Annotated in this window: 51 protein-coding genes, 4 tRNA genes and 3 pseudogenes (1 of these 58 running past the window's edge); 25 read left to right on the top strand and 33 right to left on the bottom strand. The window is 35.2% G+C overall.

Annotated elements, in window-relative coordinates; all coding sequences use genetic code 11:
• Together AC5YDH_RS04870 and scpC are read left to right on the top strand one after the other, a co-directional pair.
• Positions 1-835: the 3' portion of an ATP-binding protein gene (locus tag AC5YDH_RS04870; protein WP_496117276.1), read on the top strand. It extends 626 nt beyond the left edge of the window; the window shows 835 of its 1,461 coding nt (coding positions 627-1,461); its start codon lies off the left edge, out of view; the stop codon is at positions 833-835.
• A gap of 207 nt (positions 836-1,042) precedes the next feature.
• Positions 1,043-2,560, top strand: a complete 1,518-nt coding sequence (scpC, locus tag AC5YDH_RS04865; protein WP_496117274.1) for a succinyl-CoA:acetate CoA-transferase ScpC — start codon at positions 1,043-1,045, stop codon at positions 2,558-2,560.
• Between the two features lie 1,019 nt (positions 2,561-3,579).
• Here scpC and AC5YDH_RS04860 read toward each other — a convergent pair.
• The 3 genes from AC5YDH_RS04860 to AC5YDH_RS04850 form a co-directional block, all read right to left on the bottom strand.
• A complete protein-coding gene (locus AC5YDH_RS04860) occupies positions 3,580-3,783 on the bottom strand; it encodes a T6SS effector amidase Tae4 family protein (RefSeq protein ID WP_496117376.1) in 204 nt (67 codons plus the stop codon).
• Between the two features lie 347 nt (positions 3,784-4,130).
• Positions 4,131-4,760: a T6SS effector amidase Tae4 family protein gene (locus AC5YDH_RS04855; protein ID WP_496117272.1), complete on the bottom strand. Its 630-nt coding sequence runs from the start codon at positions 4,758-4,760 to the stop codon at positions 4,131-4,133.
• Positions 4,760-5,290, bottom strand: a complete 531-nt coding sequence (locus AC5YDH_RS04850) for a PAAR domain-containing protein (protein ID WP_496117270.1) — start codon at positions 5,288-5,290, stop codon at positions 4,760-4,762. The genes AC5YDH_RS04855 and AC5YDH_RS04850 overlap by 1 nt, the downstream gene beginning before the upstream one ends.
• A 152-nt stretch (positions 5,291-5,442) precedes the next feature.
• Here AC5YDH_RS04850 and AC5YDH_RS04845 point away from each other — a divergent pair, with 152 nt between their 5' ends.
• Positions 5,443-5,877 (top strand): GNAT family acetyltransferase, encoded by a 435-nt coding sequence (locus tag AC5YDH_RS04845; RefSeq protein WP_496117268.1) that lies wholly within the window; start codon positions 5,443-5,445, stop codon positions 5,875-5,877.
• On the opposite strand, the gene AC5YDH_RS04840 is transcribed toward AC5YDH_RS04845, so the two are convergent.
• From AC5YDH_RS04840 to AC5YDH_RS04825, 4 genes are all read right to left on the bottom strand, one after another.
• Positions 5,874-6,599 carry a class I SAM-dependent methyltransferase gene (locus AC5YDH_RS04840; RefSeq protein ID WP_496117266.1) on the bottom strand — a complete coding sequence of 242 codons (726 nt, stop codon included), beginning with the start codon at positions 6,597-6,599 and terminating at the stop codon, positions 5,874-5,876. The genes AC5YDH_RS04845 and AC5YDH_RS04840 overlap by 4 nt on opposite strands.
• Positions 6,600-6,721: 122 nt before the next feature.
• Positions 6,722-6,797: transfer RNA gene (locus AC5YDH_RS04835), tRNA-Phe, on the bottom strand.
• A gap of 137 nt (positions 6,798-6,934) precedes the next feature.
• Positions 6,935-7,010, bottom strand: a tRNA-Phe gene (locus AC5YDH_RS04830).
• A 147-nt stretch (positions 7,011-7,157) separates the two neighbouring features.
• On the bottom strand, positions 7,158-7,535 hold the full coding sequence (locus AC5YDH_RS04825) for a GNAT family N-acetyltransferase (protein ID WP_496117264.1): 378 nt from the start codon (positions 7,533-7,535) through the stop codon (positions 7,158-7,160).
• Positions 7,536-7,629: 94 nt separating this feature from the next.
• Between AC5YDH_RS04825 and hisB the strand changes: the two genes are divergently transcribed.
• The 5 genes from hisB to AC5YDH_RS04800 all read left to right on the top strand — a co-directional run bounded on the left by hisB (position 7,630) and on the right by AC5YDH_RS04800 (position 11,396).
• Positions 7,630-8,223: an imidazoleglycerol-phosphate dehydratase HisB gene (hisB, locus tag AC5YDH_RS04820; protein ID WP_054580861.1), complete on the top strand. Its 594-nt coding sequence runs from the start codon at positions 7,630-7,632 to the stop codon at positions 8,221-8,223.
• A complete protein-coding gene (gene hisH / locus AC5YDH_RS04815) occupies positions 8,223-8,840 on the top strand; it encodes an imidazole glycerol phosphate synthase subunit HisH (protein ID WP_496117261.1) in 618 nt (205 codons plus the stop codon). The genes hisB and hisH overlap by 1 nt, the downstream gene beginning before the upstream one ends.
• Positions 8,841-8,944: 104 nt before the next feature.
• Positions 8,945-9,619, top strand: coding sequence for a 3'-5' exonuclease (locus AC5YDH_RS04810; protein ID WP_496117260.1), 675 nt, complete (start codon positions 8,945-8,947; stop codon positions 9,617-9,619).
• A 67-nt stretch (positions 9,620-9,686) separates the two neighbouring features.
• Positions 9,687-10,415, top strand: a complete 729-nt coding sequence (gene hisA / locus AC5YDH_RS04805) for a 1-(5-phosphoribosyl)-5-[(5-phosphoribosylamino)methylideneamino]imidazole-4-carboxamide isomerase (protein WP_496117258.1) — start codon at positions 9,687-9,689, stop codon at positions 10,413-10,415.
• A gap of 72 nt (positions 10,416-10,487) precedes the next feature.
• Entirely contained in the window at positions 10,488-11,396 is a 909-nt protein-coding gene (locus tag AC5YDH_RS04800; protein ID WP_496117256.1) for a DMT family transporter, read from the top strand.
• A 30-nt stretch (positions 11,397-11,426) separates the two neighbouring features.
• On the opposite strand, the gene AC5YDH_RS04795 is transcribed toward AC5YDH_RS04800, so the two are convergent.
• The 3 genes from AC5YDH_RS04795 to AC5YDH_RS04785 are packed head-to-tail and all read right to left on the bottom strand — an operon-like array spanning position 11,427 to position 13,444.
• A complete protein-coding gene (locus tag AC5YDH_RS04795) occupies positions 11,427-11,822 on the bottom strand; it encodes a DUF4870 family protein (protein ID WP_496117255.1) in 396 nt (131 codons plus the stop codon).
• Between the two features lie 27 nt (positions 11,823-11,849).
• A complete protein-coding gene (locus AC5YDH_RS04790) occupies positions 11,850-12,479 on the bottom strand; it encodes a DUF1294 domain-containing protein (RefSeq protein WP_496117254.1) in 630 nt (209 codons plus the stop codon).
• A 14-nt stretch (positions 12,480-12,493) separates the two neighbouring features.
• Positions 12,494-13,444, bottom strand: coding sequence for a homoserine kinase (locus tag AC5YDH_RS04785; RefSeq protein ID WP_496117252.1), 951 nt, complete (start codon positions 13,442-13,444; stop codon positions 12,494-12,496).
• A 114-nt stretch (positions 13,445-13,558) separates the two neighbouring features.
• On the opposite strand from AC5YDH_RS04785, the gene hisF reads away from it, so the two are divergent.
• Both hisF and aqpZ read left to right on the top strand, forming a co-directional pair.
• Entirely contained in the window at positions 13,559-14,317 is a 759-nt protein-coding gene (gene hisF, locus AC5YDH_RS04780) for an imidazole glycerol phosphate synthase subunit HisF (protein ID WP_496117251.1), read from the top strand.
• A gap of 229 nt (positions 14,318-14,546) precedes the next feature.
• Entirely contained in the window at positions 14,547-15,236 is a 690-nt protein-coding gene (aqpZ, locus tag AC5YDH_RS04775; protein ID WP_496117249.1) for an aquaporin Z, read from the top strand.
• Positions 15,237-15,314: 78 nt separating this feature from the next.
• On the opposite strand, the gene AC5YDH_RS04770 is transcribed toward aqpZ, so the two are convergent.
• Positions 15,315-15,560, bottom strand: a complete 246-nt coding sequence (locus tag AC5YDH_RS04770; protein WP_496117247.1) for a hypothetical protein — start codon at positions 15,558-15,560, stop codon at positions 15,315-15,317.
• 73 nt (positions 15,561-15,633) lie between these two features.
• Entirely contained in the window at positions 15,634-16,734 is a 1,101-nt protein-coding gene (locus AC5YDH_RS04765; protein ID WP_496117245.1) for a DNA/RNA non-specific endonuclease, read from the bottom strand.
• A gap of 259 nt (positions 16,735-16,993) precedes the next feature.
• Between AC5YDH_RS04765 and AC5YDH_RS04760 the strand changes: the two genes are divergently transcribed.
• Complete coding sequence (locus AC5YDH_RS04760; RefSeq protein ID WP_496117243.1) at positions 16,994-17,299, top strand: hypothetical protein; 306 nt, start codon at positions 16,994-16,996, stop codon at positions 17,297-17,299.
• 79 nt (positions 17,300-17,378) lie between these two features.
• Here the strand turns inward: AC5YDH_RS04760 and AC5YDH_RS04755 are convergent, their stop codons facing one another.
• Positions 17,379-19,259: a potassium transporter Kup gene (locus tag AC5YDH_RS04755; RefSeq protein WP_496117241.1), complete on the bottom strand. Its 1,881-nt coding sequence runs from the start codon at positions 19,257-19,259 to the stop codon at positions 17,379-17,381.
• A gap of 122 nt (positions 19,260-19,381) precedes the next feature.
• Here AC5YDH_RS04755 and AC5YDH_RS04750 point away from each other — a divergent pair.
• The 3 genes from AC5YDH_RS04750 to AC5YDH_RS04740 all read left to right on the top strand — a co-directional run bounded on the left by AC5YDH_RS04750 (position 19,382) and on the right by AC5YDH_RS04740 (position 20,329).
• Positions 19,382-19,471: transfer RNA gene (locus AC5YDH_RS04750), tRNA-Ser, on the top strand.
• 371 nt (positions 19,472-19,842) lie between these two features.
• The gene (locus AC5YDH_RS04745; protein ID WP_496117239.1) at positions 19,843-20,070 is read left to right on the top strand and encodes a hypothetical protein; all 228 of its coding nucleotides are present in this window, start codon (positions 19,843-19,845) and stop codon (positions 20,068-20,070) included.
• Positions 20,071-20,253: 183 nt separating this feature from the next.
• Positions 20,254-20,329 (top strand) — tRNA-Thr (locus AC5YDH_RS04740).
• 64 nt (positions 20,330-20,393) lie between these two features.
• Here the strand turns inward: AC5YDH_RS04740 and AC5YDH_RS04735 are convergent.
• From AC5YDH_RS04735 to AC5YDH_RS04725, 3 genes are all read right to left on the bottom strand, one after another.
• A complete protein-coding gene (locus tag AC5YDH_RS04735; protein WP_496117238.1) occupies positions 20,394-21,221 on the bottom strand; it encodes an SAM-dependent methyltransferase in 828 nt (275 codons plus the stop codon).
• A gap of 3 nt (positions 21,222-21,224) precedes the next feature.
• Complete coding sequence (locus tag AC5YDH_RS04730) at positions 21,225-22,523, bottom strand: FAD-dependent oxidoreductase (protein WP_496117374.1); 1,299 nt, start codon at positions 22,521-22,523, stop codon at positions 21,225-21,227.
• A gap of 430 nt (positions 22,524-22,953) precedes the next feature.
• Positions 22,954-23,829, bottom strand: coding sequence for a pirin family protein (locus AC5YDH_RS04725; protein WP_496117236.1), 876 nt, complete (start codon positions 23,827-23,829; stop codon positions 22,954-22,956).
• A gap of 290 nt (positions 23,830-24,119) precedes the next feature.
• Here AC5YDH_RS04725 and ycaC point away from each other — a divergent pair, with 290 nt between their 5' ends.
• Both ycaC and AC5YDH_RS04715 read left to right on the top strand, forming a co-directional pair.
• Positions 24,120-24,746 (top strand): isochorismate family cysteine hydrolase YcaC, encoded by a 627-nt coding sequence (gene ycaC, locus AC5YDH_RS04720; RefSeq protein ID WP_496117234.1) that lies wholly within the window; start codon positions 24,120-24,122, stop codon positions 24,744-24,746.
• A 123-nt stretch (positions 24,747-24,869) separates the two neighbouring features.
• Positions 24,870-25,793, top strand: coding sequence for a LysR substrate-binding domain-containing protein (locus AC5YDH_RS04715; protein WP_496117232.1), 924 nt, complete (start codon positions 24,870-24,872; stop codon positions 25,791-25,793).
• Between the two features lie 64 nt (positions 25,794-25,857).
• Here the strand turns inward: AC5YDH_RS04715 and ahpC are convergent, their stop codons facing one another.
• Positions 25,858-26,421: an alkyl hydroperoxide reductase subunit C gene (ahpC, locus tag AC5YDH_RS04710; protein ID WP_496117230.1), complete on the bottom strand. Its 564-nt coding sequence runs from the start codon at positions 26,419-26,421 to the stop codon at positions 25,858-25,860.
• A gap of 135 nt (positions 26,422-26,556) precedes the next feature.
• Positions 26,557-26,919 carry a winged helix-turn-helix transcriptional regulator gene (locus tag AC5YDH_RS04705; protein ID WP_496117228.1) on the bottom strand — a complete coding sequence of 121 codons (363 nt, stop codon included), beginning with the start codon at positions 26,917-26,919 and terminating at the stop codon, positions 26,557-26,559.
• Positions 26,920-27,170: 251 nt separating this feature from the next.
• Here AC5YDH_RS04705 and AC5YDH_RS04700 point away from each other — a divergent pair, with 251 nt between their 5' ends.
• Both AC5YDH_RS04700 and AC5YDH_RS04695 read left to right on the top strand, forming a co-directional pair.
• The gene (locus AC5YDH_RS04700) at positions 27,171-28,031 is read left to right on the top strand and encodes an SDR family oxidoreductase (protein ID WP_496117226.1); all 861 of its coding nucleotides are present in this window, start codon (positions 27,171-27,173) and stop codon (positions 28,029-28,031) included.
• Between the two features lie 35 nt (positions 28,032-28,066).
• On the top strand, positions 28,067-28,699 hold the full coding sequence (locus AC5YDH_RS04695) for a nitroreductase family protein (protein ID WP_496117224.1): 633 nt from the start codon (positions 28,067-28,069) through the stop codon (positions 28,697-28,699).
• Between the two features lie 93 nt (positions 28,700-28,792).
• Here the strand turns inward: AC5YDH_RS04695 and AC5YDH_RS04690 are convergent, their stop codons facing one another.
• The 4 genes and pseudogenes from AC5YDH_RS04690 to AC5YDH_RS04675 all read right to left on the bottom strand — a co-directional run bounded on the left by AC5YDH_RS04690 (position 28,793) and on the right by AC5YDH_RS04675 (position 33,853).
• Positions 28,793-29,206, bottom strand: coding sequence for a hypothetical protein (locus tag AC5YDH_RS04690; RefSeq protein WP_496117222.1), 414 nt, complete (start codon positions 29,204-29,206; stop codon positions 28,793-28,795).
• 289 nt (positions 29,207-29,495) lie between these two features.
• Positions 29,496-29,624 (bottom strand): annotated as a pseudogene (locus tag AC5YDH_RS04685) (IS5/IS1182 family transposase); the annotation flags it as partial.
• Between the two features lie 108 nt (positions 29,625-29,732).
• Positions 29,733-32,402 (bottom strand): autotransporter family protein, encoded by a 2,670-nt coding sequence (locus AC5YDH_RS04680; protein ID WP_496117220.1) that lies wholly within the window; start codon positions 32,400-32,402, stop codon positions 29,733-29,735.
• Positions 32,403-33,202: 800 nt separating this feature from the next.
• Positions 33,203-33,853, bottom strand: a pseudogene (locus AC5YDH_RS04675) (IS1 family transposase).
• A gap of 128 nt (positions 33,854-33,981) precedes the next feature.
• On the opposite strand from AC5YDH_RS04675, the pseudogene AC5YDH_RS04670 reads away from it, so the two are divergent.
• A pseudogene (locus AC5YDH_RS04670) lies at positions 33,982-34,098 on the top strand (HAD family hydrolase); the annotation flags it as partial.
• Positions 34,099-34,209: 111 nt separating this feature from the next.
• Here AC5YDH_RS04670 and ssb read toward each other — a convergent pair.
• The 3 genes from ssb to AC5YDH_RS04655 all read right to left on the bottom strand — a co-directional run bounded on the left by ssb (position 34,210) and on the right by AC5YDH_RS04655 (position 37,453).
• The gene (gene ssb / locus AC5YDH_RS04665; protein ID WP_496117219.1) at positions 34,210-34,803 is read right to left on the bottom strand and encodes a single-stranded DNA-binding protein; all 594 of its coding nucleotides are present in this window, start codon (positions 34,801-34,803) and stop codon (positions 34,210-34,212) included.
• 51 nt (positions 34,804-34,854) lie between these two features.
• Positions 34,855-36,219, bottom strand: coding sequence for an MFS transporter (locus tag AC5YDH_RS04660; RefSeq protein WP_496117217.1), 1,365 nt, complete (start codon positions 36,217-36,219; stop codon positions 34,855-34,857).
• Between the two features lie 154 nt (positions 36,220-36,373).
• Positions 36,374-37,453 carry a DUF475 domain-containing protein gene (locus AC5YDH_RS04655; RefSeq protein ID WP_496117215.1) on the bottom strand — a complete coding sequence of 360 codons (1,080 nt, stop codon included), beginning with the start codon at positions 37,451-37,453 and terminating at the stop codon, positions 36,374-36,376.
• 322 nt (positions 37,454-37,775) lie between these two features.
• Between AC5YDH_RS04655 and tenA the strand changes: the two genes are divergently transcribed.
• A complete protein-coding gene (tenA, locus tag AC5YDH_RS04650; RefSeq protein ID WP_496117213.1) occupies positions 37,776-38,447 on the top strand; it encodes a thiaminase II in 672 nt (223 codons plus the stop codon).
• Positions 38,448-38,701: 254 nt separating this feature from the next.
• Here tenA and AC5YDH_RS04645 read toward each other — a convergent pair whose 3' ends face one another.
• Positions 38,702-39,043 carry a GlpM family protein gene (locus AC5YDH_RS04645; protein ID WP_311917960.1) on the bottom strand — a complete coding sequence of 114 codons (342 nt, stop codon included), beginning with the start codon at positions 39,041-39,043 and terminating at the stop codon, positions 38,702-38,704.
• A gap of 241 nt (positions 39,044-39,284) precedes the next feature.
• Here AC5YDH_RS04645 and AC5YDH_RS04640 point away from each other — a divergent pair, with 241 nt between their 5' ends.
• The 3 genes from AC5YDH_RS04640 to uvrA all read left to right on the top strand — a co-directional run bounded on the left by AC5YDH_RS04640 (position 39,285) and on the right by uvrA (position 43,330).
• The gene (locus AC5YDH_RS04640; protein WP_496117211.1) at positions 39,285-39,728 is read left to right on the top strand and encodes a GNAT family N-acetyltransferase; all 444 of its coding nucleotides are present in this window, start codon (positions 39,285-39,287) and stop codon (positions 39,726-39,728) included.
• Between the two features lie 213 nt (positions 39,729-39,941).
• Positions 39,942-40,325 (top strand): hypothetical protein, encoded by a 384-nt coding sequence (locus tag AC5YDH_RS04635; protein ID WP_496117209.1) that lies wholly within the window; start codon positions 39,942-39,944, stop codon positions 40,323-40,325.
• 173 nt (positions 40,326-40,498) lie between these two features.
• Positions 40,499-43,330, top strand: coding sequence for an excinuclease ABC subunit UvrA (gene uvrA, locus AC5YDH_RS04630; protein WP_496117207.1), 2,832 nt, complete (start codon positions 40,499-40,501; stop codon positions 43,328-43,330).
• A gap of 28 nt (positions 43,331-43,358) precedes the next feature.
• On the opposite strand, the gene AC5YDH_RS04625 is transcribed toward uvrA, so the two are convergent.
• The 3 genes from AC5YDH_RS04625 to AC5YDH_RS04615 form a co-directional block, all read right to left on the bottom strand.
• Positions 43,359-44,744 carry a hypothetical protein gene (locus AC5YDH_RS04625; protein ID WP_496117205.1) on the bottom strand — a complete coding sequence of 462 codons (1,386 nt, stop codon included), beginning with the start codon at positions 44,742-44,744 and terminating at the stop codon, positions 43,359-43,361.
• Positions 44,745-44,749: 5 nt separating this feature from the next.
• Positions 44,750-45,106: a P-loop NTPase fold protein gene (locus tag AC5YDH_RS04620; protein ID WP_496117203.1), complete on the bottom strand. Its 357-nt coding sequence runs from the start codon at positions 45,104-45,106 to the stop codon at positions 44,750-44,752.
• A 118-nt stretch (positions 45,107-45,224) separates the two neighbouring features.
• Positions 45,225-46,931: a GGDEF domain-containing protein gene (locus AC5YDH_RS04615; protein WP_496117201.1), complete on the bottom strand. Its 1,707-nt coding sequence runs from the start codon at positions 46,929-46,931 to the stop codon at positions 45,225-45,227.
• Positions 46,932-47,862: 931 nt separating this feature from the next.
• Here AC5YDH_RS04615 and omp33-36 point away from each other — a divergent pair.
• A complete protein-coding gene (gene omp33-36, locus AC5YDH_RS04610) occupies positions 47,863-48,777 on the top strand; it encodes a porin Omp33-36 (RefSeq protein ID WP_496117199.1) in 915 nt (304 codons plus the stop codon).
• A gap of 48 nt (positions 48,778-48,825) precedes the next feature.
• On the opposite strand, the gene AC5YDH_RS04605 is transcribed toward omp33-36, so the two are convergent.
• The 3 genes from AC5YDH_RS04605 to AC5YDH_RS04595 all read right to left on the bottom strand — a co-directional run bounded on the left by AC5YDH_RS04605 (position 48,826) and on the right by AC5YDH_RS04595 (position 53,093).
• The gene (locus AC5YDH_RS04605) at positions 48,826-50,799 is read right to left on the bottom strand and encodes a glycine betaine transporter (RefSeq protein WP_496117197.1); all 1,974 of its coding nucleotides are present in this window, start codon (positions 50,797-50,799) and stop codon (positions 48,826-48,828) included.
• Positions 50,800-51,049: 250 nt separating this feature from the next.
• Entirely contained in the window at positions 51,050-52,759 is a 1,710-nt protein-coding gene (locus tag AC5YDH_RS04600; RefSeq protein ID WP_496117195.1) for a cation acetate symporter, read from the bottom strand.
• A 1-nt stretch (position 52,760) separates the two neighbouring features.
• Positions 52,761-53,093 carry a DUF485 domain-containing protein gene (locus AC5YDH_RS04595; RefSeq protein ID WP_496117193.1) on the bottom strand — a complete coding sequence of 111 codons (333 nt, stop codon included), beginning with the start codon at positions 53,091-53,093 and terminating at the stop codon, positions 52,761-52,763.
• Positions 53,094-53,277: 184 nt separating this feature from the next.
• Between AC5YDH_RS04595 and AC5YDH_RS04590 the strand changes: the two genes are divergently transcribed.
• A complete protein-coding gene (locus AC5YDH_RS04590) occupies positions 53,278-56,769 on the top strand; it encodes a hybrid sensor histidine kinase/response regulator (protein WP_496117191.1) in 3,492 nt (1,163 codons plus the stop codon).
• A gap of 50 nt (positions 56,770-56,819) precedes the next feature.
• On the opposite strand, the gene AC5YDH_RS04585 is transcribed toward AC5YDH_RS04590, so the two are convergent.
• Positions 56,820-57,470 carry a response regulator gene (locus AC5YDH_RS04585; protein WP_496117189.1) on the bottom strand — a complete coding sequence of 217 codons (651 nt, stop codon included), beginning with the start codon at positions 57,468-57,470 and terminating at the stop codon, positions 56,820-56,822.
• Positions 57,471-57,671: the final 201 nt, after the last annotated feature.

Here is a 57,671-nt window from a genome sequence, read left to right as displayed (position 1 = left end):
TAGACCTTTGTTACGCTTACAAAATGCGGCAAATAGTTTTACCAAAACAGGCACTGCACCTTATTTAGAAACCAATCACGGTCCTCTTGAAATTCGGCAAGTAAACCAAGCTTTCAACCAAATGATTTACTCGCTTGAACAAACGGAACGTGATAGACGCATTATGTTAGCGGGTATTTCACATGATCTACGCACCCCTCTTACACGCATTCGCCTCAGTGCAGAAATGATGCCCGATGAAGACTTTCTTAAAGAGGGCTTTATTTATGACGTAGAAGACATGGATGCAATTCTCAATCAATTTATTTCATATATGCGTGATGGTTCAGATGAAGAAATTCATGACACCGATTTAAATACTGTTTTACAAGAGTTGATTATTCAATTTAAACCACTGGATATTCGTTATAAACCAACAGAATTACCTATTCTACAAGCACGTACCCTTTCCCTAAAACGACTGATTGGTAACTTAATCAATAACTCAAAACGCTATGGTGCAGAACCCATTGAGCTTTCAGCAACTATTGAAGATGAAAATATTTTAATTACTGTTGCAGACAATGGAGATGGTATTCCAGAGGGTCAAATTGAAGAACTTATGCAACCCTTTGTTCGAGGCAATGAAGCACGAACCATTCAAGGAAGCGGTTTAGGTCTTTCTATTGTGAAACGTATTGTCGATATTCACCAAGGTGAACTTACAATTAAAAACCGAGAACAAGGTGGACTTGAAGCAATTATCTCTTTACCTATAAATCCAGTCGAAAAAATAGACGTGCCAACAATCAGTCGCTTTGAAAAATTAAAGCAAAGTATTACAGAACATTTCTAAATCGTGGTGGATAGTTGATCAAACAGTTTTGATTAACTATCCAACAACTATAAATTTCACGTTTATTTTCAACAATATAAAAGCCATAACTTATATTTATACCCTCATTTTTTCAAAAAATTAGACCTTAGCCTAACAGGTATGCAAAATGGCTTTTTTGATCGGTACAATCCGACTCAGTTTTAAGATTTTTAATGAGAGTAATCCATGTCTTTAGATCGTATTCGTTTAGCTAGCCTTCATGATAAGGTTATGAGCGCTGAACAAGCAGCTAAGTTTATCCAAGACGGTATGACCGTTGGTATGAGTGGCTTTACTCGTGCAGGTGAAGCGAAAGCAGTTCCTTTGGCTTTGGTTGAACAAGCAAAAGCAAACCCATTAAAAATCACACTTGTTACAGGTGCGAGTCTTGGTAACGATCTAGACAAACTACTAACAGAAGCAGGTGTTCTTGCACGTCGTCTTCCATTCCAAGTAGACAACACATTACGTAAAGCGATCAACAAAGGCGAAGTAATGTTCATCGATCAGCATTTGTCTGAAACTGTTGAACAAATGCGTAATGGTCAACTTAAGAAAAATGACATTGCTGTAATTGAAGCAATTGCAATCACTGAAGATGGTGGTATTATCCCAACAACTTCTGTGGGTAACTCTGCAAGCTTCGTTCAATTTGCTGACCAAGTAATTGTTGAAATCAATACAAACTTAAGCCCAGCTTTTGAAGGTTTACACGACATTTACATTCCTGAAATGCGTCCAAACCGTCAACCAATTCCATTAACTAAAGTTGATGAGCGTATTGGTACTCCTGCAATTCAAGTTGATCCATCTAAAATTGTAGGTATCGTATTTAACAGCGAATTACATGATTCTCCGTCTACGGTTACTGAACCAGATGATGAGACTCAAAGCATTGCAGATCACTTAATTGCATTCTTTGAACGTGAAGTTGCTGCAGATCGTCTACCGTCTAACTTAGGTCCATTACAAGCAGGTATTGGTTCTATTGCAAATGCGGTATTAACAGGTCTTAAAGAATCAAACTTCGAAGACTTAGTGATGTACTCTGAAGTACTTCAAGACTGTACTTTCGAACTTATCGATGCAGGTAAAATGAAGTTCGCTTCTGGTTCCTCAATCACCTTATCTGAAAAATTCGGTGAAAAAGTATTTAATAACATCGAATCATACAAAGATAAGTTAGTACTTCGTCCTCAAGAAATTTCTAACCATCCTGAACTTGTACGTCGTACAGGTATCATCGGTATCAACACTGCATTAGAGTTCGATATTTACGGTAACGTAAACTCAACTCACGTTTGCGGTACTAAAATGATGAACGGTATCGGCGGTTCAGGTGACTTCGCGCGTAATGCTCACATTGCAATATTCGTAACGAAATCAATCGCAAAAGGCGGTGCTATTTCTTCTGTTGTTCCATTTGCTTCTCACATCGACCATGCTTGCCATGACGTTGACGTATTAGTAACTGAACAAGGTCTTGCAGATTTACGTGGTTTAGCACCTCGTGAACGTGCTCGTGCAATCATCGATAACTGTGTACACCCAATGTACCAAGGTGCATTGAACGATTACTTCGCTCGTGCATGTGCTAAAGGCGGTCAAACTCCTCACATCTTACGTGAAGCTTTGTCTTGGCATTCTAACTTCGAAGAGCAAGGTAAAATGCTTGTAGAAGCTGAAGAACTTGCTGAAGCATAAGATTTAGCATTATTAAAAAAACGCCCTTATTAGGGCGTTTTTTATTTCTGATCAAATATACCAATTCATTTTAGTAACTTAAATTTAATCCGTAACCATATTCTAAACCATACCATGTTCTTATTAACCAAGTTAGAAGCATGAAAATCATTACCACTAAAATCAAAAGGTAAGATATTTTTTTAAGTTTTCTAAGGTATCCTAGTATTCCACTTATGATAAGAATAACAATAAAAAGCCAATTCGAAATGCGTTTATATTGTGCGCTACACCCTTCAACACAAGTATTTCTATTGATTGCACTTAAGTAAATAAAATCAACTAAATGGACCAATATTACGGCTAAAACAACACCCAAAAAGGCAAATATGTATTTATTCATCAATCCATCTCAAAAAAAATGGGCTTTAATAACTTCGGTGTTATTAACGTCTTTTTATGATTAAGGCATAGGAGATAAAATGGCAATAGAGCTAAAAATCCATATATTAAATATTAAATTTGCTTTATGTGGTTCACTATCAGCTTTTGCATTTGTTAAAAAAATCCAATCTGAAAAGTATCGAATTGAAAGCCAATAAATGATAGAAAAACTAATAATCAAAAGTAATGATATTAGAAGATGTTTAATAAAATTCACTTTACTTAACCTCAAAAAACCATATTCTTTTAGCTTTATTTAAATCACTTTGATGTTGATTAATTTTTAGTAACTTAAGTTTAGTCCGTACCCATAAATAGAGGCGTACCACAAAAGAAAGATACGCAATATGATCATAAATATAAAAAAACCAAGCAAATGACATTTATTTAGTTTTTTTACAGCGCAAAAATAGCTTATAACGCCCATCGCAACGAATGCAGTTAAATATATTGAAATTGTAATGTTCTTAAAGATACTACTACACCCTTCTAAACAAGGACGGTATTCAGTAAAAGTGGTAAAGGGGATATATAAGTATTCAAGAGTTATAGCTAAAAGAGGTACTGTAATTATAGGGTAGATGGTTTTTTTCATACTACTTCACCTCATAAAACCATATACGTTTAGCTTTGCCTAAATTATACATATTCAGTAAAGTTGCAGAATCTAAACCTAGAGTAAAACGCAAAAAAGATTCAAAACTAGGTGTTAAAGTATTTTTATTCCATAAATCAATGTGCCCACCACTTGCAACATCAGGACTCTCGCCATCTCTCTCCCAATATTCACCAAAGAAAATAATTCCAGTTTTTCCTTTAATCTTAATTCAGCTTTAGTAACTTAGGTTCAAGCCGTAACCATAAGTAGAGGCATACCAATGTAAAGGAAATGACAATAAAAGAAATGTAAAAATGATAAAAATGATAAAAATCCAGTTTACTTTTTTTATGGCATAAAAATACCCTATTCCTGCACCCAAGATAAACATGGACCATGTATATATCATTAAAAATTTATTGAATTCCGAACTACATCCTTCTGCACAAGGATATTTATCATCAAAAGCAAAAGTGAAGATTTCATATGAAAGCTGCATTAATATAATTGTTATTAAAAAACCTAAAATGGGGAAAATAAATTTTTTCATCATTTAACTTCAAAAAATAAAATACGTTTAGCTTTACCATAATTCACATACTGATAGCGACCAACACGCATACTATCAATACCAAGAGTGAATCTAAAAAACACAGTCCAATTACTAGTAGGTCGAGTTTTATTCCATAGATCTACATGACCACCGCTTGCACTATCAACAGTTTCATCATCTCGTTGCCAATAGTCTCCGAAAAAAATTATACCTGTTCTACCTTCAATTTTTTTCTTCCAATCTTCGCCTGTGATATTTTCAGCAGGTCCAATTCCGCAGATAGGTCTAGTATTTAACCATTGTGCAAATTCATTGGCTCTCGTGGCTGTTGCCTTTCCATTTAGCTCTATTCGCCCTATTGATGCCTCATTTCTTTCAGGTTTTATATATTTTGATGAGAATGTAAGCATTTTTACGCCTAATTTATGCAGCGTAACACTCATGCGAATAGCACATTGATTTTCAAATCCCTTTGGGGGTTTACCATTTATTTGGTAAGGAGGGTCTCCATCTTCATAATTAAACCACAGCTCTTTAAAAATAACTGGAACAATTCCAACAGAGCTACACGAAGCAACGGAACCACGTTTAACATTTGTTTCCACATCAGCAGAAAACCATCCCATTATTCCGCACCTTTTTCAATTGCTTCTTCCCCAAGAAAGAGCTTATATGGCTCATTATTTGGGGTTGGTACACGAGGTAATTTTCCATCATCACCAATGACGCCCTTAAAAATGCGTCCGTCTTTGGTTTCTATAAAATATGGCATTCCTTCAGCAAAGCTAAAATCTGTAGCTACTTGTTCGTCAAAGGCATCTTTACTAGGAGAATTAATAAAACTTTTGAGTGCTTCTAGAAATGAAGAAGAACTATTACTTTTATACCCTGCTTCTCTTCGTGCAAGCCCTTGACTAGAATCTACAAAACGAGAGCCACATGATGAAATGTCATCTACAGCGATAATGTTTTTACCATCAACCGTCATGAAACTAGGTTTCATAGATTTTGCTGTAGACATCGTTTTACAAGTTGGGCAATAGTGCGTCATTCCTTCAAGATGAACGGGTAAGCCTTCGACCATAAACCTATCAGTTCCTTCCTGAATAATTCCACCGTGATCTGTCATTGAACCTTTAGTAATTAAATCTTTCATTTTTAATATTTATTGTGATTAATATCACACAATATATTTGTTTATGTAAAATTTCAAACTTACTTTAACTTTACAACATCTAAAAACTGTTTACTATTCATACAATTTTAACTAATCTCAAACTATCCTTATTCGATCACTTTTAAACAAATATGTTTATTATCAGACAATTTGCAGAAACAGATTTAGACGATATTATTTCACTTTGGGAAATTTGTGATTTAACACGCCCTTGGAATAATCCTGAAATTGATATATTCAGAAAAGTTGCTCAAAAGGATGATTTATTTTTAGTCGCAGTAAAAGATAACGAACTTATTGCTACAATTATGGGTGGCTACGATGGTCACAGAGGCTGGTTAAACTATTTAGCAGTTCATCCTCACGTTCAACGCAATGGCATCGCCACAGCGCTTATACAGCAACTTGAAAAACGTTTAATTGCACTTGGCTGCCCAAAGTTGCAATTGTTGGTTCGTAAAGACAATATCGACATTCAAAACTTCTATGAACAATTAGGATATGAAGAAGTTGAGGTTGTATGCTTTGGCAAACGACTTATTTCTGATATATCGATCCAAGACTAGCGCCCTATGCGTAATAAGATTGGAAATTGAACTTTATAAACAACATCATTTTGATTGAATAAGTATTTTAATTCTGCCAAAGGATCATCTACATTTTGCTTTTGATAATGCCTTATTGCAGACCATGTTCTAAAATAATCTAACAATTGAATAGCAGACCACTCATATTCCATGTGTAATTTTGGCATCTCAATTTCTTGAAAAGGAAATGGAATTGTTAAATAAGATTCATCTACATAATGCCGTTCAACATCCCAATATCCTTTTAAAGTTTCAAAATATAAATGCTGAATCGCATTTTGAAGTTTCTCATTTTTCGCCTGAATTAAGCCGTATCCAACTACAGCAAAAACACCATTCGGTTTCAGTACTCGTTTTACTTCCTTATAAAAGTCATCAAAATTAAACCAATGGATAGCTTGCGCTACTGTAATTAAATCAAAACATGCCGATGGAAAATCATTTTCTTCCGCAGGTTGCGCTAAATACTGCACATTGCTTAATACAGGTGCTTGATCTAATTGTTGCTGACTTAAATCCGTTGCAATTACTTTTGAAAAATATGGACTTAATATTTGTGTGAATTGCCCTGAACCTGCCCCACAATCCCAAGCAAGCTCTATATATTCAACATATTTTAAAATTTCATTGGCGATACTTTGCGGATAACAAGGACGTGCTTTTTGATAAAGCTGACTATGGTTCGAAAATAAATCTTTCATTTTAATTCGAATATTCGCATGATTGGAATTTTTAATTTAGCGAATTTATCTAGTAAAACAATGCTTAGACACAAATTTTAAGCAATAAAAAACCCCAAACATTGTTTGAGGTTTTTTGAATATGGTGGCGAGACCCAGGATCGAACTGGGGACACACGGATTTTCAATCCGTTGCTCTACCTACTGAGCTATCACGCCGATGCGGTGTATTAAGCCGTATCTCGACATAATAGTCAATATAAATCCTAACTTTTTTATTTAAATGCTTTTTTTTTGCACAAAAAAAATCTCCAACTATTGTTAGAGATTTTTTTAAACGCTTTCACGTTTGAATATGGTGGCGAGACCCAGGATCGAACTGGGGACACACGGATTTTCAATCCGTTGCTCTACCTACTGAGCTATCACGCCGATGACGCGTATTAAACCGTTTCAGCGTTAACACGTCAAGTTACTTTCTTTGATATTCAATCAAATGTTCACTTTTAAATCACATTCAGCAATTTAATTTGAATATCGCTTAATTTACAAACAATTAATTAATGCTTACGTAGCAATTTAAAGCTTATTCAAACTTTCTAAACAACGATGAATTGCACCACAACCTGGAATAAATGTTGTCACACCTTTTTCTTCTTCCATTCTGCATACTTCACTCACTAAGCGCTCAGCAACACCACGCCCACGGTTAGCAGGATGAATAACAATATTTTCAATCGTTCGTGCGTCATCTTTTCCTGTACACCACACAGCACCAATAATTTTTGTATTAAATTCTGCAATGTAAAGTAAGGTATACTGATCTAAGTTTTGTTCAAGTTGTTCTGTGGCATCTTTCCCATCTGCAAACTCTGGGCTGGTGTCATACAGTCGCTCAAGCTGAGTACGGACTTCGTCATTTTCAATAGAAGTTTTGGCATGTACGTTAATAGGCATTGATTAACCCTCCTGAGCAATCTAATATGCAGTGTTTAGTCACCGCTAAAAATATTTTATATCAATCATTTCGACGTTTTTGAGGAACGTGTTTATGACGCAACGTATCAGTGAAGTGGTAAGAAATACCAACGAAACTAAAATTCGTGTTCGTGTAAATCTTGATGGTACGGGTCAAGGCACCCTCAATACAGGTGTTCCCTTTTTAGATCATATGATCGATCAAATCAAGCGACATGGCTTATTTGATATCGATATTCATTGTGATGGCGACCTTGAAATTGATGATCACCACACTGTAGAAGACTGTGGTATCACACTTGGTCAAGCTTTTGCACAAGCATTAGGCGATAAAAAAGGCCTTAAACGCTACGGTCATTTTTATGCACCACTTGATGAATCATTAAGTCGCGTAGTTGTCGATTTATCAGGCCGTCCGGGTTTATGGATGGATATTCCGTTTACACGTGCTCGTATTGGTACATTCGACGTAGATTTATTCTCTGAGTTTTTCCAAGGCTTTGTGAACCACGCATTAATGACGCTTCACATTGATAATTTGAAAGGCAAAAATAGTCATCACCAAATCGAAAGCGTATTTAAAGCATTTGCTCGCGCACTTCGTATGGCATGTGAAGTAGATCCACGTGCTGAAAATACTGTTGCTTCAACTAAAGGTACTTTGTAATGACCCGTATTGCCCTTCTCGACTATGGCATGGGAAATCTTCACTCGGCAGCTAAAGCACTCGAACATGTGGGTGCAACTGTTGATGTGACAAATGATCCAAAGTTAATTGCACAAGCAGACAAAATTGTATTTCCAGGTGTGGGCGCAATGCGTGACTGTATGCAAGGTATGCATGAAGCAGGTATTGATGACGTTGTACGTAATGCCGTATTCAATAAGCCTGTACTCGCAATTTGCGTAGGCATGCAAGCATTAATGCAACATTCTGAAGAAAATGGCGGTGCAGATGCACTGGGTATTTTTGAAGGTAGTGTAAAACGCTTCCCCGATGTTGATGGTTTAAAAGTACCTCACATGGGTTGGAACCAAGTTCGTCAAGCTGACCCAAGCCACCCAATGTGGAAAGACATTGAGCAAGATGCGCGTTTTTACTTTGTGCATAGCTTTTATGTTGAACCACAAGAGAAATCTATTGTTGCGGCAACATGTGATTATGGTCTTGAGTTCTGTACAGCAATTCATAAAGAGAACTTATTCGCGACTCAATTCCACCCTGAAAAAAGTCATACAGCAGGCTTACAACTGTTGAAAAACTTTGTGGAATGGAAAATCTAATTTTTCAGACGAATTCAAAAAAGCTCACTTCGGTGGGCTTTATTTTTGCTTAAACACTCAAAACCCTTTAATCTCAAAAACTATTGATTTAAGTTTGAAATTATATGGAAGCGCGACAACCTGCTTTATTATCCAAAGAGGAAATCTCAAAGCTTCCTTTATTTAAAAACTTATCTTCGAATCAAATTATTGTGCTAAAAACACTCGATCAATGTTTAGCATTACAAGAAGAACTTTATAGCACAGCATTATTCGGCTTCGATTCAGAATCGAAACCCACATTTACCAAAGGCGAAACACAAACAGGCCCTCACCTTATTCAATTAGCCACATTAGAAAAAGCCTATTTATTCCAAGTAAACAATGAAATTATTCAATTTTTAGCACCTATTTTTAGCAATCGAGACCAAATTAAAGTTGGTTTTGGACTAAAAAATGATGCTCATCTTTTCAGAAAAAAAGGCATAGAACTCAACAGCGTTATTGAACTCTCTAAATGCTTTTCTAGCTTTGGATATAAAAATCAAGTTGGGCTTAAAAATGCGATTGCAATATTATTTAACCTGCATTTTCCTAAATCTAAAAAAATAAGCACATCAAACTGGGCAAAGAAAGAATTGAGCCCACCACAAATTTCTTATGCAGCAGCAGATGCTTACGGTGCAGTTTTAGTTTTTGAAGAGCTATTACGCTTAGGTTTATTGCCAAAAGACATTCCCAACACCAATTTAAAGCTCCGAATACGCCCGATTAAAATAAAACCATCATCAGATGCTTAGAGAATTGCCAATACTTTGTTAAGATTGTCGCCATTAAATTCATCAAGATTTGGCTTGGAGCGAAAGCATGCTAATCATTCCTGCAATTGACCTGAAAGATGGCAAATGTGTCCGTTTAAAACAAGGTCGTATGGAAGACGATACTGTATTTTCTGATAATCCAGTAGCAACTGCACAGCATTGGGTAAACGAAGGCGCACGTCGTCTCCATCTAGTTGACTTGAATGGTGCTTTCGCAGGTACGCCTATTCATAAACCTGTTGTTGAAGCAATTTGTAAAGCTCAACCAGAGCTTCCAATTCAAATTGGCGGTGGTATTCGTTCTTTAGAAACAATTGAGCATTATCTAGAAGCTGGTGTTTCTTTTGTCATCATTGGGACAAAAGCAGTTCAAGATCCTGCATTTGTAGAAGAAGCTTGTAAGAAATTTGCAGGTCATATCATTGTTGGTATTGATGCAATGAATGGCATGGTTGCAACAGATGGCTGGGCAAATGTTACTGATGTAAAAGCAACTGATCTTGCTAAGCGTTTTGCAGATGCAGGCGTTTCTAGCATTGTTTATACAGACATTGCACGTGATGGCATGATGCAAGGTGTTAACGTAGAACAAACCGTTAATCTTGCGACTTATTCAGGTTTACCTGTAATTGCTTCTGGCGGTGTAACGAACCTAGATGACGTTCGTAACTTAAAAGGTCAACCTGGCATTTTAGGTGCAATTACAGGTCGTGCTATTTATGAAAACACGCTTAACTTGCGTGAAGCACAGCTTCTACTTGACCAATCGTTATAAGTTTTAAAATGTGAAAGAGGTCTTCGGACCTCTTTTTTATTTGATTTTTAATTTCCCATTTTAGATGATCTCATGTCTTCCAATACCACGGCTTGGATGAAAGCCAAAGCCCCTCAACTCTCACTCATTTTTATTACCATCATTTGGGGTGGCAGTTTTATTACTGTTCAATATGCCCTGAATTTTAGCAACCCTATTATGTTTGTGGCGCTACGTTTTGCTGCCGCTGCAATTGCTGTTAGCCTACTTTCTTTAAAATATCTGAAAAATTTTAATAGCAAAGAAATATTTGCGGGCGCTGTAATTGGTGCTGTAATCGCTATAGGTTATGGTACTCAAACCATTGGTTTACAAACCATTAGTAGCAGCGAATCTGCTTTCTTAACCGCACTTTATGTTCCCCTAGTTCCAATTTTTATATGGCTCATTTTTAAAAATAAACCACATATTATGACTTGGCTTGGAGTGATCTTTGCCTTTATTGGATTAGTTTTCTTAACAGGAAATGGTTTCGGACAAGTTCAGCTGCATTTTGGACAAATCATTACGATTTTAGGCTCAATTGCGATTGCTCTCGAAATTATTTTTATTGGCTATTTTGCTGGAAAAGTAAATGTAAGACGAGTAACTGTTTTACAGCTTATTTTTGCCTCTCTATTTTGTTTCATAATGAGTCCGCTATTGGGTGAGCAAGGCTTACCACAATTTAACTGGATTCTTATCACTATTTTATTGGGCTTAGGCTGTGCAAGTGCATGTATTCAACTTGTGATGAATTGGGCACAACAATCTGTAGAATCTTCACAAGCTGCAATTATTTATGCAGGTGAACCAGTTTGGGCTGCGCTTATTGGGCGTATTGCAGGTGAACGCTTACCGTTACTTGCCCTTGTTGGCGGTGCCTGTGTTGTTCTAGGTGTAATATTAAGTGAATGGCGACCAAAATTTTTAAATCAGAAAAATCAAAAAAAAGAGCTATAAATTAGCTCTTTTTTTATGATTATTTAAAAATTAATCTTGATACATTGGCTTATTATCATTCACACGTATTAAACCAAGAATTGCACGATACACAATCCAAACCCATGAAAGAGCAATCATTGCGACACAAAAAGCAGAAGCACCAAATGCAATACCAACAAAGGCATTTGGATTTTCACCTGTGAAGAATAAAAATAGGAATGGAACAAAAGCAACGACATTCCAAATTAAATACCACCAAAAAGTGCGAATTTGCCACGTGAAATGACTTTCAAAAATTGAACCTTTAACGGCATCGCGCTTAATATAATTAATAATTAATGCAATAATTGCCAAAACACCTGCTGAAAAAATTGCAACAATATAAAGAACATATAAAACAATCGTAAGTGTACGATTTGAATCTTGATCTATTGAATAAGTCATTTTATGTCCTCTAAGAGTTATATTTTATTAAACAGAAAAACTATTTAATGGTGAAACCAACCAAACAATCAAAAGAATATTAAAAACTATAGTACAAAAATAAATCTTTCTAAATGGTTGTTTTTGTGTTTTATGACGCAGTTTTTCTTGCGCAAGCCATGCCGCAGGCCATCCACCTAAAAACGAGAGAAGATGTAACGAGTTTTCAGGAACACGCTGTTTATTAAGCTGAGCAGCTTCTTTATCTTGTGAATAAAACCAATAAGTCGCTGCATTAATTAAGCTTATAAATAACAAGAAAATTCCATCTAATAGACCAATTAGCGTTAACAATGCCAAAAATAAAATATACGCAATGCACAACATTTGCATTGGCTGTATTTTCTTGTTCATTTTGACAATATTTGCTGAAGATGAAGTTTTTTTAGATTTAACAGCTTGAGCCGCTTTTAAATACACAACTTTTTGTGCTTTATAACGCCCTTTTTCATCTAAAATTACTTGATAATCTAATGCACAACCCACGATTGGACGTGGGCCTTGGCGAGAAAAATCTTTAATATGTAAAAATACACGACCTTTATTTGAATCATTCGGTTGAATAAATCCATAACCTTTATCATCAAACCACTCAACCAGTCGCCCTTGATCACGCATTTTCACATTTCCTTTTAAGCAGTAACAAACTTTAATCTTTCGATCAGCATATTACGCATTTCTAAAGGATTTTTTTGCAAAATATCATCACCAGTACGACCTTCCGCTGCATTTTTTTGAGCAACTTGTAAACGCATCATCCAGAAACGACCTGCTGCCATCGCTAAGTAAATTTCTAAACATGCACGTTCATCAGCAGTTAAAGGGCGCACGGTTTCATAAGCAGTTAAGAATGCAATTGCACGATCTTCATTTAAATGTACATCTGGATATTCTGTACAGAAGTCATTTAAAGTAATTGCGATATCAAATAAAAATTCATCTTTATTTAATTCGTAAAAGTCGAGAATACCTTTTAACTCATCACCCTCAAATAACGTGTTATCACGGAATAAATCCGAGTGAATGAAGCCTTTCGGACGATCAGGATAAGTTGCTGAAAGTACATCATAAAGACCTAAAAGTTCATTCAATAATGTTTTGTCTGCAACATTTAATGTAGGTTTTAATTCTTGAGAGACCTTGCGCCAATAAGCATGATCACGATATTCCGCACGTTCCAATGGAAAGTTTTTTAAAGCAACATGCATTTTTGCTTGAGCAACTGCAATTTGTTTCGCTTGCTCTAATGAAGTTGGCATGGGATGTTCTCCCATCATACGTGGTGCAATTTGTGCAGGTTTATCTTTTAATGTATGAATTGCTTTACCTGAATGACTTAATGGCACAGGTACTGTCAAACCAGCTTTGCCTAAATGTTCAAGCACAGGTACAAGCTCACCTGCTCCACGTTCATCCATTTCTTCAAATATGGTTAATACATACTGTTGACCACTTTCAACAACTACAAAATAGTTGGTATTTTGAATTCCTCCCTGAATTGGAATCAGGTCTATTACCTTTAATCCATAAGGCGTAGCAAAATCCTGAACTTCCGATAAAGTCAAAGTGGTATAAACCGACATAGAAAACCTGCGAAAAAACTTACATATTTTTGATAGAATACATTGTCCATCTACCAAGGTGTAGCACCAACCGTAGGTCAGTTTCGTAATATGCTGTAATTATTGGAAAAAATTATGCTTGCTAAACGTATTATTCCTTGCCTAGACGTAGATAATGGCCGTGTAGTCAAAGGTGTTCAATTTTTAGATATTCGTGATGCAGGCGATCCAGTTGAAGTGGCACGTCGTTATAACGAACAAGGTGCAGATGAAATCACCTTCTTAGATATTACCGCAACCTCAAATGGTCGCGATACCACTTACCGTACCGTAGAGCGTATGGCTGAGTCTGTATTTGTACCTTTAACAGTTGGTGGTGGTGTACGTAAAGTTGAAGATATTCGTTTATTGTTAAATGCTGGTGCAGATAAAGTCAGCATTAACTCAGCTGCTGTGTTCAATCCAGAGTTTGTACAAGAGGCTTCTCAGCGTTTTGGTGCACAATGTATTGTTGTCGCTATTGATGCGAAAAAAACCGCTGAAAACAAATGGGAAATTTTCACTCACGGCGGTCGTAAACCAACAGGTATCGATGCGATTGATTGGGCTGTTAAAATGGCAGACTTTGGTGCAGGTGAGCTCCTTATTACATCAATGGATGCCGATGGGACTAAAGCAGGTTATGACATCGAATTGATGCGTCAAATTAACAATCGCGTAACGATTCCTACAATTGCTTCTGGTGGTGTAGGTAATTTACAGCACTTAGCTGATGGTATTTTAAAAGGTGGTGCAGATGCGGTTCTTGCTGCTTCTATTTTCCACTTTGGTCAGCACACTATTCCTGAAGCAAAAAAATATCTTGCCGATCAAGGTATTGAAATGCGTCTTTAAAAGTCGATTATCTTTATAAAAAAGAGTGCTTTATCTGCACTCTTTTTTATTAGGTATGCAAATTAAAATACAGAATAAAAAGTTTAAATTACAGATATATCAATATTATAAAGTTTAAAAAAATTGAATTTGATTAAAAATAACGCTAAAGTTCGCTTGCAACAATAAATACATATAAATAATTTAAAATCTTAATAAAGCAATAAAAATAAATTGCTGGAGAATATAAATGAATAAATATTTAGCAGAGCTTCTAGGAACTTTTTGGTTAGTCTTCGGTGGTTGTGGTAGTGCTATTCTTGCTGCTGCCTTCCCCGAACTGGGCATTGGTTTTGCTGGTGTTGCCCTTGCCTTTGGTTTAACTGTTTTAACAGGTGTTTATGCACTTGGCCATATTTCTGGTGGTCATTTTAACCCTGCTATAAGTATTGGCTTATGGGCAGGTGGTCGTTTTGAAGTCAAAGAACTTGCACCGTATATTATTTCTCAAGTGATAGGTGCAACACTTGCAGCACTTGTTCTGTATATCATTGTTCAAGGTCAAGTTGGTTTTAGTGGTACTGGTGGCTTCGCTACAAATGGTTACGGTGAATTATCTCCAGGAAAATATTCACTTATGTCTGCATTGGTAATCGAAATTGTATTAGCAGCCTTCTTCTTAATTGTCATTATGGGAGCTACAGATAAACGTGCTCCTGCAGGTTTTGCTCCAATTTCAATTGGTTTAGCATTAACACTTATTCACTTAATCAGTATTCCTGTAACAAATACTTCAGTTAACCCAGCACGTAGTACTGGTGTTGCATTCTTTGCTGAAACTGCTGCAATGAGCCAATTGTGGGTTTTCTGGATTGCTCCAATTATCGGCGCTATTATCGGTGCTGTAATTTACAACCTTGTTGCTAAAAAATCAGATTAAACCCTACTCATTTCAGTAATAAAAAAGCCCACTGAATCGTGGGCTTTTTTATGTTCCATGTGGAACATATTCACATACTTATAAAAAGGGATTTTCAATTTCATCACTATCTTTATCTTGAATATGTTCTGGTAAATCACTTTCATTTTGTAATTGCTGTACTAACTGATTTAAAACTGCTTGTAATGCAAGTGCTGCTTGCAAGCCCGCCTGATCTTTAGTAATTTGCAAATTACCATAAATATTGACACGATCTACATCATTTTCAATTGTAAGATCATGAATTGAATGTGATTCTGTTCCATTTTGAAAAGCTTTAAACATATTTATCTCACGTTATTTTTTGTTGTGTGAATATGATGTTCATTATTCCATTTAAAATAGTATGCGCTCAAACCTATCTTATCAACTGTAAAATATATTGTAATAGTGCTTCTACAAGCTGTTTTACAATTGCATCTTGCGTGTTTGGATCTATATTGGGTTGAGTTGAACTTTTTTGATCTGTATTTTCTGCGCTTAAACCATCAGACTTAAACTGCTTTTGAACTGCAAGCAATTGATCACTTGGAACATCTTCTGCACACTGACTTTCTGCATCCCAATGTGAGTATGCAATTTCTTGATTCGCTTTTACTAAATTTGCCTTTAACGGTAATTTATATGTATTTCGCTTTTGCTCTTCAGTCAATTGAGGAAAAATATTCATTCCTAATTGTTCTTCTAAATAGCAAATACTAACAACTTTCACCATAAGCGAATTATCGTTTGGTGCGTAATATGCGCCTATTGCACCTGTTTTAGGAATATAAACCGCCTTAAAAACTGCAGTTGGAACAATAACCTTATTTGCCCCAATGGTTTTTAATTTTTTCCCTGTGAATGTTGGCCCTGTTACCACATACACATCATGCTTTTGCTTCGTTACAATAGCACGCGTTGCTTCTTCTAGTTCACGCCAAACTTTTTGATTATTTTTAGGTGCTTGAGGCACCATATTCGCAAGCGAAAAACTATCCGACTGTGCTGCTTTTGTAGACATATCTGCATTAGGTGCCATATGCCCACGGTCATAACCTGAACCCCGATAATCAGCCAATGTCGCACGATATGCCAATGGAACTTTTAGTTCTTCATGAAAACTATCTTCACGCGGAATTTTTTGACTTAAACGTTGTGGTGTTAAGGCCTCAGCCACCCAAAGTGGAGTGCGTGAAATGCCTGAATACATCACATTAAAGCCATTAAAACACAGAGCATATGTATTTTTACTTAATGACTCTTTCGCTAAAAATGGTGGAGCTTCTTTATAAAACTGAACAGCACATTCAGAACTTGAAGAAGATAGAGAAGGTAATGAAATCCATTGACTAATTTTTTCTTGTCCAAAGGCAATTGCAAAACTTCCAGAGGCAACTAAGCCCAAAACAACTTTTAAACCATTCTGTCCAAAAAGTTGAGTAAAAATATTCTTCGAACTGGTTCTCTTCTTCGCCATTAGATCTGCAAGTACTGTACATATACATAAATTTTTGAGCAGATTAACAAGCACCACAGAGCTTGTATATGCTGCAAAATCTGATCGTCCAACAAATAGGCAAAAAAAATATACAGACTTACTATGTTGTAACAACATGTCTTTTTTATATAAAGTTTTTAAGTAATCTATTTGAGATTTCGTATGTTTAGTAGAACTTAAAAATGTAAGAAATTAAAATACAAAATAAGCAAAAAATCATGATTACTTGGAGTATTTTATGCGTTCTACTAAAATTTTAGGTTTAGGTCTTATCGCTGGCATTATTAGCATCGCAGCTTTTGCTGAACCAGCTGTTCAACCAGGTGAAACTCTAGAAAGTTTATCTCAAGCAAAAATTACAACTACTGTAAATGGTCAACCAGGTTCATTAAAAGAATTGGCTGCTAGTGGAAAAATTAAAATTTTAGGTGATGCAACTCAAGTAACGGAAGAAATTCCTGCATCTGAAGTAGCAACATCTGACGCTGTAGCAGATGAAAGTCCTGCATCTGAAACAGCTACACCTGAAGCACCAGCTCAATAATCGCTTATTTGCTGTTTGATATAAAAAAAACCAGAATAAATTCTGGTTTTTTTATGCGCAACATGTAAGACCTTATGGATTAAATCTCAATCTGACTTCCGAGTTCTACCACACGATTTGTCGGAATTTGATAAAAATCACTCACAGGACTTGTATTACGCTGCAATGAAATAAAGAGTTTCTCTCTCCATGGTGCCATACCATCACCAACAGAATGAATAATACGATCTCTTGAAATAAAGAAGCTTACTTGCATTAAGTCGAAATCAAATCCAAGCTCTTGATATGCCTGTTGAAGTGCTTGTGTAATATTCGGCTGATCTTTAAAACCGTAATACATACTAATTCGGTAAAAACGCTCATCTAGCTTTTCTACTGTTATTCGATCTTCTGCCTCAACATACGGTACATCTCTGGTAATAATAGTGACCATAATATTGCGTTCATGTAAGACTTTATTGTGCTTAATATTATGGAGCATCGCATGAGGAACAATGTTTGGAGTTCCAGTAAGAAAAATTGCATCACCTGGAACAAATTTAGTTTCGCTACCCGAATTCACACTTTTAATAAATAAATCGATTGGCAAAGCATCTCGTTCCAGACGTTTTAATACAAGTGCTCGTCCATCTTTCCATGTCATTAAAATGGTAAACAATACAGCACCAATCATAATTGGTACCCATCCACCAGACACAATTTTAAGCGATGTTGAAGCGACAAAAATGAAATCTAAAATTAAAAATGGTGTTGCAAATAATATAACTTTCCAAAGAGGCCAACGCCACAAACCATAAGCTAATACACTAATTAAGATAGTGCCACATAGCATTGTCATAGTGACTGCCACGCCATACGCATTTGCAAGGTTTGCACTATTTTTAAAGAGTAAAATTAGAATTAATACAGAAATAAATAATACCCAGTTAATAAATGGGATATAAATTTGCCCTTGCTCTACATCAGATGTATGACGCACTGTTAAACGTGGTAAATAGCGAAGTTGAATCGCTTGATTCACCATAGAAAACACACCTGTAATAACTGCTTGCGATGCAATCACTGCCGCTGCCGTTGCAAGCCCAATCATAGGGAATAAAGCCCACTGTGGAATAAGCATATAAAACGGGTTTGCAATCGCCTCAGGATTACGTAGTAATAATGCACCTTGTCCTGCATAGTTCAGCAATAAACATGGCAAAACAATAATAAACCAAGCTAAACGAATAGGTAATCTACCAAAATGCCCCATATCGGCATAAAGCGCTTCACCACCTGTCATTGTTAAAACAACAGCACCCATTGTTAAAAATGCAATATAAGGCTCATTTATGACAAAATTGAACGCCCAATGCGGACTAATCATTGTTAATATGAATGGTGTTTGGCTAATACTCCATAGCCCGAAAATACCTATAGATAAAAACCACAACAATGTAAGTGGGCCAAAAAACTTGCCCATTGTTGCCGTACCATGACGTTGAACTAAAAATAAACCTGCCAAAATACCAATAGAAAGTGGCTCTAACCAATGGTTAAACATTGGTGTTGCAATACTAATACCTTCAATGGCCGATAAAACAGAAATAGCTGGAGTAATAATACCGTCACCAAAAAAGAGAGAGGCGCCAATAAAGCCCAATGCAATCAAATAAATTTTCTTATTTTCAGCTATTCGAGTCGTTCGTAAATTCAATGCAAGTAAAGACATAATACCGCCTTCACCATTGTTATCTGCACGCATGATAATAGTGACGTATTTGAAGCTGATACTCAGCATCATGCACCAAAATATGAGAGAGAGAATACCTAACACCGTAGCATCTGTAATTGCTAAGTGCGCTGTTAAGAAACATTGACGAAATGCATAAAGTGGACTTGTACCAATATCACCAAATACAACACCCAGTGCTGCAAGAGTAATAACAGGCAATGCCGCTTTTTTCGCAGTATTTTGCATATTTTGTCTTCATTTTAGACAGTATTTTGGCGAATCATATCACCACCGTAAAAGTTTTTCTTTAAATCAATTGTTTCAGCTTGGCAGAATATTTTTTTTTCGTTATTATCCATCGCCTATATGGTGAGGTGTCCGAGTGGCTTAAGGAGCACGCCTGGAAAGTGTGTATACGTTTGCGCGTATCGAGGGTTCGAATCCCTCTCTCACCGCCAAATTATCAAAGACTTAGATATAGAATCTAGGTCTTTTTTATTTCAAAATATTAAAAATAAGAAAATGAAGTGTAAAACACACAGAACTCTAAATAGTTTAATTTCTATATATTGTGTTTTTATGAATCTATATTTCCAATCTATTCTTGCTTACTTTTTGACATTTTTTATTACAAATTGCTGTAAAAAACATTAAAGACAAGGTCGCAACTGTATGTTAAAAAAGAGTTATCACAAAAAAACTACGTATTTAAAATATTCGAAAAATACGCTCTTTGTGACCATGTAATATTACTTCTAACCTTCATATTTAAAAAAAGCGTTACTCCAAGAAACACAACATATAGAAACTGCTATTCGGGGGAGCAAACATGAATAACAGCGCAAACTATGTCAAACAAATTAAAAACGCTAAACGAGGAGGATATACCCCTACCATTGCTAAAGACGTAAATAAACACAAAATTCAAAAAGCTATACGCCTTATCGATGAATGGAGAAAACTCGCAATGGAGTTAAAACCTCAACTGCAGCTAGACACAGCATTTACATTAGAAGAATGCGCTCAAGATCTAGACCGAATATTACGTAGTAAATAATTTCAAACTAAACACCTTATTTAAAACCGATTCATAAATCGCTTATTTGTAATGAGCTAAGTGATTTATGAATCCAAATTGAAAATTTCTTTCTTAATTTCACGAAAAAACTTAAAAACAGAGCTAAGTGCTTATTTTTTGGCTTGCATTCAAGCAAACTTTCTGTAGAATGCATTCCACAACGCCGGCATAGCTCAGTTGGTAGAGCAACTGACTTGTAATCAGTAGGTCCACAGTTCGAATCCGTGTGCCGGCACCATTTCTTAGCCTCGCTTTTTAGTGAGGCTTTGATGTTTTTACAGCTTGTGTTTTTCTTCTAATTATTATTTTTTAGCTGTTACTTGTACGTATTTCACCAAACCATCTTCATATAATTTCGCACATAGCTTTGCTGTCATTTCAATTTTAAAACTATCTAAGCTATTCCCTTTCACATTTAAATTTAATACATCGTTTACGTACATCGAAAAACCAGCAAACACCTGTTTAGATAGATCAATGATTTTAATGTCTTTGAATCCATAACTTTCTAGGGTCTGCTTCATTTCTGGATACACCATTAAATGCTCTAAATTTACATCTGCAGCTTTAAGTAACCACTTATACTTTTGCTTTTGGAATGAATTTAAATTTTGCCATTCATCGGCTAGCATCAAATAATGAAATCCTAATTTTCCATTTGAATTTAAAACTGAATTGACTGATTTTAGAAATGAATTCAAATTGCCGTGATATGCTGCATCTATGCATACAGCAACATCAAACTCTTGTTGAAATGAAATATTCTTTAAATTTAAAAATGAATCACAATAAATATCGATAGGAGAAAGTAACTGAGCTTGAATTTTCTCTACGCATTCTTGTTGAAGCTCTACAGCAGCAATCTTTTGAATTTGATAATGATTTTGCCAATGAAGAAGACTAGCCCCCTGCCCGCAAGCAAGGTCTAATAAAAAATCTTGTGATGATAATTCTAACGCTTGTACAAGCTGATCTGCTAATGCCTGACAAGCTTTAGGATAGGAAGATGTTACATCTTCCCAATATCCCAAATTGCTCCAAGCAAGTTCATGATCATCTCCCAATAACTTCGCATTAATTGCATATTTATGTTTTGGAAAAATCTTTGGAATTGCTTGAAGCCATTTCATTTTTTAGTAACCAAGTTGCGGTGCGACCTCAACTTTAGGTTTTAATCCTACAAACGGCAATGGCGCACCAAAGTTTTCTGCAATATTCATCGCTGAAGTTACTGCAGATTCTAAAATTGGCAATCCATCACAAGACCATGAACCGCAGAAATAAACTTTACGATCTGAAGCTTTATGGCGTTTTTGAAGTTCTTTATTTAATGCAATAGTGTCCGAATCTACAACTGCACGAGTTAATTTCACAGAAGAAATGACTTTTTTCGGATCAATATCTACCACTGGACGCCATGTTTGGAAAATTGGCGTTTTACCTACAAGTGATGGCTCAATCGAGTTAAGCCAAACAGTAAATTGCTGACGAGTGAACTTACGATCCATCATGTAACTTAACACAGCCCAATCTTTACGTTTAGGTGGCATTGCAGATTGATCTGTATGAATAACCAAATCACCATCTTCAAATCTAAATTTCTTTAATAATGCAATATCATCTGCGAATTGTTCATTATCTAAAAATGATTCAATTTTTGTTGTTGGCGTTGCCACTACAACTTTATCGAAATAATGGTTTTCACCTGCTTCATTTTCAACAAAAACTTTGCCATCCAGCTCTTTTACACAACGAATAGGTGAACCACTTTTAATTTCTATACCTTGCATAAGCTTATCTACAAATGCAGGTGTGCCACCTTGTAAACGCAATAAAGCATCGCCATCGGTTAACTGACGTAAAAATATTAATAATGGTTTTGCAGGCCATTCACCAATGGTTTTTGGATCACATGTACAAATGGTATAAAGCACTGGCATAACCGCACCATGCCAAAATACTTCTTCTATATCATTATTATTAATAAATTCAGCAAGCGTAATTTCTTGGTCTTTTGATTTAAAAAACTTTGCTATTGCCGTTTTTAGTTGCAACATGCCTTTGACTAAACGCCAACCATATTGTTGTAAGCCTTTCCGATTATTAATAATAGGAAAATTTCCAATACGGCTACGTGTTGTAGTCAACCATGTTTCAGTTTTATCTTCAAACAACCAACTACATGCCATATAAGTACGAACAGGATATGTAGAAATACCAAGGTGAGTGGCTAAGCTCAACGTATTTTTCCAAAGATGAGGGTTCATTACACGCAATGGAGCATCAATTAAACCACCTTCAAACTCCATACTGTGACTATCCATGCCACGTCCAGATAAGGCTTCAAATATTGTTATATTGTGCCCTGCATCTTTAAGAATTCTTGCTGTAGCGAGACCCGCCATGCCACTACCAATGACTGCAATATCCAAAATATAATCCATCTTTATTTTCAAACTTTCTAAGATTATGAACTAAAGATTTAAAAAAGCGGTTAGTAAAAACTACCAGATTATTAATTTAGTGTGCTATTCCACAGCAGCCCTATCAAAATACACATAAAATTACATTGTAACCATGTGTACACAAACTCAAGAATTTATTGAGGTTTTATGAGATATTTGGAAAAAACAGATATAAATCATTTAATAAATTTAATTTTTTTCACTAAAAGTATTTACAAAGAATTACGTATTGGTTATTATCGCACCAACAAAAACGATAAATACATCACAATAATAAAATATAACAACTACAAAAACACAATAAAAATAAGAACGAAACTACAGCGCGTATAAAAAAGCCCTTGAGTCACTCAAGGGCTTTTTTATACTCTAAGACAATTCATCAATTTTAAAAAAATTAATGTGTTACATGAATTTCTCCAAACTTACCATTATTGAAATCATCAAAAGCTTTGATAATTTCTTCTTTGGTATTCATTACAAATGGACCATATCCTTGAATAGGCTCATTTAATGGCTCACCTGTAAGGACTAAGAACTTCGCAGTTTCTGTTGCTTCGAGCTGAATATCGGTATCACTGTCTTTACTAAACATAACGATGGAACTATCTAGCACTTTTTGTGTACCGTTTAATAGCATTTCACCTTCAAGTACAACAAACAACACAGTATGCCCCTCAGGGACATGAATCATTTCTTTAAAACCAACAGCTAATTCACCATCCCATACATTAATTGAACTAAAAGTCGATGCTGAACCTTGAAGCTTCTCAAATGCACCCGCAATCACACGAATATGACCAGCATTATCTTTAAATTGAAAAACAGGAATATTCTTAGCTTCAATTGCTTGGTAACGGGGCGCTGTCATTTTATCTTTAGCAGGTAAATTTACCCACAATTGTGCCATCTGGAACAAACCACCATTTTTAGCAAATTCAGGTGAATGAAACTCTTCATGTACCAGACCTGCCCCTGCTGTCATCCATTGCACATCGCCCATTTTGATTGTGCCACCACCGCCAGCAGAATCTTTATGTGTCACTTCACCTTGATAAGCAATAGTCACGGTTTCAAACCCACGATGAGGATGAGAACCCACACCATGTTGCTCAGTAGATGGTGCAAATGCATAAGGAGAAGCATAATCTAATAGTAAAAATGGGCTAATCGCTTGACCTAATCGATCATAAGAGAATAGTCCTTTCATGGGAAAACCATCTCCAACCCAATGCATATTTTCGTTGCGATAAACACCTATAATTTTTTTCATCTCAAGCTCCTACGCTCGGATTTAACTTACCTTTATTTTAAGTTTTAAAGAGTCTTTAAAAAACAGATGAATCAGAAAACAGCATCTCATAATTAGAACAATTTTTTATTTATTCGAAAAAAAATTGAAATATATAATTTAAAAGCCTCTTTTATCTTATTTATAAGATTATTAATCCTAAATAATGGGCTATCTAGCAAAAAATTATCCTATTAATATGAATATTCACTAGAGATTGACCAGATTTTTTGTCATCAAATTTACGTATATGAAAACCAGAGGATACTATTATGGGTAAGCCATATGTTCGCTTAGATAAAGACAATGCTGCGGTACTATTAGTAGACCATCAAACAGGTTTACTTTCTTTAGTTCGTGATATTGACCCAGATAAATTTAAAAATAATGTATTAGCACTTGCTGCCGCTGCAAAATATTTTAATCTTCCAACAATTTTAACAACTAGCTTTGAAGATGGTCCTAATGGTCCTTTAGTTCCAGAATTAAAAGAAATGTTCCCAGATGCACCCTATATTGCCCGCCCTGGACAAATTAATGCTTGGGACAATGATGACTTCGTTAAAGCTGTTAAAGCAACAGGTAAAAAACAACTTATTATTGCAGGTGTTGTTACTGAAGTTTGTGTAGCATTCCCAGCCTTATCTGCACTAGAAGAAGATTTTGATGTATTTGTCGTGACGGATGCATCAGGTACTTTCAACCACTTAACACGTGATTCTGCATGGGATCGTATGTCAAATGCTGGCGCTCAGCTTATGACTTGGTTTGGAACAGCTTGTGAGTTACATCGTGATTGGCGTAACGATGTAGACGGTTTAGGCGCTTTATTTAGCCAACACATTCCAGATTACCGTAACTTAATTAATAGTTACGTTCAAAATACAACCAAAAAATAAGTTACGGTTTCCTATGTAAAAGCGATCTTTTGATCGCTTTTATTATTTCTTCAATTGGTATTTAAATAATATCCTTTATGATGAGGATTCAAATTTCAAAATATTGCTTTGTACGGAGCGAACATGCATTCATTTGATGATTATTACTACTTTTACCTTGTTGTAAAACATGGTGGATTTAGTGCAGCTAGTGAAGCAAGCAATATTACAAAGTCTAAATTAAGCCGTCGAATTTTAGATTTAGAAAATAAATTTGATGTCACGCTTATTCAAAGATCGACCCGACATTTTAAGGTCACGCCTTTAGGACAAGAGTTTTTTGAGACATGTGAAAAAATTATTTCACAAACAGATGTTGCTCAAAATATTTTAATGAAACAAACGCTTGAGCCAAGTGGTTTAGTGAAGTTGAGTTGCCCATCTGTCATGATGAAATATCAAATTCGTCCACTACTAAATCAATTTTTAAAGCAATATCCAAAAGTTAAAGTCGAAATGGAGTTAACAAGCCGTCGTGTTGATATTTTGCATGATGATATCGATTTAGCCATTAGAACAAACTTCGAAAGTAACGAAGACTCTAGCATTATTGTTCGTGATGTTATTCGCACAACACATTGTTTGGTTGCAAGCCCTGAGTTATTACAAGGACATATTATTGAACATATTACGGAGCTTTATAACTACCCAAGTATTGTTTTAGGTACGCAAAAAACCAATTACCGTTGGTCTTTATACAATGAAAAATATAATGAAAAAATTGATATTCACTTAGATCCGCGTATAAAAAGTAATGATTTATCGGGTGCTTATTTTTCCGCTATAGATGGTTTAGGTATTGCAGATTTACCCTTATTAACCGTAGAACAAGATATTCACAACGGTCGTTTAATTCATATTTTACCTGAATGGTGCTCAAATATTGGTACGGTGCAAATTGTTTACTCTTCTCGTAAAGGTCAACGTCTTGTTATGGAAAAGTTAATCGATCACCTTATTTACGGCGTTAGAAACTATGCAACATCCACACAAGGCTATATTGCATAACACTCAAATTGACACAAAAAAGCCAGAACAAATGTTCTGGCTTTTTACTGATCTAATTCATTGATTAGATTTTACCAACCAAGTCAATTGACGGTGCTAAAGTTGCATCACCTTCTTTCCACTTAGCAGGACAAACTTCACCAGGGTGAGTAAATACATACTGAGCTGCTTTTAATTTACGAAGTAATTCAGATGCATCACGACCAATACCACCCGCATTAATTTCTACAATTTGAATTGTTCCATTAGGATCAATTACAAACGTACCACGATCAGCTAAACCATCTTGTTCAATAAGAACATCAAAGTTCTTAGCAAGTGTCCAAGTCGGATCACCTACCATTGGATATTCAATTTTTTTGATTTCTTCAGAAGAATCATGCCAAGCCTTATGCGTGAAATGTGTATCTGTAGAAACAGAATAAACCTCAACACCCATTTTTTGGAATTCAGCATAATGATCTGCTAAATCACCTAATTCTGTTGGACATACAAATGTAAAATCTGCAGGATAGAAAAATACAACAGACCACTTACCAATCATGTCTTTATCAGACACTTCAACGAATTCACCATTTTTATATGCAGTTGCTGAAAATGGCTTTACTTGCGTGTTAATTAAACTCATGAGATATCCTCTAGCTTCAATTTATATAAGTGCTTATCTTGTGAAGCTAGAATACGAAAATATATTATATTGGTAAAACAGTACTTTTTTATATATTTAATCGTTTTTACAAATTAAAGCGCGATTTATCAAAACTTACTCTTTCTTGGGTAACAAACTATATATACGATGCTCTTTCCCCCATTCAACCATCGTAATAATTACATTTTCTAAGTTTTTACCCGATTCTGTTAAACCATATTTAGTAACCTTTAAACCATTTTCGATGACATCAAATTTTTTAACGATGCCATTAATTTCCAATTCTTTCAGCTCCTTTGACACCATTCGTGGCGTAATTCCTGTAATTAAATGCTCAATATCTTTAAACCGTCTTTGTTCCTCAAGCAATGTACAAACTATTGCCAGTTTCCATTTGCCATTAATTACGTTTAAAGCATCTTTAAGTGCAACCACAAAACTAGCACTACAACTAGCTTGATTAATGATATTCGTCATGTTTTTTAACTGCCTTTACTTATTTATTATATATTATTCATACAAAAAATAATTTAACTATAATCAAGTATAGCAAGCTTAAATTTACCTTTACAACAACACAATTCACACATATTATTTGACTTAAGTCACATAATTAGATTATCTAATTTCTTTCAACCACATAGAATATCTCTACATATTGGAAGAAATATAAATATTATTTTATTCATTAGATTGTCTATTCACATATAAAAATCAGAGGATAGAACATGATATTAGTTACAGGCGCAACAGGTCAGTTAGGCTCAAGTGTCACCTCCCAATTAAGCAAAATTACATCAAAAAATCAATTTGCTATTTTTGCTCGAGATGAAAAAAAAGCGGTACCATATATAGAACAAAATATTGAGGTTCGTATCGGTGATTTCAATCAAATCTCATCTTTAGGTCATGCCTTTGAAGGTGTTACCAAACTTTTATTAATATCCACAATGGAGTTTAACCGCTTCGAACAACATAAGAATGTGATTGATGCTGCAAAAATGGCAGGTGTAAAACATATTATTTACACAGGTCTAGCCATTCAAAACATTGAAACATCAAATGTTCAAGATTTAATGCAAAGCCATTTTGAGACAGAAAAGTATATTCAAGCTTCAGGCTTAGACTTCACTTTTGTTCGAAATACAATGTATACAGATGCAATTCCAATGATTGTGGGTAATAAAGTCTTTGAAAATGGTATTTATTTATCAGGTGGAGATGGCAAAGTTCCCTATGCTTTACGCAGAGAAATGGGTGAAGCAATTGCAAACTTACTTGTGCAAGACAATCACGAAAATAAAACGTACAACATTACAGGCGATGTCGCTTACTCCTATGCAGATGTAGCTCAAGCCCTCAGTGAGATTAGCCATCATAAAGTTGAATACATCGATTTAGATGAAATTCTGTATGAACAATTATTAACAGATATCCATCTTCCTGAATTCCTTATTTATTTAACAAAAGGAACTGTTGTAGATATCAAACAACATCAATATGAAATTAATAGTTCAGACTTAAAAACCTTATTAGGTAGACCACCTTTAGATTTGAAATCTGCACTAAAAGAGCTATACCAACTTTAATCCCTAAACACTACTCGTAAAAAATAGGAATACATATGGAACTTTTGAATGCTTTAAATTGGCGCTATGCAACTAAACGTATGACTGGCGAGAAACTTGATCCTGCTCTTGTAAATCAAATTGTTGAAGCTGCTCGTTTAGCTCCAACATCGGCAGGCGTACAACCCTTTCATATTTTTGTTATTTCAAACCCAGAATTAAAAGAAAAAATTTCACCTATCGCATTCAATCAGCCTCAAATTACAGAGTCATCTCATTTACTTGTTTTTACGGCTTGGGACAAAATGGATCCAGAGCGTATTCAAGCAATTTATGACTATACAAATAATGAACGTGGTTTACCTTTAGACAAAACAGCAGATGTCGTTGCGGGTTTAAATAACTTGTTCTCTACTTTCACAGAAGAACAACAGCACCATCATGCATCTAAACAAGCGCACATTGGTTTTGGTATGGCAATTGCAGCCGCTGCAGAATTAAAAGTAGATGCGACACCAATGGAAGGTTTCGATAAAAACCAATTAGATGAATTATTAGATTTAAAATCGAAAGGTTTAATGTCTTGTACTTTACTTGCTTTAGGTCGTCGTCAGCCTGAAGGTGATTGGTTAAGCGTATTAAAAAAAGTACGTCGCCCTACAGAAGAATTTATTACTGAAATTAAATAATAAATGAATAAGTAAATAAATAAAAAGAGCATCTATATTGATGCTCTTTTTATATTAAAAAATAAAGATCTAAAAATTGATACTAATACAGCATTAAGATTTTTTTGCCTTACAGACATATTTGTACACTTTCATAAGATTTGTATGAGAATCATAAATAGGTTCAAAATAGACTGTTGAAAAGGGGGTATCTGTATCTATCGCTTTACCATTCGGCTTAAAACGCTGACTCATAATGGTCGCTTTTGTCTGCTCTTTACAATTAATTTGATGTATAGCTTGAATATAGCCTTTTGGTGCAATTTGCAAAGATGGCACACCATATTTATAAATATATTTATAGCCATATTCCACAACAGATGGATATCCTGCCACACGTTTTACATGGTTTGAATTTACAAAAGTTTCACCATATTCGTCTGTACTGACTTTGACCCAATTTTCTGTTGTTGCTGCATAACATGTTGTCGTAAACATCAGAACCGATATCGCAATATATTTTTTCAATTTAATTTCCCCAAAAAATAATTATTCGTGTTTTATGCTGTATTTATAATAGATTTTTTACATTTTCACAAAATAAAAAAACCTTTGATAGATCAAAGGGTTTTTTTAATACGGCTTAATTTTTAAAAGTTAAAACGGATATATACACCAAAATAAAATATCTTATTAAATATAATCAATATATAAATTTATGTGAAATTTAATGTTAACCGATATATCTATTAAATAGATTAAAAATAGCTTTTTACATAAAGATTTAAAAAGCTAGGCTCTCCTAAATGAACTAAATTTAAGAGACAGCTTGGATATGAGGGCGACCTAATTTTGTAAATTTATTCAAAACTGCTACGTGTGCATGGATCTCATTTACCTGACTTGGAAAACTCATTGCTGTTAATTTATCGCCTAATAGTTTGATGTAAAAAAGCCCCTAAATAAGGGACTTTTTATACAGACAAACAAAGCTTATGAAAATAAAAGACACCTTTTTTAGGTGCCTTTTATCTTTAAATAATAAACTTATGACTTAGAAATTATATTTCCAACCAATATTACCTTGGTAAGTGTTATTACTATGACCACCACCAACGTATGAAGCATTAATCCAAACTTGGCTATTTTTAGAAATATGCCCTTCAATACCTACTTTAATTTCACCTAAGTCTTTTGAACTTTCGTTTGCATAACGAACATCATCAATAACAACCGAATACGGCGCAGTATTATGAATATAGTTCAAAGCTAAAAATGGTCTATAACTTGTTAAGCTAGTTTTGCTTGTTGGAATCTCTAAGTAAGTTTTAAAACCTAAACGTGCTTGTAGATTATCTGAACCATTATAAATATTGGTTCCTTGAGCATCTGTAAAATCATCTGCATGTACACCTTGATAAATCAATTGTGCTTGAGGTTGAATCCACCAATCTTTTTTACCATCTTTATTCAGCAAGTAATCACCGCCAGCTTCAATAGAAGCGGTAATACCAGATGAATCATAGTTATAAAGATTTTTGTCTGCAGAATCAATTTTGTTATTGAACTTATTCCATTGAATCCAGCTATCAATATACGCACCACGTTTTTCTACAGGATGAGCATACCAAGTACCATATAAACCTACGCTATAACCATCAATTTTAGCCTTAGATTGTCGACCCGTTAACTCAGAACGTGTTTTACTGTCATAGCGTGCAAAACCAGCCATAGCACCTAAATTAAACTGATCTTCTTCACCTAAAGAAACCAAACCTGAACCAATTTGAGTCACAAAACTATTACCTTCTGTTTTTAATTGGTTGCCCATGCTGTCGAATTCGTTATAACCACCATAAGCACGAACCCATACATTTGCTTTTTCTTTATCGTCTAGCGTTTGATATTGACTTGCACCTTCACGATCTTCCAATCTTAAGGTAAATAGAGTATTCGTCATTGTTTCTATAGCTAAATAAGACCCAACATCTGGTGTATATACAGGGAGATATACTGGTGTTGATGCTTCTTGTCCTTTAGGTACTTCAGGTATATTATTTACTAAATAATTTCTTAAATACCAATTATCTGCATTTTCTTCATTTTCCAGATACAAACCATAGTCATAAGAACCAGCAGAGATATAATTAGCTTTTAAAGAAAAAGTTTTATTAGATTCTGAAGAACCTGTTTCAATAATTAGAATACCTTTAGATGTCGCAGTTCCTACACCGCCAACATTATTTACTTGAACAGTAGTTGAACCTGTAGCAGCACCAGTAATAATCAATTTATCTGTTGCAGAATTATCATCTTCTAGAATTGTATCTAACTTTATTGTTCCAGCATTTCCAATGTAATTACCTTTAATTTCAGTAATATCACCCAGTCTATTATTTTCTAAAATAATATTACCAGCATTAATGAAAGTACCAACATTTTCAAAAATACTATTTTGAGCAAATGCACTATCATTGGCTGTAACTAAGTTGCCTGTATTAACTAACGAGTTATTCTTACCAAAAACACTCTTATAACCCGACATATCCCAAATACCCGCGTTTTCAACTTGAGTATTTCCTGTGCCAAGTAACTCAACATAACCAACCATTGAACCTTGGTTATTTAGCGCTATTTCACTATTATTATTGGCAGTTGCCGCAACTAATTTACCCGATTCTGAAGTAATTTCACCTTCATTATGAATCGTTGCTGTGGCGTTTCCAGAAGTTTGATTATTCGTTTCATTATTTAAATAAATAGCCGTATTTAATGCACCTAAAGATGCACCTTTTTCAACTATGATATTCGTATTTTCTAGACCTGTACTATTAATACCATACGTATTATTTTCAATTACAGAACCATTTTCTAACACAACATTGGTGCTTGCAGTCACACCTTTATTTGCCTTAGATAAAATTCCCGATGCAAAACCAGATATAGTTCCTGCATTGATAATATTCGCAGGGTTTGCAACATTAGCTCTTTCTTCAATAAAAATACCTGCACTAGAAAACTGATTTTTAGCAGGATCGGTAATAATTTCACCTGTATTAATGGCAGAAATATTTCCCGTTACATTTTCTCGTACGCTAAGATGAATACCATGTGAACCAGGTAAAATCGTTAATTTACCTCTATTTGTATACGTCACATCACCATCAATAAATCCACCGCTTTGTAAAAACAAACCGCTATTATTTGAACCAGTCGTTGTATTGGTATTAATCGTTGCAGCATTATCAACTGTAATATTTCCTGTCATGCCTTTGTCGGCTTGAACAGCAATACCAAAGCTACTACTTCCCTGTCCTTTAATATTAATAACAGTCTTATCATCTGTAGTGATGTTTACATTACCCTGACCAACAGGCGCCACATATATTCCATCACCATCTGCATTATTTACAGTAATGTTTGAATTATTAACAACAACATTGGTATTGCCTACAGGATCTGTCATCTTTCTTTTATCAATAAAAATTGATGTAAGACCTGATTTAATATTAGAGTTTTCCACTAATAAATCTACAACAGAAAGTGCATTAGCACCTTCTGTATATATTGCAAAATTATGAGTTGTTACTTCAATATTTTGATCTTTGATTTGCTCTTTGCTTGTTGTAAGACTAATTGGAGTAGCCATAGTCATTGTTGACATTAAAGACAAGGATAAAGTCGTTAATTTAAAGCCATGAACAACTAAAGAAGATGGTTTCATCGGAATAACCCTTGAAGCTACTTAGTTCTGTAAGTGCAAAAATATGGGGATATCCTAAAAATTGAGTAAAGTAATCCATTAGCTTGAATTATTACAATTCAAACTATTGATAAACAAAAATTATTTAGAATATTCCGATAATACGCATACCTATACAAAACAGGAGATATATAAAAATAGGAGATATAAAACTCATGAGTGAAAATACACTCATAAAAAGTTTTTTAAATTTAGTGAACAATAACTTTGATAAAAAAATACAAGCGTGGGAGAAATTTATAACCTGTATAAAGTGAGTCATATATGTTCACTGGTTAAAAATTTTACAAGAAATATCATCTGATACAAGCATTCGCCCTATGAGATTAGATGATCAAAATGATTGAATAATTCAATAAATAGGATATAAATCAGATTAATTTGATTGGTTTTTTTTAATTCATTTTATTTTTTAATAACATATTTTTAGTGGTTTAAAACTTATTACTTGACCCTTTATGCCAATTAATTATCATTTTTAAAATCCATATGAATAAAAAGTATAAGTAAAAAGCTAAACCTTACCATTTATAACAATAGACATTCTCCTATAAACCTCTAAATAAGGCGTTATAAGAGATAACTAAAAATCTAAAATGCAAAATACAGTAGACACAAACATGAATAGTATCCATATTCATCCTAAAAGTTGTAATTTTTAGAATTGAATAGGTAATACCCCCATTATTAATTGAGGTTAAAAGTAGAAAGTTATAAGCCTTTATTATCGTTTTAGGCTGTGTTTAAAAAAGTATGTAGGATTAAATGCAGCCTTTATTGATGTAGAAGAAGGTTAAATCAAAAGTCTTAAAGTAGTGTTCTAACTTTTTCGAAAAATTACAGCTCCTCCTAAACACATACCTAATCCGATGTCTGATTCTGCAATTATTACCCTCAATACCTACAGTAAAGAATTTACCAATCGATTGCTTATAATTTTTAAAAGCAGTGACAAAACTGTCCCATAAATCACTCGTAATTCGAGTATATTCAGCACCTAATTTTTTAAGCTTAGCTTTAAGCCGTTGGACCGTAGCTAAATCCCTTTTGCCCCCAATATTAGCAACAATCTCTCCTGTTTCTCGATGATATGCATAAATAAGCCATTGTTTATTTTTTTTATTCCCTAAAAAAGCCCAAAACTCATCTACTTCAAGACATTCGTAGTGGCTTTGCTTCAGCTGAATCTAATAGGTCAACTCGCTTAAGGTTCGTAATACCTTGCCCATACTGATACGCTCAACTTCAGCAATATTTCTTACACCGCTTCTTCTGACCATTAAATGTAATATCTTGCCGGTAATACCTGAGTTGCACCATTGATAGTTTTGCTTGCCATATAGCTTGAAGCCATTTTTCTTTATACTGTCACTTAGACAGGTCGGACATTTGAGTTCTAATGTTATTTGCATCTCACTATTCTATCAAAAGCCAACCTGTTTTTTATCAGCATAATTTTTGAAACACCACCTGAAATAAGATTATTTCTTGGTGAATGTCTAAACTAAATATGAGTTATTGCAAAGACAGTTAAAATACTATGTCCTATCAACCTAAAGTCATTATTTTTGATGCTTTTGGCACACTTGTTAAAATAGGTGAAAGCCATTCTCCATATTGTCAATTAATGAAATGGTTGAGGGAAATAAGTAAAAAAGCTTCTCTTATTTACAAAATAAAAGAAGCTTTTTCTTATCTTAAGTGTTTGATTTTACATATTAATAACTAAATTAATTTATAACAACTTAACAAATTACTTAGGTATATGTCAAAATGGTAAATCATCATCTAAATCTGAAGGTGCTGTCGCCATTGGCTTAGCAGCTTGTTGTGGCTTAGGTGCTTGGAAACCTTGATTAACATTGTTTCCATAATTACCTTGAGGTGCTTGCTGTTGGTTATTATAACCACCCGCTTGCTGACCACCGTAACCACCTTGATTACCGTAGCTATTACCACCACCTTGATTATTGTTAAAACGTGGTTGAGCAAAACCGTCTTGAGAATCACCACTTTGTTGCTGACGATTTGCAGAATCTAACATTTGCATTTGTTCGCCACGAATTTCAGTCGTGTAACGCTCTTGACCACTTTGATCTGTCCATTGACGTGTACGTAGTGAACCTTCGATATAAACCTTAGAACCTTTACGTAAATATTGCTGTGCAATTTCACCTAAACGGTTATGTAATACAATACGGTGCCATTCAGTTTGTTCTTTACGCTCACCAGAGCTTTTATCTGTCCAAGACTCGCTTGTAGCGATAGAAAACTGAGTTAACGATCCACCATTTGGAAATGTTTTTGTTTCAGGGTCTTTACCCAAAGTACCAACTAAGATTACTTTATTTACGCCGCGCATTTGCTGTTATCTTCCTATTCAATTCTATGTTTTACTTTATAAGAGTTCTCATTAAATGACTACCTCTTTACCTAACAAGTGCGTTAAATGTTGTCGTGCAGCATCATCTATCTGCAATTTATCAACTTTTACATAAGCAACTTGTTGATCGGGCATCACTAAGACTTCTTCAATACCACGAATTGCCAATAATTGAGAAGTCCATTCATCTGTTTGTTTGGTATCAGGCAATCTCAATACCAAAGATGATAAATAACGAGGTTGCGATAAACCAAAACTAATGATTAACCAAACAATTGCAATTGTCGTTAATATGCCCCATCCCATTGCAGTGTTATTTAACATGATCAATTGACCACCCAAAATACCACCACAAAATGCACCTAAAAATTGACCACTTGCATTTACCCCCATAGCCGTTGCTTTAGACTGAATAGGCGCAGATTTTGACAACCATGAAGGCAATAAAGCCTCCATAACATTAAATGCAATAAAGAATAATCCTAAACCTAAAAGCAAAATGTATTTAGATTCAAATCCAAATATCATAAAGATTAAGCCCAAAATAATTCCAACAATGGCTGTCAGGAAAATACCTCGCATTTTGCGATATTTTTCCGCCAAAATAATGCTTGGAAATGCAAAAAAGAGACTTATAACTAATAATGGTAAATAAACTAAACCATGACTAGAAAGCGGAATTTTTGCATAGTTAATGAGCTGTAAAGGCACATATATAAACATAGAGGTAAGTAGCAAATGTAATGAAAAAACTGAAACGTGTAAGCGATTCAAATCTTTCATTCTCAGCACTTCTTTCAACTGTACAAAATAACCTTGCTGAAAGTTTTTATGATGACGCTTCACTTTTGGCACAAGAAATAGCATTGAAATGGCAAGCAATCCCATAATTGTTGTGACCCAGAATAAGCCCGAAATGCCAACTAAACTCGTTAACCAAGGACCTAAACTAAAAGCCACAACAAAAGATAAGCCAATGCTCATACCCATGAATGCCATGGCTTTAGAGCGCTGTTCTTCACGCGTTACATCTGCAAGTAAAGCCATAACCACTGCTGAAACTGCCCCACCACCAGCAATAGCACGACCAACAATCACACCATAAATTGTGTCTGACATTGCCGCAATTGCACCACCTACAGCAAAAAGTAACAGTCCAAACACAATTAAAGGTTTGCGGCTATAGCGGTCTGCAATAAGGCTAAATGGAATTTGTAAAATAGCTTGAGTTAAACCATAAACCCCCACTGCTAAACCAATCAGTGCAGGTGTTGCCCCTTCATAAGCCTGACCTACCACTGAAAATACAGGGATGATCATGAACAGTCCCAACATGCGTAAGGCAAAAATACTACTTAAAGCAAAGGTTGAGCGACGTTCTAGGGCATTCATCATAGGTCGTTAAAACTCGTTAATTTCTGTGGAAGATTATAGGACATTTGGTGCAAATCTCGGCATATATTTTATTTTAAATATAGATGATCACCATCTAAAAAAACAAAAAAGCGCAACTTACGTTACGCTTCTCAACAACTTAATCACAAAGAAGTTATGTCATTTGTCGTTTATTATATTGAATAGATGCCACAACAGCCCAAACAATAAATGCTACACCAATTAAGCCCGTAACAACTTCTGGAACATGTAAGCCTGTACCACTTGCAATCATAATAAATGCTAAAGCACCAATTGCATAATGTGCACCATGCTCTAAGTAAATGTACGCATCTAAAGTCCCTTTATCGACTAAGTAAATAGTCATAGAACGTACAAACATTGCACCAATTGCAAGACCTAGCATAATAATAACAACATCTGAAGTAATGGCAAAAGCACCAATTACACCATCAAAACTAAATGACGCATCTAATACTTCTAAATAAAGGAAACCACCAATACCCGCTTTAACTACACCACCGGGAACAACATTACCGTTTTTATCTACACTATTGCCATCTTCATCAACTTCAGGCTCACCACCCAATAAATGACTCAGTACTTGAACACCAATGTAAACCACAATGCCCCAGATACCCGCCATTGTCACCACTAAACGCTTGGCTTCATCTACATTTGCAGCCATAACAAGTAAAGCAATAAGTGCAACAAAAACAGACATTGCAGGAACATTTGCTAAATTTGATAAACGACGTTCAAACCATTTAAACCAATGTGTATCTTTACCTTCATCTAAAAAGAAGTTTAAAAATACTAACAATAAGAATGATCCACCAAATGCAGCAATTTCAGGATGATGATCCATTAATCGTTGCGAATAGGTCTTTGGATCATTCAATGCCAATTGAACGACTTCTACAAAACCCATGTCCGCTGTTACTGCAACAATAGCAACTGGGAAAATTAAGCGCATACCAAAAACAGCAACCAAAATACCCACAGTTAAAAAGAGCATTTTCCAAAAATGATCCCAATTGCGTAGGACTGAGGCATTTACAACAGCATTATCGAAAGATAAAGACACTTCCATAATGGCTAGAATTGCTGTTACTGTTAAAGCTGTAAGCATGGTCTGTATGCCAGCTTCTGGTCCATGGGTATAACCCCAATATGCCGATATCGCTAAACATACGATCGTAAAGAAAATAGAGAAACCAAAATGTTTCAACATGGTAAAACGACCTTAAATAATTTAAATATTAAAAATTTGGTAAAATTATACAGCACAAAATTTACTTTTATTTTCTGTTTTAGACATTTCACATATCTGTAGTTGGCTTGTTTTGTATAGTTTTTACCGTGGAAGATCATCAAGTAAGTCTAGTCTTCACTGATTTAACTTTGCTCAATTATGATCCTTTTTTTTCATTAATCAAAAACCTTCATATTATTTTTTGAAACCATGTAAATATTTATACTTCTTCAACACGATTGCTACGCACAATTGTTATATTAAGCTCAACAATATCAACATGCTCTAAATAGGATTTGAAATGAGCTTTTCACAAGATGTTTGGTCACGAAATTTAGATTTATATCAAAAAACACTGCAACACCCTTTTAACCAAGAACTTGCTCAAGGTACTTTAAATAAAGACGCATTTTGTCATTATGTCATTCAAGATGCTCACTACTTAGTCGCTTATGGTCGCTCGCTTGCGGTATGTGCGGCAAAAGCATTTAGCGCAGAAGAAATTATTCAATTCTCTGAAGCGGCAAAACTTGCGATTGTGTTTGAACGTGAAATGCACAATGAATTTTTAGATCAATTTAAAATTTCTGCGGAAAATTTTGAAACTACTCCGCTTACGCTTGCTTGCCATCATTACACTTCATTTTTACAAGCAACGGCTTGGGCTGAAAGCTATCCTGTTGTTTTAGCATCTTTACTTCCTTGTTTCTGGATTTATGCAGAAGTAGGTAAAGATATTGTTAATAAATCTGTCAAAAATAATCCATACCAAGCCTGGATTGATACTTACGCAAGCGATGACTTCCACGAAGCCGTACAAAAAGTCATTGAAACTGTAGATGCAATTGCTGAACGTGCTGATGCTGATACGCTTGAGAAAATGCATCAGGCTTATACACGTGCTGCACAACTTGAGTGGTTATTCTGGGATGGTGCTTACCATCAAAGACAATGGAATGGTTTAGATGCTTAATAGCAAAAACAAACCTGAGCTTTTTTATTGATACGCGACAAAGTCATCCACTGCTGTTCGAGGCAAACAGGTATTTAAAAAACTCCGTTTCTGCGACTGTTCTGAAAAATATTTATTTTTGACGAGTTCAGTGGATGACGAAAGGTTTTGGCTACTTTTGCCGTTACAAAAGTAGCCAATGAGCTCCTCACCTATATAAGCTCAATGGAAAGATTCCCTCACAATGAAAATCTTTATTTAAATAAAATTTAAATTTACTGATGATACAACTGCCAACCATAAATTAAGCCTGCCGCAGCCACCACCCAACACAAAGTCGCAAGTCCCAAACACGACCACATCGACATTTTAGTTGCTAGTACATACACCATAAATAAATAGATGAAATATGGAATAAGCGACCATAAGCCAAAAAGTGCGGTTTTTTGTAGAGCTTCTGCCCCTTGCTGTTGTGAAACTATGACATGTGCAATAAGCGCAAATGTAGGAAATAAAGGAACTAAGCCTGCTATATAGAATGCTTTGCTTTTAGACAAAACTGCAATAATTAAGACAACAGCAGCACCGAGTACGCACTTTAAAAACAAACCAAACATAATTTATTTTTCACAAATTCCTTTTTCAATAGTATAACGAAATACGGATTTTTATTTTAATAGATGCGGAACTCTCACAGCTAAATGAAAAAAAGTTCTAATTTTAGTGAAATGCTTTAATTCGATGCTTTTCATTTTTACACATAATCGACACGATATTAAATAAACCATATATTTCAATATAGTGCTCTTTATAAACATGTGATCTAATCCAAAACTGATTTAATTCAATGGAATAAACGTGGCAATACAATTAGCAACTGCAAACGATCTCGAATGGGTTAATGCTCAATATCAAAAAATAGATTTTGTACCAAGCTCGTTAGACAATGAAATTATTGCAATCGTAACGTATAACGATAAGCTTGCTGGTGTTGGTCGAATTGTTTATCTAAACAAACAAGAAGTCGAAATTGGAGGGATTTATATACTAGATGAATTTCGAGGCTTATCTTTGGCAAACGAGCTTGTGAGTTATTTAGTTGATCTTGCTCAGCAAAAGTATCTTAAAGCCATCTATTGTTTACCATTCGAAAATCTTAAAAACTTTTATCAAAAATTTGGTTTTTATGAATTTGAGCATCATGCGAATTTAGTAAATGAAAAAATTCTGAAAAAACATCAATGGTGCTTAGAAAATTACGACAAGAAAGTTCTGTTACTAAAACGAGTAAATGATGGTTAATTTTTTCCACGCAAATAACACGATATAACTCACGACAAATTTTCTAAATTTTGGAGATAGCAAATATCTAAAGAATAAAAAACCAGCATCTTTAAACTAAATAGAATTTGTCATTTCAATCGTTAAAATTACACTTTTATAACTTGTAATTATGCTTACTTTAATATTATAAATGATAATCATTATCGTTTATTTGGTTTTGGGGTTAGCTATATGACAATTGAAACGCAAGGTACAGAAGCCATGCGCGCCATGATTACATTGCGACAGTGCTGGTTTGAAAATGATGAAATTTACTTAAACCAAGGCTGTTTACATTGTGGCTCTGCCGCAACATATTTAATTTATTTTACCAACCGTAGAATTCAAGACTTAATGTTAAATTTTATTGGACAATATAACTGTAACCCTAAGTTAAATTTTGATTTTTTAGATATCGAAAACTTCACAGAAAAATATGAGCATTTTTTATCTCAACTTGAGCGTTTAGTCATTCAATATTCATTTAGTAAAACCCAACAAGCCAAAACACAGTCTTTTGAAGAAATCGAATCTATCTTTGAACGACCATATTCAGGTTTATGTGATATCGCTTAATTTTTGCAATTTTCAGCCTTTTTCTAGCACAGTTTTATACTGTGCTTTTATTTATGTCAGATTTAAAACAATCACCGTCATAAATTGACGTTTTAATTACTTTATTTTGCACTTGAACATTTTTCATGCGCTATCATATACCCTTATTCACGTACCCTTTTTGAGAAGTATTTATGAGTCAAAGTCATATCCGTATTCGAGGCGCGCGCACCCATAATTTAAAAAATGTGTCACTCGATATTCCACGTGACAAGTTTGTGGTAATCACGGGACTTTCAGGCTCAGGAAAATCATCTTTAGCATTCGATACTTTATATGCCGAAGGTCAACGTCGTTATGTAGAATCTTTATCTGCATACGCACGTCAATTCTTATCTCAAATGGAAAAACCTGAAGTAGATTCTATTGAAGGTTTAAGCCCTGCCATTGCCATTGAGCAAAAATCGACAAGTCATAACCCTCGTTCTACGGTGGGAACAATTACAGAAATTTATGACTATTTGCGTCTTTTATATGCCCGTGTAGGTACGCCTTTTTGTCCTGAACATGACTTACCCATGGTTGCTCAAACCATTTCAGAAATGGTCGATGCAGTAAAAGCGCTTGAAGAAGGTACAGCACTGATGTTACTTGCACCTGTGGTGCGAGATCGTAAAGGTGAATACAGCAATTTATTTGAACAATTACAAAGCCAAGGTTTTGTTCGCGCACGTGTCGATGGCGAAGTCATGGACATTGACCCTATTCCAGAACTCGATAAAAAGAAAAAACACACTATTGAAGTTGTAGTAGACCGCTTTAAAGTCCGTGATGATTTAGGCAACCGAATTGCAGAAAGCTTTGAAACAGCACTCCGTTTAGGTGGCGATATTGCCATTTTATCTTGGATGAAAGGCGAGCAAGCAGATCGTACTTTCTCTGCAAAACATTCATGCCCTGAATGTGACCGTGCCGTTGGCGAACTAGAGCCACGCTTGTTCTCGTTTAACAATCCATTTGGTGCTTGCCCAACCTGTGATGGCTTAGGTACACGCAGCCATTTTAGTGCTGAAAAACTTATTCCAAACCCTGAAGTTTCTATTAGCCAAGGTGCAATTCGTGGTTGGGACAGACAACGCCCCTACTACTACAGCATGATTCAAAAAGTTGCAGATCATTTTGGTTTTTCTGTAGATACGCCTTGGAATGAACTTGATGCAGATACTAAAAAGAAATTTTTATATGGCACAGGCAAAGACAAAGTCGATTTAAGTTATATCGATGAGCGTGGTCGCTCACATAAACGTGTACAAGCTTTTGAAGGAATTTTGCCTCATTTAGAACGTCGTTATCGTGAAACTGAAAGTAATTATGTCCGTGAAGATTTAGCACAGTATTTATCGAATGCAGCTTGTGACGTTTGTGATGGTTCACGTTTAAACGAAATCTCACGTAATGTAAAAATTTTAGATAAAACCATCGCCCAAATTACAAAAATGTCGATTGGTGATGCTGAAAACTATTATCAAGATGTTCAGCTTGAAGGTGCTAAAGGCGAAATTGGCGATAAAATTTTCAAAGAAATTCGTGAGCGTTTGCACTTTTTAGTATCTGTTGGTTTGAACTATTTAAGCCTTTCACGTTCTGCCGAAACGCTTTCAGGTGGTGAAGCACAGCGTATTCGTTTGGCTTCGCAAATTGGTGCAGGCTTAATGGGCGTAATGTACGTGCTCGATGAACCGTCTATTGGTTTGCATCAACGTGATAATGACCGTTTGTTAGAAACACTTGTTCGTTTACGTGATTTAGGCAACACCGTGTTAGTGGTTGAACACGATGAAGATGCGATTCGTGCTGCCGATCATATTATTGATATTGGTCCTGGTGCAGGTATTCACGGTGGTCATGTGATTGCCGAAGGAACTTACGATGAAATTTTGGCAAATCCAAAATCGCTTACGGGGCAATATTTATCTGGCAAGTTAAAAATTGAAGTACCCAAAGTTCGTGTACAACCGCCAAAACCTGAAGAACAAATTAAGCTGATGGGTGCAGCAGGTCATAACTTAAAAAATGTCGATTTAACCATTCCTTTAGGCATTATGACCTGTGTAACTGGTGTTTCAGGTTCGGGGAAATCAACCTTAATTAACCGTACACTTTTACCACTTGCGGCAACGCAATTGAATGGTGCAACAACGCTAACTGCGGAAAAATTCGATTCTATCGATGGTCTGCAATTTTTAGATAAAGTAGTCGATATTGACCAAAGTCCAATTGGTCGTACACCTCGTTCAAACCCTGCAACTTATACAGGTTTGTTTACACCAATTCGTGAATTATTTGCCCAAACCCCTGAAGCGAAAGCACGTGGTTATGCAGCAGGTCGTTTCTCGTTTAATGTAAAGGGTGGTCGTTGTGAAGCCTGTGAAGGTGATGGCATGATTAAAGTAGCCATGCACTTCTTACCCGATATGTATGTGCCTTGTGATGCTTGTCATGGTAAACGCTATAACCGTGAAACTTTGGAAGTTGGCTATAAAGGCAAAAACATTTCTGATGTTTTGGAAATGACCGTTGAAGATGCAATGCATTTCTTTGATGCAATTCCTGTAATTCACCGTCGTTTAGAAACATTGAATCAAGTTGGTTTAGGTTATATCCGTTTAGGTCAATCTGCAACTACCCTTTCAGGTGGTGAAGCGCAACGTGTGAAATTAGCACGTGAGCTTGCGAAACGTGATACGGGTAAAACCTTATATGTGCTCGATGAACCAACGACAGGTTTACATTTCCACGATATTGCGAAGTTACTCGATATTCTTCATGAGCTTCGCAATAAGGGAAATACCATTGTGGTGATTGAGCATAATTTAGATGTAATTAAAACTGCCGATTGGATTATTGATTTGGGTCCTGAAGGTGGTGCAGGTGGCGGTATGATTATTGCCGAAGGGACACCTGAAGAAGTTGTGAAAAATAAGGTTTCGCATACAGCGAGATTCTTAAAGGCAATGTTGAAATGATTTGGAAAGGGCTCATAAGAGCCCTTTTTTATTTATCAATTCTTGAAATTAAAAAATCATAATAATTCTTATGAAACTCAGATAACCCTTTCTTTTCTTCTAAAATTTCTTTAAAAAGAGTTTTTAAATTTTGGGGAAATTTTTCAACCAATACCATTACAGATATATTTGAAAAACGCTCATCTTGGAAATAATTAATCTCGACAAATTGCTTTAAATCTTCTTTATTCATTCGATTTATAACTAGCTCATGCTCCTCTGACCATTGCTCAACAATAAGATAAGCATTTATCGAATCGATTACAGAGGGTAATCCTATTAGTGGATTTTCTTTAAAGTAATCATCTATAAAATCACCAAATCTATGCTCACCTTGTCCAAAGGCATTTCTTCCTCTAAATGCTTTTCGATCATATTCAAGTTGTTGAGCAATCCATTCTTTTACTTTTTCCTCTAATCTCTTAGATTTATCAATAGCTCCTAACTTTTCTAAAATAGTTATAGCAAAGTCTAGATTTCCTAAATTTGCTAGCCCAATATTTTTTATACTTGAAACAAAGAATCTCTGAGAAAAAGTATGATCTGCTTTGCAATTCCAAAATTCGTGAAATAATTGATGAAATTCATTATTAATTATTAATTTTTCATCTGAAATTAAATCCGATTCTGCTAATACTTTCATTTTTTCAAAATCTAAAATATCTCTCTGCTCAAACCATTTTTTAAACTCAATTAACCATTCATCCATTCTATATGCCAAAATATTGGAAAAGCTTCTAATTTTATTAAATAATTCAGGCTCTTTAATTTGTTCTTCATCAGCCTTGTACTTCTTATTCAATGTTACAGAAATAGGACGCTTTAACGGAAAATCATTCCATTGAACTTTTAAACTTTCTCCAAAATCCTCTATAAAATAGCCTTGTAATATTCGAACTAAAATAATCTCTTTGGTCGAATAAGCAACTTCATTTGATAATTGCTCTATAAATTGCTTATAAAGCTTTATCACTTTTTGAAAAAACCTAAAATTATGAATTTCTAACTTCTCAGCAAATTTCACCATTAAATCAACTAATGGTTTATCAATCTCTGCCTCTTCAGATTTCGCTCGAATCAAAGGTTCAACAGATGTGATTTTTATCGTTTCATCTATCAGTTTTTCTTTATATTCAGCATATTTTCTCTTATTTTCTTCATCATTTTTAGACTCATCCAAAATCAATATAACTTGACAGTTTCGTTCCAACTTTAATTGATTGGCTAAGCCCATTACATCTTGGATTTTTAATTTATCCGACAGTCTTTCAAAATCATCAAAACAAATAATTGCATCTCTAACTTGCTGATATAAAAGCGACTCTAATAAACGAGCTGAACCGCTAATACCATATTCACTATTATTAAATTTCACATCTCTTAAACCTGATAATAATTTTTTAATAGTTTTGGAACTTCTAAATTTTTATCTACATTTTCATTAAAAGAGTTACTGCTCATATTCATAGAAATAGCTGCCCTAAAGTCTGCTAAGTTTTCTATGCCAAATAAAGATACGTATGAATACTTTTTATTAAATAGATTTTTATGTTTTTCTCGAATCGAAAAAGGTAAATATTGGCGGTCTTGTTCAGCTTTGGCCTTTTCATTTATAAAATTATTCCAAAAGAATGTTTTCCCAACGCCCCAACATCCTGTAATCGCGACAGCAAAACCCTCATTATTATTTTTTCTAAAAATATCTTCTAAGCGCTTTTCTTGCTCTTTAACATTCATAATCATAGTCTTACAAAACACTTAAAATAGTTATAACTCAAGTACTTTATAAAACCAAACCATCTAAAATAGATTTTCTAATTAAAATAAATTCAACAAACTTAAAGGCTGTTTCAGATCAACCTAAAACAGCATTTTTACCCTGAGTTTTCACATTCAACAATGACTTATCTGCACGCTCTAAAAGTGCCATCCAAGAATTAGCACCAACCGCAACACCAGCACTTACAGATACATTCACAACTTCATTTAACTCTTTAATATAACAATCTGACTGATGAATCGATTGACGAATTCGCTCTGCCAAAATCAAAACATCTTTAAAATTCGCATGATCAACAATAATTAAAAACTCATCACCGCCATAACGCACAACAAGTTCAGATGATGTTAAGTGCTCTTTTAAAGTATCCGCAACAAACTTAATGACCTGATCGCCAATAATATGTCCCAGACGATCATTCACAATTTTAAAATCATCAATATCAATAATAATTAAACCTGTTTGCGTTAAACGCTCAGGTCTAAGCTCAAGTAAACGAAGATATTCATTCAATGCCAAACGATTCGACACACCTGTCAAAACATCAGTATTGGCAATATTACGCAATTGAAATTCTAGAATATCTCGCTGTTGCAACATTGTTTGCAGTTTCTGAATTGCTTCAAATAGTGAAATTTCATTCTGATTATCAATCACCTGATCTGAAATACTTTTATACTCATCAGAAAGCTCTAAAATTTTTTGTCTTGCTTCAATTAATGGTGCAAAAACCTTTCTGCGAGCATAAATTAAAGTAAATAATGCTGAAAATAATGAAATTATTGACACCACTAAGGTAAACAAAAAATTTCTAAATTCTTTTTTATAGCTACGCTCAACTGAAGCCAAACTACTTTTTAAAATATAACTTTGTAAATCTACAACCGTTGCAAACTTACCCACCATTTCTTTAGTCAATTCTGTCGCTGCCAATGAATATGGCTTATGTTCTCTACTTTCTTGAAGTAATTTAGTAACAATAGGAATACCTTTATTAATAAACTCCGCCTGAACTTTTTTATGTAAATTTAAATATTCTTCAGTACGTTGTTCCGATGGTTGTAAAGTATTTATTAAATCCCACAAATAATGAACTTGATACTGATTTTGCAACGAGTTGGATTCGTTAAGTACAGAGATCGGCTGTTGATAAGTTAATGCAGCCATAATTGATGAAGCAACTCGCCCTGCTTGATCTCTTAAATCTGCCAATAACAGTACTAATGTATAGTTATCTGAAATATTTGATGTACGACCAACAGAACGATAAACAATACTTTTTAAAACATCATGCGTAGAATCCCAAGCAACAAACATTTTTTTAATTGCCAAATCTAACTGTTCTTCACTTCTTTGTGAAACAGGTGCTTCTATATATTGATCTACAGCCGTACGCCCTTCATCTAACTTTTTAATAAGATGAATATAAAGTTGTTCAGATTGCTCTGAAAAACCATGACTATTTAATACATAAATCGTTTTTTCAATTTGTCGATCTACTTGTTTTCTATATTCAATAAGCTCAATTAAATTTGTCTTTAACTCTATAGGCGAACTAGACATTGCTTTATTCGCAGGTGCACGCTCTTTGGAAATATTATTCGCCAATTCTACAACATCTTGCAAAACTAAGATTTCAGACAACGCTAGTTCTGATTTTTTATAATTAAAATAGCTATTTACAGTTAAAGGAATAGAAATAATTAACAATGAAGCAATAATGATACTCATCGACCAAAATAATCTAGATCGAATATGTTCCGAACGTAATTTCTGCTTCATTAGAGCCTATCCTCTAGTGCACAAAGGTCAAACTTCCAACCTTTCATTTTTTAAGATTACATAATATACAAATGTTAACAATAAACATACTGTAAAATTTAAATGCTTTAAACTAATTAATTCAATTGATCTTTCAATCATTTATTTTAAACAACTAACATATTCCCCTTACTTAAAATAAATTCAGCCAAAGTTACTAGAGGACATTTTTCCAACAAATATAATAAAAAAACTAGGTCAATTATTTACAGTTGCATCAAATGAGTGCATAATGCACCTCATTAGGGCAAATAAATAAATTCCTCAGCAGATTTATGGATTTACCCGCAAATTTTGGCGATAAAAAAATCAGCTTCTATAAGAAGCTGATTTTTTTTTGTCTAAAATTAAAAACATATGTATTTAATTAATAATTATTGCACCATATTGGTGCTTACATATTTTTGATAAAAAAAAGCTCAACCTTGGGGAAAGTTGAGCATGTAAAAGTAAATCTTGTGTGGAGAATTAAGCACATTTCAAAGCTTAATTAAGATCAATTTCATATGTTAAATTGACTAAATCCAACCAATACAATCAGGTTATTGAATAATTATTCAATATATTTCTTGATATGTAAAGTGTTTTTAAAGGCTTTCTCTGCCTTCGATTTATGAAAAATTAATGTAAAAGTTAACAAAGATTTAGCATTTCATGATTTTATATTTAGATAAACATCGTTGTTTTAATCTATTATTACAATAATAAATTTTTTACTTAAGTACATCATATTCTTATGAAATTAGTTATTAGATCATTGTAAAACCAAATTTTTTTTTGGTTGACAAACAATCACCCAATAGATCATTTTTTATCCACAAAAAAAATAATGCAATTGCACAATCCAATTATGTTACTTAAGTTCATTGACTTAATAAATTGTTACAATACAATGACAACCGAATTCCCTTTTTTTATAAAACTGGTAACTATCATGAAAAAACTCGGTTTAGCCACTGCATTATTATTAGCAATGACCGGTGCTCAAGCATACCAAGTAGAAGTTCAAGGTCAATCTGAATTTGTTGATGCTAAAGAAGCTCACAAAAACTTCACTGGCGCTGCTGCTGGTACTTACTATTTCAAAAATGTAGATTCTTCTAAAGGTCCTTTAGCTGAAGCTGCTTTTTTAAACCAAGCATCTAACGTTTCTGTTGCGTATAACTACGGTGAGTTCAAAGCTACAAACGAAAATCGTGTAGCTAGCCAATCTTATGGCGTTAAAGGTGAAACATACATCCCTACTTCTGTAGTGCCTGTATATGCTAGCGCTGCTTATAGCCACACTCATAACGATACTAAAGGTTCTTCTGAGAAAGACAATGGTGACCGTTATGCATTAGAAGTTGGTGCAGTAGTTACTCCTAATTTCTTAGTTGCTGTAGGTTATACAAGCGTTAACACTCAACGTTCTTATGATGCTAACAGCATTCTTGAAAACGGTGTTATCAAAGCTGCTTTAGAATCTGATGCTATTGGCAACAAAAAAGATGTTGTTACTGCTCGTACTAAATATGTAGGCGCTATCGATGGTACTGACATGTCTATCGGTTTTGATGCTGGCTTAGTTTATGGTCGTGATACTGCTTATAACTTAGGCACTACTCTTTACCTTAATCCAGCTCTAAGCGTTGGTGCTTCTTTTGTGAACACTAATGCAAATAACAACGCTAAAGCTTGGGGTGCTAACGTAAACTACTTCATCACTCCAGCTGTTGCTGTTGGTGTTGATTATGTTAATGCTACAACAGATGCAACTGAGAAAAATGCTCAATCTGTTGGCGTAAATGCTAAATTCCGTTTCTAATTTAAATTAGATTCTGAATATGAAAAAGGACGCTTATGCGTCCTTTTTTTATGGCTGTTCCATTCGCACTAAACTTAAAAAGTGTAAATGGCGTTCATATTGATCGAGGATATCCTGAATCAAATCCTCTTGTGTCCAATTAATAACATCATAATTTTGCCCACCTTCACGCAAGAAAACTTCTGCTTGATAATTCTGCAGATCATCTGCTTGCGATTCCGTCATAAAACTAGGCGTTGTTGTTTCGCGTGAGATAACTTGATATACAAAATTAATTTCATCGTGGTGGTTCACCCATAGCGCCAACCCACCATCAACCTCTTGAATAGAAATATCAAAATCACGGCGATTAAATTCTTTTTGTAAACTTAAAAAGGCTTTTTGCACCACATCTTCAATATAACAATCTACTTCTTGCTGCGTATGCGGATAGTGCATAATTAACCCTAAACGCTGCTGCCAACTTCTTGGATTTTTAATTGCGCGAGGGGTAATTCGAGCATCTTGCAATGCTTGCATTTTGGTGACATCTAATCGCAATGCCTTGACCAAGCCCCAGCAAATTAACAGCATAATAAACGTAAAGGGTAATGCGCTCAGCATCGTTGCAGACTGTAAAGCACCTAAGCCACCATTTAACAAAAGTACAATCGCCAAAAATGCCATCAAAACTGTCCAAAATAGACGCTGCCATATTGGTGAGTTTTCAGACTTTGCAGTTAAATAATCGGTCACCAAAGCACCCGAGTCCGCCGAAGTCACAAAAAATAGCATAACTAAAACTGTCGCAAGTAAGCTCATAAACCCTGGGAAAGGCAATGTATTTAAAAACTCAAATAATGCAACGGATGAGTCTTGTTGAACTGCTGTAACTAGTGTTGTATTTGCTTCATTTAAAATACTGTTTAATGCAGCATTTCCCATAAAGCCCATCCAAATGAGGGTAAACCCTGTCGGAATAAAAAGTACGCCTACAATAAATTCTCGGATGGTACGCCCTTTAGACACACGGGCAATGAACATACCAACAAATGGTGACCATGAAATCCACCATGCCCAATACATAATTGTCCATCCACCAATCCATCCATTCGGCTGATAGGCATAAAGATTAAAAGTTAAGGTAAATAAATTAGAAACGTACTGTCCTGCATTTTGAATTGTTGTTTGCAGTAAATAAATGGTCGAGCTTGCAAAGAAAATAAATAATAAAAGTATCAACGCTAACACGATATTTAATTCTGAAAGACGCTTAATTCCTTTATCTAAACCTAGAAATACAGATAAGGATGCCATCGTACTCACCACCATAATTAGAATTAATTGGGTTGTTGGAGACTGCTCTACACCAAATAAATAATTGAGACCTGAGTTAATTTGGGTCACACCAAATCCTAAAGTCGTTGCTACACCAAATACCGTACCAATCGTGGCAAATGTATCTACACCATCTCCAATTGGTCCATAAATTTTATTGCCAATTAAAGGATATAAAGCAGAACGAATTTTTAAAGGTAAATGATGTCGATACGCGAAATAAGCAAGTGCTAAACCAACAATGGTGTAAATTGCCCAAGCATGTAAGCCCCAATGGAAAAAGGTTACTTTCATGGCTTGCTGTGCAGCCTGAATCGTTTCTGGTTCTCCTGTAGGAGGAGATACATAATGCATAACAGGTTCGGCAACACCAAAGAACATTAACCCAATGCCCATTCCCGCAGTAAATAGCATCGCGAACCAAGAGCCATTACTATACAAAGGCTGACTATGATCGGGTCCAAGTTTAATTTTCCCCATATCTGATACAGCAATGTAAATCAGAAGGATCAAAAAGATCGCAACTGACAATACATAGAACCAACTAAATGAATCTGTAACCCATTGCGTAAGTTGTTTCGTTAATAAATCAAACGAATTTGGTGCAACTAAAACCACCATAAGAAACAAACCAATAATTGCTACTGTGCTAACAAATACATTTGGATTGATATTCCCATACCATGCTAATTTTTTAGAAGGCATATTTCCCCCATCTTAATTATTTATAAAAACAGAAAGACCGTATGGTCAAAAGAAGACATTCACCGTGGGTGAATAAAGAGCGTTTTGAACTTTTTAAGCAGGAATACAGAATAATTTACTGTTAAAAATAAAGCTGTTAGATATCTGTTTTATTATTGTTAATACCTTTTTTTACATTAAATAAAAGTTGAAACTAAATTTTAGATCATAAAAAACCCCTTTCGGGGTTTCTTATTTGAAGCAATTCATTTTAGTGGTCAGATGCACCTGAAATACCAACACCAGTTTGTGAACGTACAAACTGTGCATCAAATGCTTTACGTTCTGCTTGTGCTTGTGCTGAATTATCAGTCACAGAGAACAACCAGCAGCAGAAGAATGATAATGGCATTGCGAAAATTGCAGGACCATTAAATGGGTTAATTGGAGTTTCAGAAATAGCCAATGTATCTACCCAAACAGCTTTAGATAGAATAATAAGCGTTACCGCTGTTACCAGACCAACTACACCACCAACAACCGCACCACGTGTTGTTAAGCCTTTCCAGAACATTGAAAGAACAAGAACTGGGAAGTTTGCACATGCTGCTACAGAGAATGCTAGACCAACCATAAATGCAACGTTTTGTTTCTCGAACAAAATACCTAAAATCATTGCAAAAATTGCTAAACCTAAAGTTGCAATTTTAGACATACGAAGTTCAGATTCAGGTGTTGTTTGACCTTTCTTGAATACGTTTGCATATAAGTCATGAGAAATTGCAGAAGCACCAGATAACGTCAAACCAGCTACAACCGCAAGAATTGTTGCGAATGCTACAGCTGAAATAAAGCCCATGAACAAGTCACCGCCTAACGCATCAGACAAGTGAACCGCTGCCATGTTATTACCACCAACAAGCTCTAACTTGCCAGTAACTGCCATTTTTGCAACATCAAGGAATTGAGGGTTATTCGATACATAAAGAATCGCACCAAAACCAATAATGAATGTTAGAAGGTAGAAGTAACCAATAAAGCCTGTAGCAACAACTACAGATTTACGTGCTTCTTTTGCATCTTTAACTGTAAAGAAACGCATCAAAATGTGTGGAAGACCTGCTGTACCAAACATTAATGCAAGACCTAAAGAAATTGCATCAATTGGATTTGCAGCAAGTTTACCTGGTCCCATAATGCCACTAGCTTGCTCTAAAGTTACATCATGAACTTTAGCGAAAACTTGAATAGATTGTGAGAACATTTCAGTGAAGCTAAAACCAACGCCTTTCATTACCATAAATGCCATGAAAGTTGCACCTGAAAGCAACATCACCGCTTTAATGATTTGCACCCAAGTTGTTGCCAACATACCACCAAACATTACGTATGCCATCATGAGTAAACCCACAATTACCACAGCAATATTATAGTTTAAACCAAACAATAGTTTGATTAGCTGACCTGCACCTACCATCTGTGCAATTAAATAGAAAGCAACAACAACTAATGAGCTAACAGCAGCCAAAGTACGTACAGGTTTCTCCGCTAAACGGAAAGAAACAACATCAGATAAGTTGAACTTACCTAGGTTACGTAAGCGCTCGGCAACCAAGAACAATACAATTGGCCAACCTACCATGAAACCTAATGAATAAAGTAAACCATCGAAACCTGACATGAATACCATGGCAGAAATACCGAGGAATGATGCTGCCGACATATAGTCACCAGCAATAGCTAAACCATTTTGGAAGCCCGAAATACCACCGCCTGCTGTATAGAAGTCATTGGTACTAGTTGTTTGCTTTGCAGCCCACTTGGTAATAAATAATGTTGCACCAACAAAAATCACAAACATGATAATTGCGTGCCAGTTTGTTGCTTGTTGTTCCGCCTCGCCTAAATCTGGGCCAGCAAATGCCATGCCTGACATAAGTACCGTAGATGCGACAAGTGCTTTAAGTGAATTCCATTTCATCTTAATTCTGTCCTTTTTCCTGAGCAATTGCTTCAACTTCACGAATTGCTTCTTCGTTTAATTTATCTAGCTTATTGTTTGCGATGTATGAATAAACACCACATAATAAAAAGGATAAAACGATAATGCCCAGACCTAGAGGTATACCCCAAGTGGTTACACCACCAGAGATTGAACTAAGAAGAAATTCTTTGTTGTAACCAACTAAAAGCATGAAACCTACATAGACAAAAAGCATAATGGCAGTTAAAGTCCAACTTAATGTACTTTTTTTACTTACCATTTCCTTAAATTTTGGATTTTGTAGAATACGTTCTACTTGTTTATCATCCATTAAACAGACTCCTTAACATGTCCAACCTTGGACACAACATTTTTAATTCGAATTCTCACTCTTCAAAGTAACAATCTTAAACATGCTTGTAATTTAGACTTTGGTCGCTAAAAAATAATCAATTTAAACTGCCAAGTTCATGAATAGAGTATGATTAACTTATAGATCTTGTGCTGTGGGCAATATGAATAGCTGGCTTATTATTGGGGTGCTTGCCCTTTATATCGCATTACTTTTTATGTGTGCATTTTTTGGTGAAAAGCATGCAAGTCGCCTAAGTACCCGTGGCAGAATGTTTTTATTTAGCCTCACACTGGGTGTCTATTGTTCTTCATGGACATTTTATGGCTCTACAGGTGCAGCAGTAAGACAAGGTATTCTGTTCTTACCCATCTACTTAGGTCCCTTACTTTTTGTGGCTTTAGGCTATGACATTTGGCGACGCTTAGGTCGAGTAAGACAGCATCATACTATTTCATCTATTGCCGACTTTATTGCAGCCCGTTATGGTAAAACTGGAGCACTTGCCTCTTTAGTCACTATTTTGGCCGTTATTGCTATTGTTCCTTATTTGGCGTTACAGCTTCGTGCAATTGCACTCAGTGCCGCTGTAATTTTAGAACCTGCTGCTGGCGTTGCAAGTACCACAAACAGCGTTTTATTCTTAACAAGTGTTTTAGCTATTTTGGCTATGATTTTTGGTACACGCCAAATTGCCAATACAGAACAGCACGGCGGTCTGATGCTTGCTGTAGCATTTGAATCTTTTGTAAAACTTTTTGCCTTACTTGCTGTGGCTTGTTTCTTTATTTTTGACTCCCCAGAAAATATTCATATTATTTCACGAGATGTTTCTCATACATTCAATGAAGTTAAAATGTACGGTGTACCTGATACCTTTTGGGTTCAAACCTTACTTGCAGCACTTGCTATTATTTGCTTACCTCGCCAATTTCACGTTGCCGTTGTTGAACTTCGAGATGAAAAACATATTCGAGGTGCAAGACGTTGGTTTGCGGTTTATTTAATTTTAACCACTATTGCGATTATTCCTATTGCAAGTTGGGCTATGCATGCTGCCCCACAATATTTAGCAATTCCTGATATTGCTGTTTTATCTTTACCTTTAAGCTATAACCAAGATTGGTTAGCTTTACTTGCATTTTTAGGTGGATTTTCTGCCTCTACAGGCATGTTGCTTGTTTCTTCTGTTGCACTGTCTATTATGCTTAGTAACGACTTAATTATGCCTGCTTTATGGCGTTTTAAAATCTTTACTCGCCATGATAAGCGCCTACCATTAGTCCTTAAATTTACACGTCGTGTATGTATTTTAGTGGTGATGTTGCTCGGCTTTTTATTCTTCCACTTTTTTAATGACATTGACCAACTTTCTGTCTTTGGCTTACTTGCATTTAGTGCTGTAGCACAATTTGCACCTGCACTAATTGGCGGTCTGTATTGGCGAGGTGGTAGTAAACAAGGCGTTTATGCAGGCTTAATTACAGGCTTTGCTGTATGGGCTTACACCTTATTATTACCGACTATATTAAGAAGTTTACCGCAGAATTTTCATGATTTTGTACATTCTTTCTTAACTTTTGGCCCAGCAGGTATTGACTGGTTACGTCCTGAAGCCCTGCTAGGTTTTCAATCTTTAGCACCTCTCACACATGGTGTTGTATGGTCTTTGGGCTTGAATATCGTTCTATATATTTGGGTTTCTCGTATATTCCGTCCAAGTGTTGCAGAACAAATACAAGCGGAAAGCTTCTTTTATTATGAAACTAAGCCATTACCATCTCAAAACACAAACAATGAAGTGAGTTTTTCTCATCAAGATGTTGCTCGTTTAAAAGTTCGCGACTTAATTACACTTGCAAAACGTATTACTGGCGAAGAGCCAACCATAAAAGCTTTTGAACAATTCTGCACATTGAATAATGTAGAACTCAATGAAAATAGTAGTGCGAATGGTATGTGGTGGCGCTTCACCGAACAATATTTAGCAGGAACTATTGGTGCAGCATCTGCACGTACTTTACTAACCACAGCTATGGTCAATAATGGTCTTGCGATTGGGCAAGTTGCCAATATTCTAGACCAAGCATCTCAATGGCAGCGTTTTAATCAAAACTTGATTATGACCATGATCGATCACATGACCCAAGGTGTTAGTGTTGTTGATGCCAATATGTGTTTAGTTGCATGGAACAATCAATATTTGAAATTGTTCGACTATCCACGAGATATTGTATATGTCGGTTGCCCAATTTCAGATCTTATTCGTTATAACGCAGAACGTGGAGAATGTGGTCCAGGTTCTGTAGAAGAACATGTTCGTAAACGTATGCATTGGATGCGTGTGGGTAGCGCACATGAATTTGAGCGTATTCGTAAAGATGGTCGCGTTATTCAAATGCGTGGCAACCCAATTGAAGGTGGTGGTTTTGTTACAACATTTGCAGACATTACTGCCTTCCGTGAAAACGAAGCAGTACTTGAAGGTCGTGTTCAAGATCGAACACAACAATTAGCAAATGCCCTTTCAGAGCAACAACTTGCTCGAGAACAAGCCGACCAAGCCAACATGTCAAAAAGCCGATTTATTGCCGCTGCCAGCCATGATTTATTACAACCTATGCACGCAGCACGCTTATTTAGCACAGCCTTAGAACAAAGTGTGCAATGTGATGATGATCGGAAAACGCTACAGCAACTTGATCGAGCATTACATGGTGCAGAAAGCATGTTGTCAGCATTATTAGATATTGCACGTTTAGAAGGTGGAACCATCCAACCGAAACGTCAATCTTATCCATTACATGACTTACTTAGTGATTTAGAACTTCAATTTAAATCAATTGCAGCGCAACGTAATATTAAGTTCAGTGTACATGATGCCCAATTTTGGATTGATACCGACCCGCAATGGATTCGTCGTATTATTCAAAACTTTGTGAGTAATGCACTGCGTTATACGGCTAAAGGGCGCGTTGTAGTCGGAATTTTACGTTCGGCTGAAAAACCTCAACATATTCGAATAGGCGTTTGGGATACAGGACCAGGGATCGCAGAAGAACAACGCATTAAACTTTTCCAAGAATTTGAACGTTGTGGACATACATCTCCATGGGGCGAACAAGGACTTGGACTCGGTCTTGCTATTGTTAAACGTATGACCAGTCTCTTGAACTACCCTGTCCATGTGTATTCTACTTATGGAAAAGGTTCATGCTTTATCATTGAAGTTCCAATTGTAGAAGCACCGAAAGTCATTGCTGCACCAACTCAAGCAATTCCATTAAAGTCCAAAGCATATAAAATTTTATGTCTAGATAATGATGAGGCGATTTTAGAAGGTATGACAACCCTACTTACAAAATGGGGCTATCAAGTCTTTAAAGCGACTGAACCTGAACAAGCAGCTGAAATTATTCAACGTGAAAATATTCAAGTTTGGTTGGTCGATCAGCATTTAAACAACAATAAAGTCGGACTCGATTTTATTTTGGAACATCGTCAGGAAAATACCCCAGTTGCACTTATTACAGCAGATTCTGATCCTGAACTACCGCAAAGACTCAAAGAGCTAAATATTATTTTACTAAGAAAACCATTGAAACCTGCCTCATTACGCTCATGGTTATCTGGTTTAAAAATTAGTAATTCTTAAATTCTAGCCATAAAAAAAGACCTCATTAAGAGGTCTTTTTTTATTTCAATTTAAATATTTTTTTCTTCAATATTTAGTGCATTAATTGCCAATACCGCTTGTGTACGATTTTGTACACCCAACTTACGGAAAATTGCAGTAACGTGCGCTTTAATTGTCGCTTCCGATACATCTAGCTCATACGCAATTTGCTTATTTAATAAGCCTTCTGCCACCATCATTAATACACGGAACTGTTGTGGTGTTAATGACTGAATACGTTCTGCTAATGCAGTTTCATCAGCCGCACGAGGATCAAAATTCAAGTTTGCAGGTAAATTTGGTGGTAACCAAATTTCACCTTCCAATACTTGACGAATTGCTTCGCCAATATTGCTCGGATGTGCTGATTTAGGAATATATCCCATAGCACCATGTGCAATTGAGCGTTGGATAATCGACACTTCTTCGTGTGCAGATACAACTATTATTGGTAATGCAGGATACTGTGCTCGAACATGCACCAATGCTGAGAAACCTGAAGCACCTGGTAGGTTCAAATCAAGTAAAACTAGATCAGGCTCTGGTCCCTTTTCTAAGCGTTCATAGAATTCATTTACAGCTGCAGTTTCATGAATTTGAGCTTGAGGTAAACTATAACGAACAGCCTGAATTAAAGCATGACGAAATAATGGATGATCATCAACGATTAAAATATTCATAAATCACGAGAGAGATCTAGTGCACGGTGAGCCTATTCTAACCACACATCCCTATAGATGGATATGCAAAATAACTATATTTTGCATTTAATTATTCATTTTTTTCATAAATTTAAATTTTTCTTATTATTTCCACATTTTTGACTTAATAAATCTATTTTTCATATAAATTTTATCTATACATCTAAATAGCTTATCTAC

The organism is Acinetobacter sp. FY683 (genome assembly GCF_059515885.1).
The sequence above is the reverse complement of the archived record's forward strand: the minus strand, read 5'-3'. Positions and strand labels throughout refer to the sequence as shown.

What these genes read in the sequence shown, in the direction of transcription:
- AC5YDH_RS04600 (WP_496117195.1), bottom strand. Translation starts at nt 52,759, where the DNA reads ATGAAATGGAATTCACTTAAAGCACTTGTCGCATCTACGGTACTTATG.
- AC5YDH_RS04735 (WP_496117238.1), bottom strand. Translation starts at nt 21,221, where the DNA reads ATGAAATGGCTTCAAGCAATTCCAAAGATTTTTCCAAAACATAAATAT.
- AC5YDH_RS04605 (WP_496117197.1), bottom strand. Translation starts at nt 50,799, where the DNA reads ATGCCTTCTAAAAAATTAGCATGGTATGGGAATATCAATCCAAATGTA.
- ahpC (WP_496117230.1), bottom strand. Translation starts at nt 26,421, where the DNA reads ATGAGTTTAATTAACACGCAAGTAAAGCCATTTTCAGCAACTGCATAT.
- omp33-36 (WP_496117199.1), top strand. Translation starts at nt 47,863, where the DNA reads ATGACAACCGAATTCCCTTTTTTTATAAAACTGGTAACTATCATGAAA.
- AC5YDH_RS04760 (WP_496117243.1), top strand. Translation starts at nt 16,994, where the DNA reads ATGCGTTCTACTAAAATTTTAGGTTTAGGTCTTATCGCTGGCATTATT.
- AC5YDH_RS04695 (WP_496117224.1), top strand. Translation starts at nt 28,067, where the DNA reads ATGGAACTTTTGAATGCTTTAAATTGGCGCTATGCAACTAAACGTATG.
- AC5YDH_RS04800 (WP_496117256.1), top strand. Translation starts at nt 10,488, where the DNA reads ATGTCTTCCAATACCACGGCTTGGATGAAAGCCAAAGCCCCTCAACTC.
- AC5YDH_RS04700 (WP_496117226.1), top strand. Translation starts at nt 27,171, where the DNA reads ATGATATTAGTTACAGGCGCAACAGGTCAGTTAGGCTCAAGTGTCACC.
- hisA (WP_496117258.1), top strand. Translation starts at nt 9,687, where the DNA reads ATGCTAATCATTCCTGCAATTGACCTGAAAGATGGCAAATGTGTCCGT.
- hisB (WP_054580861.1), top strand. Translation starts at nt 7,630, where the DNA reads ATGACGCAACGTATCAGTGAAGTGGTAAGAAATACCAACGAAACTAAA.
- hisH (WP_496117261.1), top strand. Translation starts at nt 8,223, where the DNA reads ATGACCCGTATTGCCCTTCTCGACTATGGCATGGGAAATCTTCACTCG.
- AC5YDH_RS04745 (WP_496117239.1), top strand. Translation starts at nt 19,843, where the DNA reads ATGAATAACAGCGCAAACTATGTCAAACAAATTAAAAACGCTAAACGA.
- AC5YDH_RS04680 (WP_496117220.1), bottom strand. Translation starts at nt 32,402, where the DNA reads ATGAAACCATCTTCTTTAGTTGTTCATGGCTTTAAATTAACGACTTTA.
- AC5YDH_RS04850 (WP_496117270.1), bottom strand. Translation starts at nt 5,290, where the DNA reads ATGAAAGATTTAATTACTAAAGGTTCAATGACAGATCACGGTGGAATT.
- AC5YDH_RS04620 (WP_496117203.1), bottom strand. Translation starts at nt 45,106, where the DNA reads ATGAATGTTAAAGAGCAAGAAAAGCGCTTAGAAGATATTTTTAGAAAA.
- AC5YDH_RS04705 (WP_496117228.1), bottom strand. Translation starts at nt 26,919, where the DNA reads ATGACGAATATCATTAATCAAGCTAGTTGTAGTGCTAGTTTTGTGGTT.
- AC5YDH_RS04615 (WP_496117201.1), bottom strand. Translation starts at nt 46,931, where the DNA reads ATGAAGCAGAAATTACGTTCGGAACATATTCGATCTAGATTATTTTGG.
- ssb (WP_496117219.1), bottom strand. Translation starts at nt 34,803, where the DNA reads ATGCGCGGCGTAAATAAAGTAATCTTAGTTGGTACTTTGGGTAAAGAC.
- AC5YDH_RS04770 (WP_496117247.1), bottom strand. Translation starts at nt 15,560, where the DNA reads ATGTTTAAAGCTTTTCAAAATGGAACAGAATCACATTCAATTCATGAT.
- AC5YDH_RS04840 (WP_496117266.1), bottom strand. Translation starts at nt 6,599, where the DNA reads ATGAAAGATTTATTTTCGAACCATAGTCAGCTTTATCAAAAAGCACGT.
- aqpZ (WP_496117249.1), top strand. Translation starts at nt 14,547, where the DNA reads ATGAATAAATATTTAGCAGAGCTTCTAGGAACTTTTTGGTTAGTCTTC.
- AC5YDH_RS04825 (WP_496117264.1), bottom strand. Translation starts at nt 7,535, where the DNA reads ATGCCTATTAACGTACATGCCAAAACTTCTATTGAAAATGACGAAGTC.
- AC5YDH_RS04635 (WP_496117209.1), top strand. Translation starts at nt 39,942, where the DNA reads ATGACAATTGAAACGCAAGGTACAGAAGCCATGCGCGCCATGATTACA.
- AC5YDH_RS04660 (WP_496117217.1), bottom strand. Translation starts at nt 36,219, where the DNA reads ATGATGAATGCCCTAGAACGTCGCTCAACCTTTGCTTTAAGTAGTATT.
- ycaC (WP_496117234.1), top strand. Translation starts at nt 24,120, where the DNA reads ATGGGTAAGCCATATGTTCGCTTAGATAAAGACAATGCTGCGGTACTA.
- AC5YDH_RS04785 (WP_496117252.1), bottom strand. Translation starts at nt 13,444, where the DNA reads ATGTCGGTTTATACCACTTTGACTTTATCGGAAGTTCAGGATTTTGCT.
- hisF (WP_496117251.1), top strand. Translation starts at nt 13,559, where the DNA reads ATGCTTGCTAAACGTATTATTCCTTGCCTAGACGTAGATAATGGCCGT.
- AC5YDH_RS04795 (WP_496117255.1), bottom strand. Translation starts at nt 11,822, where the DNA reads ATGACTTATTCAATAGATCAAGATTCAAATCGTACACTTACGATTGTT.
- AC5YDH_RS04810 (WP_496117260.1), top strand. Translation starts at nt 8,945, where the DNA reads ATGGAAGCGCGACAACCTGCTTTATTATCCAAAGAGGAAATCTCAAAG.
- AC5YDH_RS04655 (WP_496117215.1), bottom strand. Translation starts at nt 37,453, where the DNA reads ATGTTGAAACATTTTGGTTTCTCTATTTTCTTTACGATCGTATGTTTA.
- uvrA (WP_496117207.1), top strand. Translation starts at nt 40,499, where the DNA reads ATGAGTCAAAGTCATATCCGTATTCGAGGCGCGCGCACCCATAATTTA.
- AC5YDH_RS04590 (WP_496117191.1), top strand. Translation starts at nt 53,278, where the DNA reads ATGAATAGCTGGCTTATTATTGGGGTGCTTGCCCTTTATATCGCATTA.
- AC5YDH_RS04755 (WP_496117241.1), bottom strand. Translation starts at nt 19,259, where the DNA reads ATGCAAAATACTGCGAAAAAAGCGGCATTGCCTGTTATTACTCTTGCA.
- AC5YDH_RS04790 (WP_496117254.1), bottom strand. Translation starts at nt 12,479, where the DNA reads ATGCGTGATCAAGGGCGACTGGTTGAGTGGTTTGATGATAAAGGTTAT.
- AC5YDH_RS04765 (WP_496117245.1), bottom strand. Translation starts at nt 16,734, where the DNA reads ATGGCGAAGAAGAGAACCAGTTCGAAGAATATTTTTACTCAACTTTTT.
- AC5YDH_RS04715 (WP_496117232.1), top strand. Translation starts at nt 24,870, where the DNA reads ATGCATTCATTTGATGATTATTACTACTTTTACCTTGTTGTAAAACAT.
- tenA (WP_496117213.1), top strand. Translation starts at nt 37,776, where the DNA reads ATGAGCTTTTCACAAGATGTTTGGTCACGAAATTTAGATTTATATCAA.
- AC5YDH_RS04645 (WP_311917960.1), bottom strand. Translation starts at nt 39,043, where the DNA reads ATGTTTGGTTTGTTTTTAAAGTGCGTACTCGGTGCTGCTGTTGTCTTA.
- scpC (WP_496117274.1), top strand. Translation starts at nt 1,043, where the DNA reads ATGTCTTTAGATCGTATTCGTTTAGCTAGCCTTCATGATAAGGTTATG.
- AC5YDH_RS04855 (WP_496117272.1), bottom strand. Translation starts at nt 4,760, where the DNA reads ATGGGATGGTTTTCTGCTGATGTGGAAACAAATGTTAAACGTGGTTCC.
- AC5YDH_RS04595 (WP_496117193.1), bottom strand. Translation starts at nt 53,093, where the DNA reads ATGGATGATAAACAAGTAGAACGTATTCTACAAAATCCAAAATTTAAG.
- AC5YDH_RS04585 (WP_496117189.1), bottom strand. Translation starts at nt 57,470, where the DNA reads ATGAATATTTTAATCGTTGATGATCATCCATTATTTCGTCATGCTTTA.
- AC5YDH_RS04725 (WP_496117236.1), bottom strand. Translation starts at nt 23,829, where the DNA reads ATGAAAAAAATTATAGGTGTTTATCGCAACGAAAATATGCATTGGGTT.
- AC5YDH_RS04845 (WP_496117268.1), top strand. Translation starts at nt 5,443, where the DNA reads ATGTTTATTATCAGACAATTTGCAGAAACAGATTTAGACGATATTATT.